Origin of the sequence: Stenotrophomonas sp. Sm2128 (assembly GCF_030985535.1) — a bacterium.
GTDB lineage: Bacteria > Pseudomonadota > Gammaproteobacteria > Xanthomonadales > Xanthomonadaceae > Stenotrophomonas > Stenotrophomonas maltophilia.
Window position 1 is genome coordinate 1 of the sequence record NZ_JAPTFQ010000014.1, and the last position, 54,529, is coordinate 54,529.

Here is a 54,529-nt window from a genome sequence, read left to right on the forward strand (position 1 = left end):
CCCACCGGTAGAACGGACCCCGATGAAGATTCCCTTTGCCGCCGTACTCGCGCTCGGTCTTCTTGTCCCCAGCGCCGCCTTCGCCAAGTCCACCGACCGCAACGAAGACATGCACATCGATTCCGGCGCCCAGTCCGGCATGCTCACCGGCGACGGCAAGACCGTGCTGTCGCAGGGCGTGATCATCACCCAGGGCACGCTGGACCTGCGTTCGTCCGAGGCCGAGATCTACCTCAAGGACGGCGAGGCCGTGCGCGTGGTGTTCACCGGCAAGCAGGCCAAGATGAAGCAGCAGCTTGATGACGGCACCTGGATGGATGCGCTGGCTGATCGCATCGACTACGACATCAAGACCGAGATCATCACCCTGACCGGCAACTACAAGGTCACCAGCGCGCGCGGCACCAATGCCGGCCAGCGCATGGTCTACAACACCCGCACCGGCGAGATGAACTCCGGTGGTGACGGCAGCCGCGTGCGTACCGTCATCCCGCCGAAGAACAAGACCCCGGCCGCGCCTGCGGCACAGCCCAAGGCCACCACGCCGGCACAGCCGGCCGGGAGCAGGAAGTAATGCTCGTCGCCAAGGGCCTGCGCAAAAAGTACAAGCAGCGCGAAGTGGTCAAGGACTTCGGGCTGACCCTCGATGCGGGTGAAGTGGTCGGCCTGCTCGGCCCCAACGGTGCCGGCAAGACCACCTGTTTCTACATGATCGTCGGTCTGGTGGCCGCCGATGCCGGCAGCATCGTGCTCGACGGCAAGGACATCACCGGCGACCCGATGTACACCCGCGCCAAGCAGGGGGTGGGCTACCTGCCGCAGGAACCGTCGGTGTTCCGCAAGCTTACCGTGGCCGACAACATCCGCCTGGTGCTGGAACTGCGCGAGGACCTGGACTCGGCCGGCCGCGAGCGCGAATTGAACGGCCTGCTCGACGAACTGCAGCTGGGCCATGTCGCCGACCAGCTCGGCGCCAGCCTGTCCGGTGGCGAACGCCGCCGCTGCGAGATCGCCCGCGCACTGGCCGCACAACCGCGCCTGATCCTGCTCGACGAACCGTTCGCCGGTGTCGACCCGATTTCGGTCGGCGAGATCCAGCGCATCGTCACCCACCTCAAGCAGCGTGGCATCGGCGTGCTGATCACCGACCACAACGTGCGCGAGACCTTGGGTATCTGCGACCGCGCGTATATCCTCGCCGAGGGCAGCGTGCTGGCCCAGGGTTCGCCGGAGGCGATCCTGGACAACGCCGATGTACGTCGCGTCTACCTCGGGGATTCCTTCAAGCTGTGAAGCAGTCGCCGGGTCCCTTTCCTTCCTTTCGGCACAGGCATGAAGACTCGGCTGCAGACATCGTTGGGACAGCAACTGGTGCTCACGCCCCAGTTGCAGCAGGCGATCAAGCTGCTGCAGATGTCGGCCACCGAGCTGGAGCTGGAGATCGCGCAGGCAGTGGAAAGCAACCCGCTGCTGGACTGGGCCGACAGCAACGACAGCAGCGCCGCCAATGAAGGCAGCGATGGCAACGACAACGAAGCGCCTGCAGAGCGCAGCGATGAGGGCGACGACTGGGCGCCGACCGAACTGGACTGGACGACGACCGGCAGCGGTGGCAGCTTCGATGATGACGACGACAACGGCAGCGCCGCCGAGCGCGTAGCCGAAACCGAAACACTGGCCGACCATCTGCTGTGGCAGCTGCATCTGTCGCATCTGTCCTCGCGTGATCGCAGCATCGGTGCCGCGCTGATCGATGCACTGGACGACGATGGTTACCTGCGCGAGCCGCTGGCCACCATCGCTGAAACCCTGTTGCCGGCGATCCACGCCGACGAGGACGAGATCCTCGCCGTGCTGCACCGCATCCAGCGCTTCGATCCGGTGGGTGTGGCTGCACGCACGCTGGGCGAATGCCTGCTGCTGCAGCTGGATGTGCTGGCCGGCGACACGCCCGGCCTGCTCCTGGCGCGACAGACTGCCGCAGGACCCCTGGAACGTTTGCCTCGCAGCGGCGTCACCGGGCTCGCCCATGAGTTGAAGCTGCCGCTGGACGAGGTCGAGACTGCCGTGGCGCTGCTGCGTTCGCTGGACCCGCGCCCGGGCACGCAGATCGCGCCGCTGTCGCAGGACACCTATGTGGTGCCGGATGTGGTGGTGTGGCGGCAGAACGGCGTATGGCGCGCAGCGCTGGCCGCGCATGCCGGGCCGAAGGTGGTGATCCACCGCGGCTACGAACAGCTGATCCGACGTTGTGGCGACGCCGATGCCGGCTACCTGCGTGCCCAGCTGCAGGAAGCGCGCTGGCTGCTGAAAGGGCTGCAGCAGCGTGGTGAAACCCTGCTGCGCGTCGTGCGCAGCCTGATCCTGCAGCAGGCCGGCTTCCTCGAATTCGGCGAGCAGGCGCTGCGTCCACTGACCCTGCGCGAGATCGCCGCCGAGCTCGGCCTGCACGAATCCACGGTCTCGCGCGCGATCGCCCGCAAGCACGTGCGTACCCCGCGAGGCACCCTGCCGCTGCGCGCCTTCTTCGCCTCGGGCATCGATACCGAGAGCGGTGGCGAGGCGTCCAGCACCGCCATCCAGGCGATGATCCGGCGCCTGATCGACGAGGAGAACCCGCGCAAGCCGCTTTCTGACGCCAAGCTGGCTGACCTGCTCAAATCGTCGGGAATTCCAGTAGCGCGACGCACCGTGGCGAAGTATCGTGAAGCCATGAACATTTCCGCCTCGCACGAAAGGGTCAGAATCGCTTGACGCGCCGCCGCGCCCGGCGGAGAGGTTCATTGGCACATCCGAACACAGGAGAAACCCGATGCGCATCGAAACGTTTGGCAAAGATGTCGAAGTCACCCCGGCCCTGCAGTCCTATGTTGAGGAGAAGCTGGCCCGGATCGGAAAGCACTTCGACCAGCACTGCGAAGCGCGGGTGACCCTCAAGCTGCAGAAGACCGAACACCACGTCGACGCCAGCCTCAACATTCCCGGCCAGACCCTGCACGCCGAGGCCAATGCCCAGACCATGTATGCCGCGATCGACCTGCTTGCGGACAAGCTTGACCGTCTGGTGATCAAGCACAAGGAGAAAAAACAGCAGCACGCACCGCTGCCGGTGGGCGACAATGGTGGCTGATCGCCACCGTTCCCCGCAGACATGCCCCTGACTGACCTCCTGGCGGCCGTGCAGACCCAGCTCTGCACGGCCACCGACCGTGACAGCGTCCTGCAGGCCGCCGCCGGGTTGCTGGCCTGCCGCCAGGCCAACGCCGAACAGATCTATCTGAACCTGTGCCAGCGCGAAGCGCTGGGCAGCACCGCCATCGGCCACGGCATCGCCATTCCCCACGGCCGCGCGCCAACCCTGGACCGCCCCCGCGGCGCCCTGCTGCGGTTGGCCACCCCGGTCGATTTCGGTGGCGAGGAGCCGGTGGACCTGGTGTTCGCGATGGCCGTCCCCGCCCACTACACCCACCAGCACCTGATGCTGCTGTCCGAGCTGGCCGAGCTGTTCTCGGCGCCGGACATCCGCCAGGCCCTACGCGAGGCGGGCGATGCCCGGGCGCTGCGCGAGGCGCTGGACATGACCCCACCTGCGAGTGCCGCATGAATACCAGCATCACCGCCCGTGAACTGTTCGAACAGCAGCGCGAGCGGCTGGGACTGCGCTGGGCTGCCGGCAAGTCCGGCGAGAAGCGCGAGCTGGAGGCCGGCAACACGGTCTCGCGGCGCCCCTCGCTGGCCGGCTACCTCAATGCCATCTATCCCAACAAGGTGCAGATCCTGGGCACCGAGGAACTGTCCTGGCTGGATGCGCTGGAACCGCGCCAGCGTTGGGAGACCATCGAAAAGATCATGCAGTCGCACCCGCTGGCGCTGGTGCTGACCCGCAACCAGGCCTGCCCGGAAGACCTGCGCGCTGCCGCGGACGAATCCGGCACGCCACTGTGGCTGTCGCCCAAGCGCGGCCACGAACTGCTCAACCACCTGTCCTACCACCTGGCGCGGACGCTGGCGCCGCGGGTGATCCTGCATGGCGTGTTCATGGAGATCTATTCCATCGGCGTGCTGATCACCGGCGAAGCGGGATCCGGCAAGAGCGAACTGGCGCTGGAACTGCTCAGCCGTGGCCATCGCCTGGTGGCCGACGATGCCCCCGAATTCACCCAGATCGCGCCCGATGTACTCGATGGCACCTGCCCGGAGCTGCTTCAGGACCTGCTGGAAGTGCGCGGCCTGGGCGTGTTGAACGTGCGCGAGATGTTCGGCGACACGGCTGTAAAGAAGAACAAGTACCTTCGGCTGATCGTCCACCTGACCAAGCCGATGACCGAACCCACCCCGCATGGCTACGAGCGCCTGACCGGCGATTCGGGCACCCGCCATGTGCTGGACCTGGACGTACCGCTGATCACCCTGCCGGTGATGCCCGGCCGCAACCTGGCCGTGCTGACCGAGGCGGCCACCCGCCTGCACATCCTGCGCACCAAGGGCATCGACCCGGCAGCCATGTTCATCGCCCGCCACAGCAACCTGCTGGAACGGCGAACACCCTGATTTCCCTGCCCTTCGAAGAGCCTGTCCATGAGCACCGTCACCCCCTCCGCCCCGACCCTGATCATCGTCAGCGGCCTGTCCGGCTCGGGTAAATCCGTCGCCCTGAAGACCTTCGAGGACCAGGACTACTACTGCTCGGACAACCTGCCGATCAATCTGCTGCCCGACTTCGTGCGCAGCCTGCTGACCAACCACGACGGCAGCGCACCACGGCGTCTGGCCGTAGGCATCGACGTTCGCGGCCAGGCCGACCTGAGCCAGCTGGGCGACTGGCGGCAGCTGGCGGCCGACGCCGGCGTGGACGTGAAGGTGCTGTTCTTCGAGGCCAGCGACGAGACGCTGCTCAAGCGCTACGCCGACACCCGCCGCCGCCATCCGCTGAGCCAGCTGGGCCTGTCGCTGCCCGAAGCCATCGCCCGCGAACGTGAGTTGACCGCACCGCTGCGCCGCGAGGCCGATGCGGTGATCGACACCAGCAGCCTCAACGTGCATCAGCTGCGGCGGCGGATCATCACCGAGTTCACGATGGACCATGCCACCGGCCTGTCGCTGCTGTTCGAATCGTTCGCCTACAAGCGCGGCGTGCCGGCCGAGGCGGACTTCGTGTTCGATGCGCGGGTGCTGCCCAATCCGCACTGGGACCCGGACCTGCGCGCGCTCAGCGGTCGCGAACCGGGTGTACGCGACTACCTGGAAGCGCAGCCGGACGTGCAGCGCTACCTGGCCCAGCTGATGGACTTCCTAGATACCTGGCTACCGAAGCTGGGTGATGGCACCCGCAGCTATGTGACCGTGGCGTTCGGCTGCACCGGCGGCAAGCACCGGTCAGTGTTCCTGGCCGAGCGCCTGGCCCGGCATGCCCGCGAGATGGGCTGGGAAGACGTGGCGACGTACCACCGCGAACAGGATTGAGGGGGTCGGCCGGGCTGCGCCCGGCACCCGCCGATAGTGCCGGCCGCTGGCCGGCAACAGCAACAGCAACAGCAACAGCAGAAGCGGCATTCCGTGGGATGGCGGGGCGGTGTGGGTCTGCAAGACACGCCGTGAACCCCGCTCCGCGGTCCGGCCCAGCCGCTGGCGGCTGGGCGTTCGGGCGCTTGCGAAGCAGTGCTTCGCAAGCAAAGCGCCCTCACCCCTGGGGGCTCGATGGCGCCATCCATGGCGCCAACGGTCCTGCATGCCCACACCGCCCCGCCTCTGACAGATTCCGTGTGCTGTTGGTGGGTGTCGACCTTGGTCGACACGATCCACGCCATGCGTGGATGAATCTCTGCCAGGCATCGAAAAACGGATGGGGTCGAATCTCTTCTCCAACGGAAAAGGGCTCCCACGCGAGCAACACTGAATACGGGACACAGTACCCCTCATCTGCTGCTATCGCCAATTCACCTTGACCTGTTAACGTGCAGTAATGACCTGTGGCATTCTCCTCGTAACACATCCTGGGGTCGGGACCGCCCTGCTTGACGTGGCGACCCGGCTCCTGCGGCAGTTGCCGCTGAAAACCGAAGCTTTCGAAGTACCGTTCGACGCAGACCTGGACGCCCTGCTCCCGCTCGCCTCGGCCGCCCTGCGGCGGGTTGACGGGGGTGATGGTGTGCTGATCCTGACCGACCTGTACGGCGCCAGCCCTGCCAACCTTGCCGGGCAGCTGGCCCGGCTGGGGACCCCGGTTCGCCGGGTGTCGGCGCTGAGCCTGCCGATGTTGCTGCGGGTGATGAATTATCCGGAACAGGGACTGGATCAACTGCCCGCCACAGCCGCGGCGGGTACCCGTAATGGAGCGATAGTCGACGATGCTTGAACGAGAACTCACCGTGAGCAACCGCCTGGGCCTGCATGCCCGGGCCACCGCCAAGCTGGTGCAGACCCTGGCGCCGTTCCGCTGCAACGTGACCATGGCCGCCAAAGGCCGTGAGATCAACGCCAAGAGCATCATGGGCGTGATGCTGCTGGCCGCCGGCCAGGGCACCCCCGTCACCGTGCGGATCAACGGCGAGGACGAAGCCGCCGCGATGGAGGCGGTGGTCGGCCTGTTCGAACGCCGTTTCGACGAGGACAGCTGAGCGTGCCACGCGCACGCGCCGGCCAACCCCCTTCCGGCCAGCGGCCGGTACTGCTGCTGGCCGGGCATGGTGCCGCCCGCGGCACGGCAATGGGCCGCGCCCGCGTGCGCCTGCCGCATGCACTGGAAGTGGCCGAGCAGCGCGTTGCCGCCCACCAGGTCGAGGCCGAGCTGGCGTGCCTGCATCGCGCGGTGGACGCCGCGCGCTCGGAGATGCACGAGCTGCGCCAGCGCCTGCATGGAGCGCTGAACCAGGAAGTGGGTGAGTTCCTCGACCTGCATGCGCTGCTGCTGGACGATCCCGAGCTGCTGTATGGGCTGGACGAACTGATCCGCAGCGGACCGTACAGCGCCGGCTATGCGTTGCGCCTGCAGCGCGACCGCCTGGCCAAGGTCTTCGACGGCATGGACGATGCTTACCTGAAGAGCCGCATGGACGACCTCGACCATGTGATCGGCCGCATCCATGCCTTCCTGCAGCCCGAACGCCCGCCAGCGGTGAAAGGCCTGGCCGGCGAGATCCTGGTCTGCGACAACATCGCGCCCTCCGAACTGGCACAGCTGCAGGCGCAAGGCGTGGTCGGCATCGTCACCGCCGCCGGCAGCGCGCTCTCGCACAGCGCGATCCTTGCGCGCAGCCTGCACCTGCCCTTGATCGTCAACGTGCCGCAGCTGCTCAGCCGCATCGCCGATGGCGACGTGCTGATCATCGACGGCGCCGACGGCAGCATCACCGCCAATCCACAGGCCGACAATCTGCGCGACTACCGCGCACGACTGAAGGAACACGCGCGCGAACAGCGCGAGCTCGGCCGCCTGCGCAGCAAGCCCAGCCGCACCCGCGACCAGGTCGACATTGCCCTGCTGGCCAATGCCGAGTCGCTGGAGGACGTGACCCAGGCGCATGCGCTGGGCGCCCACGGCCTGGGCCTGTACCGCACCGAATTCCTGTTCCTGCAGCGCAACGAGCTGCCGGATGAAGAAGAACAGTTCCAGACCTACCGCGATGCGGCACTGGGCATGAGCGGGCGACCGGTGACCATCCGCACGCTCGATCTGGGCGCGGACAAGGCCGACCGCACCGGCCTGACCCTGAGCAACGAAGAAAACCCGGCGCTCGGCCTTCGCGGCGTACGCCTGTCGCTGGCACGGCCGAAGGTAGCCGACACCCAGCTGCGCGCGATCCTGCGCGCCTCGGCCTACGGCAAGCTGCGGGTGCTGGTGCCGATGGTCAGCACCCGGGAGGAACTGCTGGCAGTGCGCCGCCGCATGCTCAAGCTGACCGAACAGCTGCGCGGCGAAGGCCACATGGTGTCCGACCACGTGCCACTGGGCGCGATGATCGAAGTCCCTGCTGCGGCGCTGGCGCTGGAAAGCTTCATCGACCTGGTCGATTTCCTGTCGATCGGCACCAACGACCTGGTGCAGTACCTGCTGGCGGCCGACCGCAACAATGAAGCACTGGGCGAGCTGTATTCGCCGTTGCACCCGGCGGTGCTGCGGCTGCTGCAGATGGTGATCGAGACCGGCGCGCGCCACCGCATCCCGGTGGCGGTCTGTGGCGAGATGGCCGGCGATGCGCGGATGACCCCACTGCTGCTGGCACTGGGCCTGACCGAGTTCAGCCTGCACCCGGGCACGCTGCTGGAAGTACGCCGCGCGGTCCGCGAGGCCGACCTGGCCATGCTGCGCGCGCGCGCACCGAAGCTGCTGGCCGCGCGCGACCGCCGCGCGATCGAGCGCTGGCTGGCGCTGGTGGCCGAAACGGCCTGATACCCCCCGCTCGCCGGGCATGCACGCCTGGGGTCAGATCCTTTTCCGCGGGAAAAGGGATCTGACCCCGTCTCGTTGAAGGCCAATACGTTGCCGGCCAGCGGCCGGCACTCCCGCCACCCGGCGGCTATGCGTTGAAACATCGCCTTGCGATAATGACGCGCTGAACACCCCTGTTGCCGCATCCTTGCCAGGATCGCGGCTTTTCTTATCCCCGCGGGAGCTGCGATGGCTGAAGCTGTACGCCACGACAAGACTGCGCGCCAACTGCGGATGCTGTCCGATGCACTGGACAGCGGCCGGCTGGGCCCGGTGCGTCGCCTGGTCAACACCCTGGCCCCGGCCGAGATCGGCAACCTGCTCGAATCGTTGCCGCCGGGCAAGCGCGAGGTGGTGTGGGGACTGGTTGATCCGGAAGACGACGGCGAGGTGCTGGTCCACGTCGGCGACGACGTGCGCGAAAGCCTGCTCGCGGACATGGACCCGGACGAGATCATCGCCGCGGTCGAAGACCTGGACATCGACGATCTGGCCGACCTGGTCGAAGACCTGCCGGACACGGTCATCGACGAAGTCCTCAAGTCGATGGACCGCGAGAACCGCGAGCGCCTGGAACAGGTCCTGTCCTATCCCGAGGACAGCGCCGGTCGCCTGATGAATCCGGACGTGGTGACCGTGCGCGCCGACGTCAATGTCGACGTCGTGCTGCGCTACCTGCGCCTGCGCGGTGAACTGCCCGACCACACCGACCACCTGTTCGTGGTCAGCCGCCGCCATCAGTACCTCGGCCGCGTGTCGCTGGCGGCACTGGTGACCCACGAGGACACCACCCCGATCAATCGCCTGATCGACGACGAGCAGCCAGCCATCGACGTCGGCGAGAGCGACCAGGAAGTCGCCCGCCAGTTCTCCGACCATGACTGGATCTCCGCGCCAGTGGTGGATGACAACAACATCCTGATTGGTCGCATCACCATCGATGACGTGGTCGACATCATCCGCGGCCAGGCCGAGCACCAGGCGCTGGGCGCCGCCGGTCTGGACGAGGACGAAGATCTGTTCAGCCCGGTCTGGCGCGCGATGCGCCGCCGCCTGATGTGGCTGTCGGTGAACCTGTGCACGGCCTTCCTGGCCTCCAGCGTGGTCGGCCACTTCGAAGGCACCATCGACAAACTGGTGGCGCTGGCGGTGCTGATGCCGATCGTCGCCGGCCTCGGCGGCAACGCCGGTACCCAGGTGCTGGCACTGATGGTGCGCGGCCTGGCGCTGGGCCAGGTGGGCGCCTCCAACGCCCGCACCCTGCTGTGGAAGGAAGTACGGGTCGCGCTGTTGAACGGCGTGATGCTGGGTTCGGTGCTGGGCCTGATCGTGCTCGCCTGGTTCCACTCGCCCGGGTTGTCGGCAGTGATCGCCATCGCGTTGACCTGCAACCTGTTGTTTGCTGCGTTGGCCGGCGTGCTGGTGCCGTTGACGCTGAAACGCTTCGGCTTCGACCCGGCGCTGGCCAGCGGCATCTTCCTGACCGCCGTGACCGATTCGATGGGCTTCTTCACCTTCCTCGGCCTGGCCACCCTGGTGCTGCTGCACTGACCGTCTCGAGGGTCGGATCCCCGCTGCGCGGCGCTCTGACCCGATCCCAACTGGATCCCCCCATGGCAACGACAATCGAAAACTACTTCCAGCCCGGCTGGCGCGACCAGCAGCACACCTGCCCGGCCTGTGAATGGAAGGGCAGCTCGCGTGCCATGGAAATGGAACTTGACGAGGACGCCACCGAGTACGCCTGCCCGGTCTGCGAGAACCCACTGCTGGTGGTCCTGCACCCGGACATTGCGCAGGTGCAGGCCGCCGCCGCCGAAGGCAATGCCGAGGCACAGGAGCAGTTGGAGATCATCGCCAGCTTCCCGCGCCCGCAGTGACGCGGCGCACGATGCCGTGCCGACGTCGGCGGACTACGATGCAGGCGATCTCGCCGCTTCGGAAAATCCCATGGTCCGTTTGCTGTCGCGCTGGCTGCCACTGCTGGCCCTTCTGATGATGAGCGGTTGCACTTCGCTGCCGGACAGCGCGCGTGGCCGCTTCGAAGCACGCGCGGTGAAGGTGGACGGGCAAACGGCTTACTACCAGGTGTTCATTCCGGCTAGCGTGCAGGCCGCCGCTCCCACCCACCTTCCGGTCGTCCTGTTCCTGCACGGCTCGGGCGAGCGTGGCGCCGATGGCGTCAAGCAGACCCACGCCGGGCTGGGGCCTTACCTGCGCGCGCATCCCGATTTCCCCGCCCTGGTGGTGTTCCCACAGGTGCCGGGCCACGAGGAATGGAGCGGCCGCAACAACCGTACGGCAGTGGCCGCGCTGGACGCGACGATCGCCGAATTCGGCGCCGACCCGGCGCGGCAATACCTGACCGGCATGTCGATGGGCGGCTATGGCAGCTGGAACATCGCATTGGATGACCCACGCCGCTTTGCCGCGATCGTCCCCGTGTGCGGCGCGGTGCTCGCCCCGCGTGCGGTACGCCCGACCCTGTTCGTCGAGCAGGTCGCGCACGAAGCGGACCCGTACGCGGTGATTGCCCAGCGCCTGCAGCACACGCCGATCTGGATCTTCCACGGCGCACTGGATGACGTGGTGCCGCCGGACGACGACCGCAGACTGCATGCCGCATTCCAGCGCGCCGCCGCACGCGACGTGCGCTACACCGAATACCCGGAAGGCAACCACAATGCCTGGGACGCCACCTACGCCGACCCGGCAATGTGGGAATGGCTGTTCGCGCAGAAGCGCTGAACCGCAGCTTCTGGTAGTTGACCACCAAGGTTGGAGCCTGCTTTCGGTGGGTGCCAACCTTGGTTGGCACTATCTATCCGCCCCCATGAACTCCACCTTGTCACAGGAACCTTCGAGTTCCCACTCACACCACGCATGCGGGTACTCGCCAAGCTGCGTTGCCAGCCCTGCCCTGATCGGATTCGCCATCACATACATTGCGTGCCGGAACAGCGATTCATCAGAGCGGATCGCGTGATCGTGGTAACAGGACTGCCAGAAGCGCCCCACCCTGCCCAGTACCCGGTTTGCGTGCACGGCCGTACGCGACTTGAAGCGCTTCATGACAACATCGAGCGATGCCGCGCGCAGTTGCATCAACCAGTGGACGTGATCCGGCATGACCACGTAGGCGATCGAATGGGTCAGACCTTCCAGATCCAGACGCTGGAACTCCTGCATGGCGGTAACCGCAACGGTGTCATTGGCGAACAGTGCCGCCCGGCCATGCACGTTCGTCGTGAGGATGTAGCTCTGGCCGATACTGGAATGACGGCCTAGCAGGAGGCGGGTGCTGTTCATGCAGAAGAGCATGGGGGGGCGCATGTTCCCTGAACATAGGGAAATCACCTTCGCCCGAGTAGGCCAGTGCCAACCAAGGTTGGTACCCACCAGAGCGATCAGCCCAGCAGGGTTTCCAGCACGGCCATGCGCACCGCGACGCCGTTGGCGACCTGGCGCAGCACCCACGACTGCGAGCCGTCGGCCACCTCGTCGGTCACTTCCACGCCGCGGTTGATCGGGCCCGGGTGCAGCACCGCGGCATCCTTGCCCGCGCGCGCCAGGCGTTCGTTGGTCAGGCCGTACTGCGCGTGGTACTGCTCCAGCGACGGCACCAGGCCTTCTTCCATGCGCTCGCGCTGCAGGCGCAGCATCATCAGCGCATCGACGCCTTCCAGCATCGCGTCGAAATCATCGCCGACCACGCAGCCCTTCAGGGTCTCGTCGTCCGGCAGCAGCGACTGCGGGCCACACACGCGGATCTCGCCCACGCCCAGCGTGCGCAGCGCATGCAGGTCGGTACGGGCCACGCGCGAGTGCTTCACGTCGCCGACGATCACGACTTTCAGCTTCGAGAAATCCGGGCCCTTGGCCTGGCGCAGGGTCAGCATGTCCAGCAGGCCCTGGGTCGGGTGCGAACTGCGGCCGTCACCGGCATTGATCAGCGCGGTGCCCTCGCCTGCCGCATCGGCCAGTGCGGCCACGGCGCCGTCATCGGGGTGGCGCACCACGAAGCCGCGCACGCCCATCGCTTCCAGGTTGCGCAGCGTGTCGCAGGCGGTCTCACCCTTGCGGGTAGAGGAGGTCGAGGCGTCGAAATTCAGCACGTCCGCCCCCAGCCGCTGCGCGGCCAGCTGGAACGAACTGCGGGTGCGCGTGGACGGTTCGAAGAACAGCGTGCACACCGCCGAACCGGCCAGCACGTGGCGCTTGTTGCCGACGCGGCCGACTGCGGCATCGCGGATCTGCCCTGCGCGGTCGAGCAGCTGCAGCAGCGTTTCGCGCGGCAGGCCCTCCAGGGTCAGCAGGTGGCGCAGGCGTCCGGAGGCATCGATTTGCTGGGCGGTCATGGCGGTGTCGGGCAGTCAGGGAATGGGGGTGGCGTCGTCGGGGGACGACAGCCAGCGGTCGATGATCACCGCTGCGGCGACGGCATCGAGGGCAGCCGCATCACGGCGGCGCTTGCGCCCTTCGGCGCGCTCGACGGCGAAGCGGCGTGCGGCCTCGACTGAGCTGGAACGCTCGTCGATCATCACCACCGGCAGCTTGAAGCGCTCCCGCAGCTGGCGGGCGAAGCCCTGCGCGCGCTTGCGGTTGGGCTGGTCCTGGCCGTCCAGGGTCAGCGGGTCGCCGACCACCAGGCCGTCGGGCTTCCATTCCTTGAGCAGGCGTTCGATCGCGGTCCAGTCCGGGCCGTTGCCGTGCACATCGACCACGGCCACCGCGCGCGCATGCGCGGCGAAGGCACTGCCGATGGCCACGCCGATCCGTCGCGAGCCGACATCGAAACCCAGAACGGTGCCATCACGGCGGATCGCCCGGGCAGCAGAATCCGGCGCGGGCGTGATGGGCTCAGACATGGCCGCTGTAGTCGGTCAGCCGGAACAGGTCCACGCCGATGCGCGAGGCCGCACCCTGCCAGCGCTGCTCCAGCGGCAGCTGGAACACCAGCTCGGCATCGGCCGGCACGGTCAGCCAGCTGTTCTCGGACAGCTCGCTTTCCAGCTGCCCTGCGCCCCAACCGGCACAGCCGAGGGTGACCACGGCATTGGCCGGGCCTTCGCCGCGCGCCATCGCTTCGAGGATGTCGCGCGAGGTGGTCAGGTACAGGCCGTCGCCCACGGTCAGGCTGGAATCCCACGCCCGCGCGTCGTCATGGATGACGAAGCCGCGCTCGGGATGCACCGGGCCGCCGTTGAGCACCATGCGCGCCTGCAGGTCGCCATCACCGGTGGTGATGTCCATCTGTGCAAGCACTTCACCCAGCGTGTACTCGGAAGGCTGGTTGACCAGCACGCCCATCGCCCCGTTCTCGTCGTGCTGGCAGATCAGCGCGACGCTGCGGGCGAAGGTCGCGTCGAGCAGCGACGGCAGCGCGACGAGCAGGTGATCGGCAAGGGAGGTCGGCGTTACAGGCATGGTCCTATTCTACCTGCTGGGGGCGGGATGGTCGCGCGATGGCGTCGAACAGCGATGGGCTAGGATGGTGCTTTGCCATGCAAGGTCATCGATGCAGTCTTCAACGCCCCTGACCCTGCCGGCACGCAGCGCCATCGTCCTGCTTGCCCTGCTGCAGGGCCTGATGCTGTATGCCGCGCAGGAACTGTCCGACGCGTGGCCGTTCCGCGATATCGGCTGGCGCTACTGCTGGTACGCCTGGGTGCTGGCCATTCCCAGCGCGGTGGCGCTGAGCCTGGTGGAGCTGGGCCAGCGCCGCCTGTGGCTGCAGGCCGTGCTCGGCTCGACGGTGGTGCTGGCGCTGGCCGCCTGGATCGGCTGGAACCTCAATGGCGAGACCGCACTGGAATCGGGCGCGTTGCAGCTTCCGTTGACCCTGGGCATTGCCGTTGCGGTGTTCGTGGTCCTGCCCTGGTGGCAGTTCCAGCTGCAGCACGGGCACTGGCGTGCCAGTTATCCCGAGCTGTTCGAGCGCACCTGGCAGAATGGTCTGACCCTGGCCCTGGCGGCACTGTTCACCGGGCTGACCTGGCTGCTGTTGTGGCTGTGGTCGGCGCTGTTCCAGCTGCTCGACGTGACCGTCTTCCGCGACCTGTTCCGGCAGGACGCGTTCATCGCACTGGCCACCGGCAGCCTGGCCGGGTTCGGCGTACTGATCGGGCGCACCCAGCACCGCGCCATCCAGATCACCCGTCAGGTGCTGTTCGCGATCTGCCGTGGGCTGTTGCCGCTGCTCTCGTTCATCGCCGTATTGTTCGTGCTGAGCCTGCCGCTTACCGGGCTGGAACCGTTGTGGAAGACCCGCTCGGCCGCCGGCCTGCTGCTGGTGCTGTCGCTGCTGCTGGTGACGTTCACCAACGCGGTCTACCAGCAGGGGGAAGACAGCGCCCCCTACCCGCTGCTGCTGCGCCGGCTGGTTGAAGCCAGCCTGCTGGCGCTGCCGGCCTACGCCGCACTGGCCCTGTACGCACTGGGGCTGCGCGTGGTGCAGTACGGCTGGACCGTGGACCGGTTCTGGGCGGTACTCGTCGCAGTGGCCGTGGCCGGCTATGCCGCGGGCTACGCGCTGGCGGTGCTGCGCCGGCAGGGGCGCTGGTTGCAGATGCTGGAGCCGGTCAACCGCTGGATGTGCTGGGCGGTGCTGGCACTGGCGTTGCTGGGCAACTCGCCGCTGCTGGACCCGGTACGGCTGACCCTGTCCAGCCAGCTGGCGCGCCTGCGTGCGGACCCGCCTGCAATCACCAGCAGTGACGTCAACGTGCTGCGCTTCGATCTTGGCCACCGCGGCGTGCAGGCGCTGCGCGAGCTGCAGCGTGACCCAGCCATCACCGCCGATGCCAACGCGCCACAGGTGATCGCTGCCGCGCTGGCACGTACCTCGCGCTGGGATGACGGCCACCGCCTCGACAAGGGGCCGCAGGACGTCGTCGCCCTGCAGCGCGCGTTGAAGCTGGCCAAGGGATCCAGCTCGCCACCGGACGATTGGTGGCAGGCACTGGCCACGCGCGCGATCGATGGCGAATCCTGCGCCCAGAGCGAGCGCGACTGCCTGATCGTGCATCGCGACCTGGACGGCGATGGCACTGGCGAAGTGCTGCTGTGCGAGCTGTACACCCACCGTGGGCCGGACTGCGTGCTGTACGCACGTGGCAGGGATGCCCACTGGCGCCGGGCCGGTTCGCTGTTCGGCACCGCCAGCGGCCAGGCCGAGGCGATCAACCAGGCGCTGCGTGATGGCAAACTCACGCTCGAACCGCCACGCTGGCCGATGCTGTCCATCGATGGGCGCCCCGCAGTGGCCATCGATCCCGAACCCGAATCCACCGAGTCTTCCCCATGAGCGGCTACTGCCTCATCGCCCCGGGCCATCCGGTGCATGACTACTACCACGCCAACGAGTACGGCTTCCCGCAGCGTGACGAGCGCGAACTGTTCGAGCGGCTGGTGCTGGAAATCAATCAGGCCGGCCTGAGCTGGGAAACGATCCTGAAGAAGCGCGAGGGCTTCCGCACGGCCTATGACGGCTTCGATGTGGACCGCGTGGCTGCATACGCCGAGCAGGACATCGAGCGCCTGCTGTCGGACGCGGGCATCATCCGCAACCGGCTGAAGGTGCTGGCGGCCATCCACAACGCGCAGGTGATCCAGCAGCTGCGGGCCAGCCATGGCAGCTTCGCGGCGTGGCTGGACGCGCACCACCCGCGCAGCAAGGCCGACTGGGTGAAGCTGTTCAAGAAGACCTTCCGCTTCACCGGCGGCGAGATCACCGGCGAGTTCCTGATGAGCCTGGGCTACCTCCCCGGTGCGCATGCCGAGGACTGCCCGGTGCATGCGCGGCTGCTGACGCTGTCGCCGCCGTGGCTGAAGGCCGCCGCCCGCTGATGGATATCCGCCGGGCATGGCCCGGCGTTACTACGCGTGGGTTCCGGTAGTGCCGGCCGCTGGCCGGGAACCCCGTTGAACGGTCACACGCCCATGTAGCGGCCGGGGCGGTGGTTGAACATCAGCACCAGGCTGAGCACCACCGCGCCGATGGCCGAGTACAGCACCTTCGACGGCGACAACACGAAGAACGCGGCCACCATCAGGCAGGCGTCGTAGGACATCTGCACCTTGCCCGCGCTCCAGCCACGGGTGCGCTGCAGGTACACCGCCAGGATGCCGATGCCGCCGAGACTGGCACGATGGCGGATGAAGAACAGGATGCCCAGGCCGGACAACGCACCGCCGACGATCGCCGAATACAGCGGGTTGATGTGCGAGAAGTCGATCCAGCGCGGCAGCAGGTCGGTCAACACGCCACAGGCGGTGACCGCAGCGAAGGTCTTCAGGGTGAATTCCCAACCCATGCGCCGCAGCGCCACCCAGTAGAACGGCAGGTTGACCAGCACGAACACCAGGCCGAAGTTCCAGCCCATCGCGTAGTGCAGCAGGAACGCCATGCCCGCCATGCCGCCGATCATCAGCCCGCCCTTGGCGAAGATGGCCAGGCCCAGCGAGGCCACCATCGTGGCCAGCACCATGCCCTGCACGTCCTCGGCGATCGAGTGGCGCAGCGCTTTTTCGTCGGCGGTGGTGCCGGCGCTGTCGGGCGGCGGGGTCAGCGGACCGGCGGTGACCAGGTGGCCGTCAGCGTCGTCGCACGGCGCGGGGCCATGGGAGGGAAGGGACATACGGGTGGGGAACAGCAGGTGGGGATCGGTATTAGACACGATCTGCATGACAGTTGCAGATGAAATCGTTCAGCTGAATGCGCCCCGCCCGATCTCCGGCCCGCCGCTGCTCAGCCCTTGCCGGCCAGATGGTGCGCCACCAGCGCATTGGCATGGCCATGGCCCAGCCCATGCTCACTTTTCAGGAAGCTGACCAGTTCCATGTGTTTCAGGCCCTTCTTCCCGGCCAGCAGCCCGAACCAGTGCGCCACCGGCTGCCCGTAGGTCTTCTCGATGGAGGGGAAATACGAGGCCGGGCCTTTCGGCTTGGTGTCAGTGCTCATGTGCAGCTCCCGTTGAAGTCATTCATTCGACGAACCACAGCCCCTGAAATCGACACACCCTCACGTCGTGGGGCCGGATCCCGTGCCGACCAACGGTCGGCACCCACCAACAGCAGCGGGAAATTGTCGAAGGCGGGGCGGCTCAGGTTGCGGGGTGTAAGCCGCATGGGCCCGAGGCATGCCTCGGGCGGGTTGGGCAGGACGACCAACCCCGGTCTTGCCGTGTGCGCAGGACAGCACACACGAGCAAGCGCGACCGAGCTTCATGGGTGAGGGCGCTTTGCTTGCGAAGCACTGCTTCGCAAGCGCCCGAACGCACAGCCGCCAGCGGCTGGGCCGGGCCCCGGAGGGGGACTTGCGCCGTCCCCCGCAACCTGAGCCACCCCGCCTCCCACGGGAAGCCAGCTTTTGACGTTGCCGTTGACGTTGATTCGGCAGGTGCCGGGCGCAGCCCGGCCGTATCATCCCGTCATGCCCCGCGAAAACCTCAACGACCTGCAGGCCTTCGTGCACGTTGCCCGCGAGGGCAGCTTCACCAAGGCCGCCGCCCAGCTGGGCGTGTCCCAGTCCGCGCTCAGCCATGCCATGCGCGGCCTGGAACAGCGCCTGGGCGTGCGCCTGCTGACCCGCACCACTCGGAGCGTGTCCACCACCGAAGCCGGTGCCCGCCTGCTCGACACCCTGGGCCCGCGCCTGGCCGAGATCGAGGACGGACTGGCCGCGCTGGCCGAATACCGTGAACGCCCGGCCGGCACCATCCGCATCAATGCCACCGGCCATGCCGCCGAGTACATCGCGTGGCCACGGCTGGCGCCGCTGCTGCAGCAGTATCCGGACCTCAAGGTGGAACTGACCGCCGACTACGGGCTGGCCGACATCGTGGCTGAGCGCTACGACATCGGCATCCGCCTCGGCGAACGCCTGGCGCGCGACATGGTCGCCGTGCCGATCAGCCCGCCGCTGCGCATGCGCGTGGTCGGTGCACCCAGCTACTTCCGCCAGCACGTGGTCCCACGCCATCCGGACGAGCTGGCAGGCCACAACTGCGTGACCCTGCGCCTGCCCACGCATGGCGGGCTGATGCCGTGGGATTTCGGCCAGGACGGCAACGAACTGAGCGTGCGCGTGAGCGGCCAGTGGACCTTCAACACCATGGGCATGACCCGCGCCGCTGCGCTGGCCGGCAGCGGACTGGCCTGGCTGCCGGAAGACCAGGTGCAGCCGATGCTGGACGATGGCCGCCTGCAGTCGGTACTGGACGACTGGTGCCCGCACTTCGATGGCTACTACGCGTACTACCCGTCGCGCCGCCACGTCACGGTGGCGATGCGCACGGTGCTGGATGCGCTGCGCGGGCCGATGGCTGGATGAGGTGTGCGGACCAACGGTCCGCACCCACCTCGGTCCGCACCCGGTGATCAGCCCTTGGCCTGGGCCGCACGCTGGGCGTTGTAGCGCTCACCGACGATCGATACTTCATCCAGCGCCTGCGCGATGCGCTGCAGTTCCTCCGGCGCCAGCTGCAGGTCAGCCGCGCCCAGGTTCTCTTCCAGGCGGTGGATCTTGGTGGTGCCCGGAATCGGCACGATCCACGACGCCTGCGCCAGCAGCCAGGCCAGCGCCACCTGCGCCGGGGTCGCGCCGCGTGCTGCAGCAATCGTACTGATGCGATCCACCAGCGCCTGGTTGGCGCGGCGGGCGTCCACTTCGAAGCGCGGCACGCTGTTGCGGAAATCGTTGGCGTCGAAGGTGGTGTCGGCGTTGATCGCGCCGGTCAGGAAGCCACGGCCGAGCGGACTGAACGGCACGAAGCCGATGCCCAGTTCCTGCAGGGCCGGCAGCAGTTCGCGCTCCGGTTCACGCCACCACAGCGAATACTCGCTCTGCACGGCAGCCACCGGCTGCACCGCGTGCGCACGGCGCACGGTGGCGGCGCTGGCCTCGGACAGGCCGAAGTGGCCGACCTTGCCCTCGGCGATCAGGTCGCGCACGGTGCCAGCCACGTCCTCGATCGGCACGTTCGGGTCGACACGGTGCTGGTAGAACAGGTCGATATGGTCGGTGCGCAGGCGCTTGAGACTGGCTTCGGCCACGGCGCGGATGTTCTCGGGGCGGCTGTCCAGGCCGGTATCGGTGCGCGCATCCCTGAAGCCGAACTTGGTGGCGATCACCAGCTTGTCGCGGTAAGGCGCCAGGGCCTCGCCGAGCAGGTCTTCATTGGTGTACGGGCCGTACACTTCGGCGGTGTCGAAGAAGGTCACGCCGCGTTCAACGGCAGCGTGCAGCAGGGCGATGCCCTGGCTGCGCTCGACCGGCTGGCCATAGGCATGGGTCAGGCCCATGCAACCCAGGCCCAAGGCGGAAACCTTCAGGCCGCTGCGGCCGAGTTCACGTGTCTGCATCGTCGTGCTCCAGAGGGGGGAACGCTGACGATACGCCTGCAGGGGCTGCCGATTGAATGGGCAGCGTTGCAGTTGGTCATGACTGGAATTCATCAATCGCCAACGCGCCCGGTAGAGTCGACTGTTAGTCGACTGCTCTTTCACCGGCCGGGAAAATCCCGCGCTGCGCGCGAGAGTCGACTGACAGTCGACTCTACAGATCTGCAGGTCAGCGGATCTCGGAGATCTCCACGCCATCCAGGCCCTGTGACAGCGTGCGTGCGTCGCCGCCCTGGCTGAGCTTGATGCGCAGGCGCACTTCGTTCTGCGAATCGGCGTAACGCAGCGCGTCCTCGTAGCTGATCTCGCCGGCCTGGTACAGCTCGAACAGGCTCTGGTCGAAGGTCTTCATGCCCAGCTGGACCGAGTCCTTCATCACTTCCTTCAGCTTGTGGATCTCGCCGTCGCGGATGTAGTCCTGCACCAGCGGCGTGCCCAGCAGGATCTCCATCGCCACCTTGCGCGAGCGGCCATCGGGCGACGGCACCAGCTGCTGCGCGACCACGCCCTTGAGATTCAGCGACAGGTCCATCAGCAGCTGGTTGCGGCGGTCTTCCGGGAAGAAATTGACGATGCGGTCCATCGCCTGGTTGGCGTTGTTGGCATGCAGGGTGCACAGCACCAGGTGGCCGGTTTCGGCGAACGCGATGGCGTGGTCCATGCCTTCGCGGGTACGCACCTCACCGATCATGATCACGTCCGGCGCCTGGCGCAGGGTGTTCTTCAGCGCGGCTTCCCAGCTGTCGGTATCGATGCCGACTTCGCGCTGGGTGATGATGCAGCCCTCGTGCTTGTGCACGAACTCGATCGGATCTTCGATGGTGATGATGTGGCCGGTCGAGTTCTGGTTGCGGTAACCGATCATCGCTGCCAGCGAGGTCGATTTACCGGTACCGGTGGCACCGACGAACAGGATGATGCCGCGCTTGGTCATCGCCAGGGTCTTGATAATCGGCGGCAAGCTCAGTTCTTCCACCGTCGGGATGCGCGTCTCGATGCGACGCAGCACCATGCCGACCTGGTTGCGCTGGTAGAAGCAGCTGACGCGGAAGCGGCCGACACCGGACAGGCCGATGGCGAAGTTGCATTCGTGGGTCTTCTCGAATTCCTCGCGCTGCGCCGGGGTCATCACGTTGAGGACCAGGTCGCGGCTCTGCTGCGGCGTGAGCGGGGTCTGCGTGATCGGCGAGATCTTGCCGTTGACCTTCATTGCCGGCGGCATACCCGCAGTGATGAACAGGTCCGAGGCGCGCTGGTGCGCCATCAGCTTGAGGAACGAAGTGAAATCGATGGTGGTCGCGGTGGTGTTCACGGCAGGCTCCCGGAAAGCGGTTTACCAGGTAACGGTCGGTGGAGGAAACAACACGGGAACAGCAGCGCACTGGCGCACGCTGCCCCGTTACTGCCCCGCCTTACTCGAACAGGCGCTTGTCCTTGGCGTACTCACGGGCCTGGTTTCGGGTGATCAGGCTGCGCTTGACCAGGTCCTGCAGGTGCTGGTCCAGGGTCATCATGCCGTACTGCTGGCCAGTCTGGATGGCCGAGTACATCTGCGCCACCTTGTCCTCGCGGATCAGGTTGCGGATGGCCGGGGTGCCGACCATGATTTCCCACGCTGCGGTACGACCGCCGCCAACCTTCTTCAGCAGCGCCTGCGAAATGACCGCACGCAACGACTCGGACAACATCGAGCGCACCATCGGCTTTTCGCCGGCCGGGAACACGTCGATGATGCGGTCGATGGTCTTGGCCGCCGAACTGGTATGCAGGGTGCCGAACACCAGGTGGCCGGTTTCCGCTGCGGTCAGTGCCAGGCGGATGGTTTCCAGGTCACGAAGTTCGCCCACCAGAATGATGTCCGGGTCCTCACGCAGCGCCGAGCGCAGTGCTTCATTGAAGCCATGCGTGTCGCGGTGCACTTCGCGCTGGTTGATCAGGCACTTCTGCGAGGTATGCACGAATTCGATCGGATCCTCGACGGTGAGGATGTGGCCGTACTCGTTCTTGTTGATGTAGTCGATCATCGCCGCCAGCGTGGTCGACTTGCCCGAACCGGTCGGGCCGGTTACCAGGATCAGGCCCTGCGGCTGCTGGATCACTTCGCGGAACAGCGGCGGGCAGGCCAGGTCCTCGAGGGTGAGCACCTCGGACGGAATGGTACGGAACACCGCACCGGCACCGCGGTTCTGGTTGAACGCGTTCACTCGGAAGCGCGCCAGCGATGGAATCTCGAAGGAGAAGTCCACTTCGAGGAATTCCTCGTAATCGCGGCGCTGCTTGTCGGACATGATGTCGTACACCAGCGCATGGACCTGCTTGTGGTCCAGGGCTGGGATGTTGATCCGGCGAACGTCGCCGTCGACGCGGATCATCGGCGGCAGGCCTGCGGACAGGTGCAGGTCGGACGCTTTGTTCTTTACGGAAAACGCCAGCAGTTCGGCGATATCCATGAGCGGCTACTCCCCAATAACGGCTTCGACTGGAAGGATCTTTCCCCGGGCGGCAGTATAGCCTCCTGATTCAACGGAACGCGTTACGTGGCCACTCCCCTGCCCCAGATCCTGAGCAACCTGCATGCCGCCGCCGAGGCCGCTGGCAGGCCCGACCCACGCCTGCTGGCGGTGTCCAAGACCCAGCCGGCCGAGGCCGTGGCCGCGCTGGCCGCGCAGGGCCAGCACGCCTTCGGCGAGAACTACGTGCAGGAGGCACTGGCCAAGATGCAGGCGCTGCAGCACCTGGCGCTGGAATGGCACCTGATCGGCCACCTGCAGTCGAACAAGGCCGAGGCCGTGGCCAGCCATTTCGACTGGGTGCAGAGCGTGGACCGCCCCAAGCTGGTGACCGCGCTGGCACGCCATCGCCCGGCCGCGCGAGGCCCGCTGAACGTGCTGATCCAGGTCAACATCGACGACGAATCCAGCAAGCATGGCTGTGCACCGGAAGAAGTGGATGCACTGGCCGCAGCGATTGCCGCCGAACCCACCCTGCGCCTGCGCGGACTGATGGCGATTCCCGCGCCATGGCCCGAAGCCGAGCGCCGTCGGGATGCATTCGTGCGCATGCGCACACTTTTCCAGTTGCTGGCTGCCCAGCACGCGCAGATCGACACGCTGTCGATGGGCATGAGCAGCGACTACGCCGAAGCCATCGCCGAGGGCGCCACCCTGGTGCGCATCGGCACCGCCCTGTTCGGCGCGCGCCCGCGCCCGGCCTGATTTTTCAAGGAGACTTCCATGGCAGCTGATTCCATCACCTTCATCGGCGGCGGCAACATGGCGCGCAGCCTGATCGCCGGCCTGATCCGCCAGGGCGTGCCGGCCGCGCACATCCACGTCGCCGAACCGGTGGCCGAACTGCGCCAGGCGCTGGCCGCCGACTTCGGCGTGCAGGTGCATGACAACGCGAGCGATGCCGCCGCGCAGGGTGGCACCTGGCTCCTGGCGGTGAAGCCGCAGGTGCTGCGCGAGGTCTGCCAGTCTCTGCAGGCGCTGGCACAGGCGAGCCGACCGCTGGTGGTGTCGATTGCCGCCGGCATCACCAGTGCGCAGCTGCAGCGTTGGCTGGGGGGCGACCTGGCAGTGGTGCGCGCGATGCCGAACACCCCTGCCCTGCTCGGCGCAGGTGTGACCGGCCTGTTCGCCACACCGTCGGTGGACACGCAGCAGCACGCGCGGGCCGAGCAGGTGCTGGCCAGTGCCGGGCGCACGGTGTGGATCGACAGCGAGGGGCTGATGGATTCAGTGACTGCCGTTTCCGGCAGCGGCCCGGCCTATGTGTTCCTGCTGGCCGAAGCCATGGAAGCGGCGGGTATTGCCCAGGGCCTGCCGGCCGACGCCGCGCGCACGCTGGTGGTGCAGACCCTGCTGGGCGCCTCGCGCATGCTGGATGAGGCTGGCGAAAGCCCGGCGGAACTGCGCCGCCGCGTGACCTCGCCCAACGGCACCACCCAGGCCGCGATCGAGAGCTTCCAGGCCGGTGGCTTCGAGGCCCTGGTGGATACGGCACTGCGCGCCGCGCAGGTGCGTGGGCAGGAACTGTCTGCGGCGAATGATTGATCCCGATGTGTGCCGACCAACGGTCGGCACCTACCATCATCCACGCATGGCGTGGATGCTCATTGCCCCAACGTGGTCATGACGAAATCGACGAAGCACTGCAACCGCGGGCGCGGCCTGCGGTCGGGCAGGTAGATCAGGTGCATCGGCCGCGGTTCGGGCAGGTAGTCGCGCAGCAGCGGCTTCAACCGCCCTGCTGCAATCTCCCCGGCCAGCAGTGCGGTCGGCTGCAGCACCAGCCCGGCCCCGGCCACCGCGGCTTCGCGCAGTGCAACACCATCATTGCAGGTCAGGCGCGCTTCCCAGTCCACCTGTTCACCGTTGGCCAGCTGCCAGCCGTGGCCACCGCGCCAGGCCAGATGGCTCAGGCAGTCATGCCCTTCCAGATCGGCGGGCGTACGCGGCGTGCCGCGCCGGCGCAGGTAGGACGGCGCCGCGCACAGGCTCATCGCATACGGCGGCAGCGGCCGCGCTACCACCTCCTGCGACGGCAGCGGCCCGACCCGGATCGCCACGTCGAAGCCGTCCTCGATCAGATCCACACGGCGGTTGCTCAGATCCAGTTCGACGTTCAGCTGCGGCTGCGCGCGCAGCAGGCCGGCGAGCTGTGGCGCCAGCACGCAGCTGCCCCAGGTGGTGGGTGCGCTGACCCGCAGCAGCCCGCGCGGTTGCACCTGCAGTCCAGCCACGTCGGCCTCGGCCTGCTGCACCTGCTCCAGCACCTGCCGGCACCCGGCCAGGTAGGCGCTGCCGGCTTCGGTCAGGCGCTGGCGGCGGGTGTTCCGTTGCAGCAACGCGGTGCCGAGGTGCGCCTCCAGCTGCTGGATGTACTTGCCGACCATCACCGCCGAGACCTGCAACTGTTCAGCGGCCCCTGCAAAGCTGCCGCACTCGGCTACCGCGACGAAAGCCTGCATGCAGCGAAGGGTATCCATTGCTAATCCAGAGTTAGGAATCTGCAAAGCATACGCCGCTTACCTAACCCCGCTGTGACGGCGCAGACTGCGTTCACTCCCTCACGCAAGGAACGGCCATGAAGATCCTCCTCGTTGGTGCCAGCGGCACCCTCGGCCAGGCAGTCGCCCGCCAGCTCGGACAACAGCATCAGATTCTCGCCGCCGGCCGCAACAGTGGCGAACTGCGCGTGGACCTGACCGACGACGCCAGCGTCGCCGAACTGTTCTCGCGTACCGGCCCGGTTGATGCGGTGATTTCCACCGCCGGCAAGCTGCACTTCGGTCCGCTGCAGGACATGACGCCGGCGCAGTTCAACCTTGGCCTGCAGGACAAGCTGCTGGGCCAGGTGCGGCTGGCATTGGCGGCGCAGCACCATCTCAACGCCGGCGGCTCGATCACCCTGACCAGCGGCATCGTCAGTGCACAGCCGATCCGCGATGGCGTCAACGCCACCTCGGTGAATGCCGCGTTGGAAGGCTTCGTGCGTGCCGCCGCGTTGGAACTGCTGCCGCGTGGCCTGCGCATCAACGTGGTCAGCCCGAACGTGCTGATCGAATCGATGGCGGCCTACGGACCCTACTTCCCGGGCTTTGAAGCGGTGAGCGCGCAGCGCGCGGCGCTGGCCTTCCAGCGTGCAGTGGAAGGCATCCAGAGCGGCGAGACGATCACGGTCTGGTAAGAAAAAAGGCACGGAGGGGATCAAGTCGACAATGCACAAACGACATAATCCCCTCCGTCCCCTTTTCGCGGGTCATTCCCAGCGCATCGGGCCGTCGCCGCGTTCGCCAAGCACATCCCCCGGGTTGGCCAGGCGGCAGCGCTGCAGCGACAGGCAGCCGCAGCCGATACAGCCGGTGAGCTCATCGCGCAGCAGTTGCAGCATGTGGATGCGTTCTTCCAGCTCGGTGCGCCAGCGCGCGGACAGCCTGGCCCAGTCGGCCTTGGTCGGTGCGCGCCCCTCGGGCAGGCTTTCGAAGGCACGGCCGACCGCTTCCAACGGCATGCCCACGCGCTGCGCGACGCGGATCACCGCCAGCCGGCGCAGCACGTCGCGGCTATAGCGGCGCTGGTTACCCGAAGTGCGCAGGCTGCTGATCAACCCCTTGCGCTCGTAGAAGTGCAGCGCCGAAACCGCCACGCCACTGCGCTGGGCGACTTCGCCCACGCTCAGTTCCTGGGACACCATTGCTTGACCTCAACTGCTGTTGAGGTGTCATGCTGCTATCTTCGCCGCCAGTTGACAAGCGCGGCCCGCATCTGACCCGTATGCCCCCGACCCTCTCGCCCGCCGCCGCCCACCTGCCGGCTGACACCTCGATCCTGTCCGCACGCTATCGCGCGACCACCCTCGGCATGGTCGCGCTGGTCGCGCTGCACGCCTTCGAGGCATTGGCCGTTGCGGCCGCGATGCCCACCGTGGCCGAGGCGCTGGATGGCCTGCGCCTGTACGCACTGGCCTTCGGCGGTACCCTGGCCACCAGCGTGATCGGCATGACCCTGGCCGGGCGCTGGGCCGATCACCATGGTCCGGCACGGCCGCTCTGGTACGGATTGGCCTGCTTCGTGCTGGGCCTGTTGCTGGCCGGCTTCGCGATGCGCATGGGCATGCTGGTGGCGGGACGCCTGCTGCAGGGCCTGGGTGCGGGTGCGATCTCGGTCTCGCTGTACGTGATGGTCGGCCGCAGCTACCCGGAGCACCTGCGGCCGAAGGTGTTCGCCGCCTTCTCGGCCGGCTGGGTGGTGCCTTCGATGGTCGGCCCGGCGTTGAGCGGCCTGATCGTGCAGCACCTGGGCTGGCGCTGGGTGTTCCTGGCGGTGCCATTGCTGGCGGTTCCGGCAGGCCTGCTGCTGCGCCCCGCGCTGGCACGCATGCAGCCCAGTCCCCCCGGCACCGCCGACGATGGACGCGGCAAGGTGGTGCGCTGGGCCAGCGGTGCCTCGCTGGCCGCGTTGCTGCTGTACTTCGGCGGTCAGCAACCGGGCCTGCCTGCCCTGCTCTGCATCGGTGTGGCGGTGCTGGCGCTGCTGTTCTGCGTACATCGACTGCTTCCGCCCGGAACACTGATCCTGCGCCGTGGCCTGCCCAGCGTAATCGCGCTGCGTGGCATCGCGGCAGCTGCCTTCTTCGCCTGCGAGGCCTACCTGCCACTGCTGCTGCAGCGCGAACGTGGCCTTTCGCCCAGCTGGGCCGGTGCCGTACTCAGTCTCGGTGCGCTGGGCTGGTTCGCCGGCTCGTGGCTGCAGGGCCACCAGCAGCGTGGCTGGTCACGCCAGCAGCTGCTGCGCGCCGGCACGATGATGATGACCGTCGGCATCGCCGCCACGCTGGCCGTGCTGTTCAACGCGGTGCCACTGCCGGTGTCGCTGCTCGGCTGGGCCGTGACCGGCTTCGGCATGGGCATGATCTACGCCAGCCTGTCGGTGTTGACGCTGTCGTTGTCGGCGCCGCGGGAGCAAGGTGCCAACACCTCGGCACTGCAGCTGAGCGAGGCCCTGTCGGTGACCACCGCGCTGGCGGTCTCCGGCGCATTGTTCGCGTTGTTCGTGGAAAGCACCCCGCACACCGGCTACCTGCTGTGCCTGGCCATCACCTTCGGCCTTGCGCTGTTGGCCACGGTGATCGCGCGACGGGTGTAGCGCCGCCGCGCATCGCGGTAGTGCCGGCCGCTGGCCGGCAACCTCACGAACGCTGGAATGTCCAGATGATGACGGCCAGGGACCGGCATTACCGCGTACCGGCCCCCACATCATCGATGTCCCGATGCAGGATGCGCCGCACTTCCAGCACCGCCTGCGGGGTCTCCTGCACGCTGTGGCCGGAAATGATCACCTTCTCCGACAACGCACCCGGCAGGTGCGCACTCCAGTACGGCACCAGCCCGTCATCGGATTTGTCCACCGGCAGTTCCGGTTTGCGCTGGGCGATGATCGAGTGGTACTTCAGGCCCGCTTCGATCGGCAGCTGTGCGGCGGCCTTCACGAACGGATCGCTGGCCTTGAGGTTGTCGATGCTGTTCGGAATCTTCGGCTTGGCCGTGCCATCGACCTGCTGCTCGGCCTGCGCCAGTGCCAGGAACACATCCTCGAACTTGCCGAGGATGGTCAGCGGCAGGCGTACCAGGCGACCAATCAGGCGCCCGACCTTGTTGCCCGCAATGTCGGTGCCCTGGTGCGGCGCGGCGATGAAGATCGCGCGTTCCACGTTCGGCTGCGCCTTGAAATGCAGCAGCGGCCCCAGCTTGTTCTGCACACGCTTCAGGCGCTCGCCCTTCAGGTCGTAGTTGGCCAGCAGGTCATTCCACAGTACGTCGCCCGAGTCACTGACCAGCAGGCGCGCCAGCACGCCGCCCATGCTGTGGCCGATGTAGACCATGTCCTTCGATGCATGCGTGCTGCCGTTGGGATCGAAGTGCTTCAGCGTGTCGTTGAATGCATTGGCGATCTCGTAGCGGTTCAACGCGATCGGCGCATTGGTCGGGTAGTAGACCTGCCACACCTGGAACTGCTGGCGCAGCTCGGGGTCGCCCATGATCTCGTTGGCCAGGTTCACCCAGGCTTCCGGGCTGCTGGCCAGGCCGTGCAGCATGAAGATGATGCGACGATTCGGGTCCCACGGCTGCATCAGGTAGATGTGCGGTTCGCCGATGCCCTCGCTCATGCCGAACAGGGTGCGCAGCGATTGCCGGGCGAAACCGCTCTGCGCCAGCCACAGGCCATAGGCGGCGGTGAAGTTGCCGGCCAGCGGCACCTGCTCGCCATGCAGGGTGATGCGCTCGGTGGCTTCGGGCGAATAAGCGTCCAGCTCGACCCGGCGCGTGCGCATCACATCGTCCAGGTTGCTGCCCTCGAAACGCAGCAGTGCGGTGACGTTGATCGAGGACATCTCGCTGAACTCGGGCACCGAGTCGTCATGGCGATGACGGCGGCCACGGCGTGCGTCGTCCTCATCCTCCTGCGGCGCCTCGGCCTTGGGGCCCTCGGGTGCGATCACCGGTGCAACCAGCTTCGGCGGGTCCATCACCATCACCAGCTCAGCACCGAAGCCATCACGGCGATAGGTACTGCGCAGGCCGACGAAGCTGACCGTGCCGGCCGGCACCAGCTGCGCGGGAATGCTCTTCAGGTTCAGCTGCTGGTAATTGGAGGCCAGCGACCAGCTGCCGACCGTGAGCGGCTTCGTGTAATCCTCGCCGGCCAGCGCAGCGGCGCGTGCGCGCACGAACAGCACCACTGCCGCCTTCTCGGCGGCGTAGTTGTAGTAGTCGCGCACCTGCGTCTGCCGATCCTCGAAGGCACGGTCGGACGGCGAGCGGCCGCTGTAGAACAGGTACGCATAGGCGTAACGCGCGGCTTCCAACCAGGCATCCAATGCCGCATCGCTCATCGGCGGATCGCCGGCAGCCGTCTTCTTCGGCGTCATCGCCAGCGCGGCCTTCACCCACAGTTCGGACAGCGCCGACAACCGCTGCTCGACATTGAGGTCGTCGGTCATCAGCAGCGTGCTGCGGCAGACCAGGAAGTCCTTTTCGCACTGCGACTCGTCCAGGCCTGCCGCGCTGAGCGTCTCGCGCGCGGCCGGACTGAGCTTGCCCGTGTTGAGCACGTCGGCACGCTTGTTGACCAGCGAATCGCTGGACTTGACCTGCTTGACGGTAACCATCGCGCAACCGCTGCTACCCAGCAGCAGGAAGGCAGCGAACAACACCGGCAGCAGGCGCTGCCAGCGGCGTGGGAGGAATCGGGTCATTACTGCGGGTCCTGCTCGGTGCCGGGCACGCCCTGGCGGATTACGGTGGAGAAATGTTCGCCGCTGCCCAGGTCCAGCGCACGCTGGGTGATGCGGCCCTTGTCATGCAGCTCGGCGTACGGCACACCTGGAGCGAGCGCGCCGACCTCCTGCGCGTACTCGGCCAGGTAACCGGACAGCAGCAGGCGATAGTCCAGCGGCAGGCGCGGTGCGATGTGCCGGGCCAGGTCGAAGACGATCGTGGTGCAGTTGCTGGTCAGCGTGTTGTAGAAGCCGGGCTTGGCATCCAGTTCGCGGGCCTGCGCGATGTACGCAGCGAACAGTTCCTTCAGCTGTGCGCGGCTCATGCCATGCAGCCGGTACAGGTAGACATCCTCGCCGCGCGCGTTGGTGCGGGTGCGGATGATGTCGGTCTCCTCCGAAGCTACCAGGGTCATCTCGAACTTGCGGAAGAAGCCACCCAGCGCCGAGAACGATTCACCGCGCTCCTTGCGGATCTCCAGCGAGAACACCACGTGGCGACCGTCCTCGAAACCAAACGAGATCAGGGTGTGGGCGATGGCCGGGCCCATCCAGTACGACAGCACCAGATCGGCCGAGCGCAACTGGTCCAGGTCGTACTCGCGGCGCACCCAGCGGGCGTCGTAGTCGGTTTCGCTGCGCCAGGTGAAATCACGCACGTTGTCCAGCACGACGTGGCGGCCATCGAAAGACACCACGTGCAGGCGCTGGGCCACGTCATCGGCCCACACGCGGTCCTGGCGCGGGGTCAGCAGCAGCCACCACAGGCCGGCCAGCGCCAGCGATGCCCCGAACGCCAGGCCCAGGCGGCGCGAGGCACGGCCCCGCGCGACCCGCCACGACGCCCACAGCGCTACCAGCAGCCACAGCCCGGCGACGCCGGTAGCCAGCCAGCCCGGCCCGGGCACCTGGTAGGCCAGCAGCCCGGTCACCCACAGCGCCAGCAGCGCCATGGCACTTCCTGTCATCCATCGTCCTGCGGCTTTCACTGGCATCCTGTCGCGGTCCTGAAGCCGCATAGTTAGCCACAAGCGGGTTCACCGTGGCATCTACGGCCCGTTCAGGCACATCGGCGCACCGTCTGCGGCGGCCCCCGCGGCCAGACGGATCACACAGGAGCAATCATGGGCATCACTTCCGTGGCCGGCGTTCCGGTCCAACCCCAGCACCGCGCAACCTGCCACTGCGGCACCGTCGAGTTGCTGCTGGACCTGCCGGACGGCATCGTCGATCCCCGCCGCTGCGACTGCTCGATGTGCCGGCGCCGGGGTGCCATCGCCGCCAGCGTCCCCCGCCAGGGCCTGCAGGTGCTGCGCGGGCAGAACCATCTGCGGATGTACCAGTTCAACACCCATGTGGCCGAGCACTACTTCTGTGGCGTGTGCGGCATCTACACCCATCACCGGCGCCGCTCCAACCCCGACCAGTACGGCTACAACGTGGCCTGCCTGGAAGGCATCGACCCGTTCGCGTTGGGGGTGATCCCGGTCAGCGATGGGGTCAACCATCCATCAGACCGCACCGGCTAGTGGCTCGTGCGCCGCGGCGGGGTGACCACCTTCTGCCAGGGCGCCATGCCGCTGCGCCCGGCCCGCGCCGGGCGTTTCAGCCAGGGCCGGCGCGGCGGTGCCGGTGGCGCATCCGCGGCCGGGGCAGGAAGCGGTCGACGGCCAGGCCAGAGATGATCGAGCAGCCACATGGCAGGTCTCCGTGGGGGACGGGGACGACCAAGCCTAGGCCCGGGTGGGCATAGGCAGCGTGAGTGGGACACGACAACGGGATGACGGCGAAGGCGGGCGATGAGCCTGCTACGCAGTACGCCCGACCAACGCGTCTTTACGTTTCCGCAGCAACAGGTGCAACAACGCAGCACATGCGGCGGTCAGCAGCGCCAGTACACGCAGCAGCGTTGCCAGCGCCTCACTACTGGCATGCTGAAGCTGCATGCGACTCATCGCCGGTAGCAGTGCCTGCGCCTGTTCCCGCGCCCCCGTGGCCAGATAGGCACCGGCACGCGCCAGCGATGCCGGCGACGCGCCCTGCAGCTGATGGCCGATCAGCAGCGCAAGCAAGGCAGTGACTGCGGCCAATGCGATGCCCTCACCGGCTACACGCACGGTCCCGAAGATGCCGGCGGCCATGCCCGCACGCTGTACCGGCACCACGCTCACCGACAGCCCATCCATCAGCCCCCATGGCAAGGCCGTTCCTGCACCGACCAGCATCAGCCACGGCACCCACTGCGAAGGCGACGGCTGCGATGCATGGCGCGACAGCAGGTACAGGCCAGAGGCACAGACCAGCAGTCCCAGCGTGCACAGCCGCGCACTTCCCACGCGCTCCGCCCAGCGCGCGGCCAGCATCGGCAGCACCAGCATCGGCGCGGACAGGGTCAGCATCTGCAGCCCCACCAGGGTCGCGCTCTGTCCGTGCACTCCCAGCAGCTGCAGAGGCAATACCACCAGCAGCACCACGTAGCCGAAGCAGGTTGCGACCGGCAGCAGCTGGACACCGAGGAACGCCGGTTGCGAGAACAACGAGAGGTCCAGCAGGGGTGAGCGGTGCAGTCGTTCGATGCAGATGAACGCTGCGCCCAGCAGCAGCGTCGCCAACAGCGCCAGTTGCACGCGCACGGTATGCAGGCCGAACTCGCCCAGCCACAGCAGGGCCAGGGTCAACGCTGCCAGCATCAGGCTGAAGCCCAGCATGCCGCCGACATCCAGCCGCCCGCGTTCACCGTGGCTTTCGGGCAACACACGCGCGCCCAGTACGAAGGCGGCGAATGTCAGCACGCCGCCGACGGCGAACACACTGCGCCATCCCAATGCCTGCAGCAGCAGACCCGCAAGCAGCGGCCCCAGCGCCAACCCCGCACCGAATGTGCCGCCCAGCAGGGCGAACACACGGCCACGCATCGGCCCCTGCCAAGCATGCGCGAGCGCAGCCGTGCCGGACGCCAACGCCGCTGCGGCGGCAACGCCCTGCAGCCCGCGCGCCAGATCCAGCCACAGCAGCGTGGGCGCGAGGCAGACGACGATCGTGGCGACGGTGAAGCCTGCCGTGCCCAGCAGGAACAACCGCCGCCGGCCATAGCGGTCGGCCAGGCCACCGGCAGCGAGCAGCAGGCTGCCGAAGGTGAGCATGAGGGCATTGGTCACCCAGGCCAGCACGCTCGGCGACGACGCCACGGAACGGGCCAGCGCGGGCACCGCGACGGCACCGGCCGAGAAGGACAACGGCAACGCCAGTGCGGCCAGGCAGACGGCAAGCAGGGTCCAGCGCTGCTGCGTCTGGACAGGTACAGGGAGCATCGAAACCGGGGCCATGCGGGCCTCCATCCATCAGGGGCATTGATGATGGACGGGCCGCTATCCCTGAAAAACAGGCTCGATGGACGTTGATTGCGTCCTAATGTTCCGTAATCATGCCCCGCATGGACTCCATTTCTGCCCTGCTCGCCTTCGTCCGCACCGCGGAGGCCGGCAGCATCGTTGGTGCTGCGCGTGCACTTGGCCTGTCCGCGTCGGCGGTCGGCAAGCGCATCGCCCGCCTTGAACAGGAGCTCGGCACCCGGCTGTTCCAACGCACCACTCGCCGCGTGCATCTCACCGACGAAGGCGAACTGCTGCTGCAGCGCTGTCGGCGTGCACTGGACGAGCTTTCCGAAGCACAGGCGGACCTGGCGCAGCGACAGCACGCCCCCAGCGGGCTGCTGCGCATCGGCCTGCCCACCATCGGGTACCGCTTCCTGCTGCCGGTGCTGCCCGGCTTCCAGCAACGCTATCCGCAGGTGCAGCTGGAACTGGACTTCAACGACCGCATCGTCGATGTGGTCAGCGAAGGCCTGGACGCGGTGATACGCAGTGGTGAACTGGCCGATTCCAGCCTGACCGCACGGCGACTGGGCGGCTTTCGTTTCATCCTCTGTGCGGCGCCGGGCTATCTGCAGATGCGTGGAACGCCCGGCGATGTGGGCGACCTGCGCCTGCATACCGCGCTGCGCTTTCGTTACCCCACCACCGGAAAGCTGCATCCCTGGCAGCTGCCGGGCATCGAAGGCGATGCCGGAGGGCGCCTTCCCACGGCGATGACCTGCAACAACATGGAGGCCGTGCTGGCCGCTGCGATCGGTTGCATGGGCCTGGCCTGGATGCCTGACTTCCTCGCTGCTGACGCGCTGGCCGATGGCCGCCTGCAACGGGTACTGCCTGCGCTGCCCACGCACCAGGGGCAGTTCTCGCTGCTATGGCCCGGTGGGCGCCATCCCAGTGCACGCCTGCGGGTATTCATCGACTATGCCGTTGCGCATCTGTTCCAGGGCGCCCCGGAAAAGGGGACGGAGGGGATTAAGTCGTTTCAGGCACAGTAGGACCGATTACGACTTAATCCCCTCCGTCCCCTTTTTCGTTCAGCGGCTGAAGCGGCGCGCGCCGGCCACGCAGATCACCGCGACCACGGTCACCAGCACCATGCTGAGGCTGACCGATTCGTGCAGCAGCAGCGCGGCCAGGGCCAGGCCGAAGAACGGTTGCAGCAACTGCAACTGGCCGACGGCGGCGATGCCGCCCTGCGCCAGCCCGCGGTACCAGAACAGGAAGCCGATCAGCATGCTGAACACTGCCACATAGCCCAGCGCCCACCACGCCGAGGCACCGACCGCAGTGAACGATGCCGGGCGCATCAGCACCGTCAGCGGCAGCATCACCGGCAAGGCCAGCAGCAACGCCCAACTGATCACCTGCCAACCGCCGAGATGACGGGCCAGCCGACCACCTTCGGCATAGCCCAGCCCGCACACCACGATCGCCGCCAGCATCAGCAGATCGGCCTGCAACGATGCCTCGATGCCGTTGCGCACCGCATAGCCGACCACGCAGGCACTGCCAAGCAGCGAGAACAACCAGAAGGCTGGGCGCGGTCGATCGCCACCGCGCAGCACGCCGAATACCGCAGTGCTCAGCGGCAACAGACCGAGGAACACGATGGTGTGCGCCGACGATGCGTGACGCAGCGCGAGTGCGGTCAACAGCGGAAAGCCGACCACCACCCCGAGGCTGACCACTATCAGCCCGGGCAGGTCACTGCGCCGCGGCCACGGCTGGCGCAGCAGAAGGAGCAGGCCGAGGCCGAGCACGGCGGCAATGGTGGCGCGTGCAGCGGTGACGAATCCGGCGTCCAGCTGCAGCACCGCCAAGCGGGTGGCCGGCAGGGAGCCGGCGAAGATCACCACACCGATGAAGCCATTGATCCAACCACTCGCCGACCGTTCCACGCCTATACTCCTGAAGGTGCCGGACGATGCCCGGCTGGACCTGCATGGAAGCATCCGGCGCGGGAAGACCCCAGCTACAATCCAGTACAGTCGCAAGTAACTGTACTGCCCACACTTCCACTACGGTTCCACCATGCCGCGCCCGCTTACCCGCATCGAATCGGTCATCCAGACCGTCCGCACCCGCATCAGTGCACGGGTGGATGGCCCCGGCTCACGCCTGCCTTCGGTTCGTGCGCAGGCTGCGACGATGGGGGTTTCGGTCTCCACCGTGGTCGAGGCCTACGAGCGCCTGGCGGCCGAAGGCCTGATCAGTGCGCGCGCAGGCTCGGGCTTCTACGTCAGTGGCCCGGCCGCACCGCTGGCGCTGGCCGAACTGGAGCCACGGCTGGATCGCGCGGTGGATCCGCTGTGGGTATCACGGCAATCGCTGGAAACGCCCGCGGGCGACCTCAAGCCAGGGTGCGGCTGGATGCCCAGTGACTGGCTGTATCACGATGGCGTGCGCCGCGGCCTGCGCCGGCTGGCGCGTGCCGATGCCATGCAACTGGTGGACTACGCCGCCCCGCTCGGGCTGCCCGCGTTGCGCCAGCTGCTGCAAAGGCGCAGCGCCACGCTTGGCATCGATGCACCGGTGGAGCAGATCCTGTTGACCGAATCCGGTACGCACGCGGTCGATCTGCTCTGCCGTTTCCTGCTCAAGCCCGGCGACTGCGTGCTGGTCGATGACCCGAGCTACTTCAACTACCACGCGCTGCTCAAGGCGCACCAGGTGCAGGCCATCGGCGTGCCGTACACGCACAGCGGCCCGGACCTGGAGGCGTTCGCGCAGGCCCTGCAGGCACATTCGCCGCGGCTGTACATCACCAATTCCGGATTGCACAACCCGACCGGCGCGGTGCTTTCCGCGAGCACCGCACACCGCCTGCTGGGCCTGGCCGAACGCAGCGAACTGATCATCATCGAGGATGACATCTTCGCCGACTTCGAACTGCAGCCGGCACTGCGGCTGGCAGCGCTCGATGGACTGTCACGGGTGATCCACGTCGGCAGTTTCTCCAAGACGCTGTCGGCAGCCTCGCGCTGCGGCTACATCGCTGCGCGCCACGACTGGATAGAGGCATTGACCGACCTGAAGCTGGCGACCAGCTTCGGCGGTGGCCATCTGGCCGCGCAGTTGATGCACATCGCGCTGACCGACAGCGGTTACCGCCGCCACATGCAGTCGATACGTTCGCGGCTGGCCGATGCACGCCGGCACACACTGCGGAAGCTGCAGATGCTGGGCATCACGCCGTGGCTGCAGCCGGAAGCCGGCCTGTTCCTGTGGTGCCAGCTGCCCGATGGCCGCGACGCCGCCGCACTGGCGCGGCAATGCCTGCGCGAAGGCATCGTGCTGGCGCCGGGCAATGCCTTCAGCCAATCGCAGCGCGCAGCCGACTATGTGCGTTTCAACGTTTCGCAGTGCCAAGACCCGAGGATCTGGCAGGTACTGGCGCGCGCGCTGCGTTGAGCTGGTAATGCGCGACCAGCGCATCCACCACCACGCGCACGCCCGGCAACTGGCCGCGGCGATGCGGCAGCAACACGCTGGTGGTGACTTCGCCGGCATGCCATGCCGGCAGCACCTGCTGCAGGCGGCCGGCGGCGATGGCCGCAGCACACAGGCTGTGTGGCAGCACGGTGATGCCAAGACCCGCTTCGGCCGCCGCGACCAGCAGCTGCGATTCATTGCCGACCAGCGCCACCTGCGGCTCCACCTGCACAGTGCGGGCGTCGGCGCTGTGCAGCGTCCAGCGCGTTGCATGGCGCGCGGTCAGCAGGCCGGCATGCGCGCGTAGCTGTTCGGGCGTGTCCAGTGCCGGCGCGGCTGCCAGATAACCAGGGGACGCCACCAGCACGATGCGTTCGCTACCGAGCATGCGCTGCACCAACCCGGAATCCGGCAGCGGACCGAAGTGGCTGCGCAGGGCGATGTCGATGCCTTCCTGCGCCAGGTCGATAAAACGATCACTCACTTCAACTTCGATACGCAGCCGTGGATAGCGGCGGGCCAACGGGGGCAGGCACACGGCGAGCTCGCCCTGCACCACCGGAATCGAAGCGCTGATGCGCACGGTGCCACTCGGTTCGGCCTGGCGGTCACGGACAATGGCCTCGGCGGACTCCACCTCGGACAACGCCGCGCGTGCGCGATCAAAGAACGCCTGGCCGACTTCGGTCAGCGCGAAGCGCCGCGAACTGCGTTGCAGCAGCCGTACCTCGAGGTGTTCTTCCAGCAGCGCCACGCGCTTGCTCAACGTCGAGCGCGGCAGGCCCAGATGGCGTCCGCCTGCTGCAAAACCGCCCTGCTCCACTGCGGCCACGAACAGGGCCAGATCGTTGAGGTTGAGCATGCGCAACGTCCACAGGTGTGGACTTCAGGATGCCATTCGAACCGCTTCCGGGGCAATGTCCACGCAGGCACGCTTTCCTCACCCGCCGCATCGCGGCTTGAACCGGAAACCTGCCATGACCCCGATTCTCTTCTACGGCGTGCCCTCGGGCTGCTCGTTCGGCTCCATCGTCGCGCTGGAATGGCTGCGCCAGCCGTATCACCTGTGCCGTATCGACATGCCCGGCCAGGTGCAGGGCGAAGACTATCGCCGCCTCAATCCACTGGGCGAAACCCCCACTCTGTGCACCGCGCAGGGCGAACTGCTCAGCGAGAGCCTGGCCATCCTCAACCACCTGGCCGCGCTGGGTATCGCGCAGGGGCTGGGCTTCGCACAGGGCACCTCCGGCTTCGATCGCCTCAACCATCGGCTGGCCTATCTCAACACCAGTTTCTTCGGTGCCTACGCGCCGCTCTGGCACGCACTGGAGCATGCGGAAGGCGATGAAGGCGAGGCGCTGCGTGCCTATGGCACCACCAAGGTGCGCCACGCCCACCAGGCGCTGGAGCAGATGATCGGCACGGGCCCGTGGCTGCTGGGCGAACAGCGCAGCTTTGCCGATGCCTACTTCGCCGGCATCGCGCGCTGGAACGACTATCACCAGGTGGTCGATCGTCGCGAGTACCCCAGGGTGCAGCAGCTGTTCGAGCGCCTGCAGGACGACGCCGGCGTGCAGTTCGCCCACGCCATCGAAGCGCAGCAGCCGGCAACCAGCAGCGGTGGCTTCCTCGGCGAGGTGCGGCTGGAAGACGTGCTTGAGGCAGCAGCGGCCTGAGCCCTGTCCTGCCCGTGTGGCAGCGGCGCGCAATGCCTCTTGCGCGCCGCGCTACAGTGGTATGTCCCCCCGCCGCAGGAATCCGCGCATGTCCACGTTCTCCGATCCGCAGGCGGTGGCCCGCTATGCCGAAGCGCCGCTGCGCCAGGTGCCCGGTTTCCTCGCGTTGCAGCAGATGAGCCGCCTGCTGCTGGCCGAACGCGTTCCCGCGCAGGGCCGTGTGCTGGTGCTGGGCGCCGGTGGCGGGCTGGAGCTGAAGGCTTTTGCCGAGGCGCAGCCGGGCTGGCAGCTGCTGGGCGTGGATCCGGCCGCGCCGATGCTGGCCCTGGCCGAGCAGACACTGGGTCCACTGATGCCGCGCGTGCAGCTGCTGGAAGGCTACATCGACGATGCCCCGGACCTGCGCTTCGATGGGGCCAGCTGCCTGCTGACCCTGCACTTCCTCGACGCCGCGCAGCGCCTGCACACGCTGCGCGAGCTGCACAGGCGCCTGCAGCCCGGCGCACCGCTGGTGGTGGCCCACCACAGCGTGCCGCAGGATCCGGCCGGCAAGCTGCGCTGGTTGCAGCGCTACGCCGCGTTCGCCGAAGCCTCCGGCGTTGCCCACGCCGATGCACGGCGCGCGATCGACGCCATTGCCGAGCGGCTGCCGCTGCTGGCCCCCGAACAGGAAGTGGCGCTGCTGCAGGAGGCCGGCTTCGACGATGTGGAGCTGTTCTATGCAGGCTTCAGCTTCAAGGGCTGGGTGGCGTGCGCCGGGTGATGCCTACGGCACCACGGTGATGCCGATCCGCTGCATCAACAGCGCCACCTGCTGCACGTCCAGTGTGGCGCCGCGCAGGTTGGTGCTGCGCAGGTCCAGCTCGCCCAGCTCGGAGTTGGTCAGGTTGCAGCCGGTGAAGTTGGCGCTGTTCCAGTCGATGCCCTCGAACTGGCCGCCGGACAGGTCCGAGCCGGCGAAGCTGGCGCCGCTGACGTTCGCACCGTCCCAGCGGTTCTCCCACAGTTCGCATTTCTCCAGCGTGGCCCGCGAGAAATTGGCATAGCGCAGGTTCGACTTCTTGATGAACGCGCTGCAGAACCAGCTGCGCGTGGTGATCTGGTTCATGAAGCTGGCGTTGCTGAAATCCGCGCCCTGCGCACGGCACTCGCTGATCTCCAGGCCCAGTGCCTTGATGAAATTGAAGTGGCACATGCTGATGTCGCAGCTGCGGAAGCTGGCTTCCTTCAACGTAGCGCCGTTGAAACGGCAGCCGCTGCGACTGTCGGCGTCGTAGAAGCTGCAGTTGATGAACTCGGTGGCGGTCAGGTCCACGCCTGAAAAATCGCACTCGTGGAACTGCTGGTCGACCACTTTCTGGCCGGTGTACTGGTCCGCGCCGATGCGCAGCTTGCGGTGAACGGTGGGAGACATCAGGGATTCCATGCCAAGTGCCCCGCCATGATGCCGGGCCGCGAGGCCGATCCATAGACCCCGGGGCGGGCGGGTTCACCGGCAGTCCAGCCGCCCTGTGCCCTCCCGACCAATGCGTGTTGTTGCACGATTATGCACGAACGTGCAGACTTGCGGCATGAGCGCCGACCCCAGCCCCCTACCCGCCCAGCGCACCCGGCAGATCCTCGAGGAGCTGCGCCAGCAGGGCCGCGTGGTCGCCGCCGAACTGGCGCGCCGTTATGCCGTCTCCGAAGATTCGATCCGCCGCGACCTGCGCGAGCTCGCCGCCCAGGGCCTGTGCCAGCGCGTCTACGGCGGCGCCGTACTGCCGCCGCCCAAGGAACGGCCGCTGCGCGAGCGCCTGACCCGCGACCGCGGCGACAAGGCCGAGCTGGCCGCCCGCGTCTGCGCGCTGCTGCAACCCGGCCAGGTGGTACTGCTCGATGCCGGTTCGACCAATCTGGCGATCGCCCAGCAGCTGCCGGCCGCTCTCGGGCTGACGGTGATCACCAATGCCCCGCAGATCGCCACCGCCGCCAGCATGCTCGAAGGCACTTCAGTGCAGCTGATCGGCGGGCGCCTGGCCAGCGGTGGCGGTGCGGTCGGTGCCGAGGCGTTGGCCCAGGTGCAGCGCCTGCGTGCCGACGTGTACCTGCCCGGCCCCTGCGCGGTGGACGGCGACACCGGTGTGTGGGCAATGGATTCGGAAGAAGCCACGCTGAAGCGCGCGATGGTGGCCTGCAGCAGCCGCGTCATCGTCGCCGCCACCACTGAAAAGCTCGGTGCCCGCGGCAACTGGCAGATCGCCAGCCTGGACGAGATCGACGACCTGGTGCTGACCACCACCGCACCGCCCGCCTTGGCGGCTCGCTTCCACGCCGCCGGTATCGCGGTGCACCCCACGCCTCCCTGACCGTACTGCTCATGTCCCTTGCCAACCGCGCGCGTGCCGAACAGCACGCGACCCGCGCTGCGTTCTTCATTCCCGGCTTCGCCACCGCGCTGTGGGCCACCCTGGTGCCATTCGCCAAAGCGCGCACCGGGATCAATGACGCCACGCTGGGGCTGGTGCTGCTCTGCCTCGGTGCCGGCTCGCTGCTGGCGATGCCCTTGTCCGGCGTGCTGGCCGCACGCCTCGGTTGCCGCCGGGTGATGGTGGCCAGCAGCCTGCTGATCTGCCTGACCGTGCCCGGCCTGGCCCTGGCGGGTTCGGCCTGGACGCTGGGCGTGGTGCTGTTCGTGTTCGGTGCGGCCGTGGGTGCGATGGACTGCACGATGAACGTGCAGGCCGTCATCGTCGAGCGCGAAGCACGGCGGGTGATGATGTCTGGCTTCCATGCTTTCTTCAGCATTGGCGGCTTCCTCGGCGCGGCCACCATGACCGTGCTGCTGTCCGCACAGTTGCCGCCCTTGGCATCGGTGCTGATCGGTGTCGGCACCATGCTGCTGGTGATGCTGTTGTCGGCGACGTACTGGCACAGCGAACGCATGCCACACGACACACCGATGCTGGCCCTACCGCATGGCATCGTGCTGTTCATCGGCGTGCTGGCGTTCGTCGCCTTCCTCGGCGAAGGTGCGATGCTCGACTGGAGCGCGGTGTTCCTCAGCGATATACGTCGCGTCGATGCCAGCCTGGCAGGCATCGGCTATGTGACCTTCACCCTGACCATGACGGTCGCGCGCCTGTTCGGCGATGCACTGGTGGCACGCGTGGGCCGCCAGCGCGCGATCGTGTTCGGCGCGCTGCTCGCCGCTGCCGGCGTGCTGGTGCTGACCCTGGTCACGCCGTGGCAGGCATCATTGGCGGGCTATGTGCTGGTCGGCCTCGGTTGCGCCAACATCGCGCCGGCGCTGTTTTCGCTGGCCGGCCATCAGAACCGCATGCCCGGTGCACTGGCGATCACGGCCGTCTCTACGCTGGGCTTTGCCGGCATCCTTGCCGGACCGGCGTTGATCGGCTTTGCCGCCAATCATTTCGGTCTGATTGCTGCGTTCATCGGTGTGGCCACGGCCTTGTTGCTGGTGGCCGTGTCCACACGTTGGCTGCGGGTTTAGTCCAAGGCATCAGCGCCGCCTGCGCCGCAGTTTCATCCGCAACCGGCGGTAGCCGATCACCGTGGCCGTTGCACACAACGCAGCGCCAGCCAGGCTCAGCAGCAGCAACACCGCCAGCCGGGCGATGTCCTGACGCAGCATCGCCGGCAGGCCCCAGCTGTGCAGGAAGTAGAACAGCCAGCGACCCACGCGCTCGCGACGCCCCATCGTCAGCAACGGGTCGCCAGTGGCCAGATCGAGGTAGACCCGCGTCGCCTCGGCATCGCCGAAATCAGCCACCGCCACCGGGAAGCGGCGTACCGCTGCGCCGTTCATGGCTTCCGGTGCACGCGGGTAGAAGTACGCATCCGCTGCGAGCTGGACCCAGTACCCCTGCACGGGCGCATCGGACAACGCCCGCACCTTCTGCTGCAGCCATGCGGCCGGCAGCAACCGCGCAACCTGCAGATGACCATCACTGCCGGACACAATGCGGGTCTCGCCCTGCCCGTCCAGCAACACCGCGAACAGCTCACCATCGATGCGTCGCCACTGGATCTCCACCGGCTTGAAGCGCGCGTCGTCGACGGCCGCCAGCAGCGCCGCCGGTTCACCCAACGCGCCATCCACCGCCACCGTACCGCCACGATAGCGTCCGCTGTCGATCGCTTCACGCGTGCTGCTGAAAACTCCCAACGGATTCATCGACATCAGCCCGCTGAAGATCCAGGTGAATATGAAGGCCGCAGCCACCAGCCCGATCAGATGGTGCCAGCGCATCCAGGGCTCGACGTACGGCGTCTTCGCGCCAGTGCGGTAGTGCCCGCGGAAGCGCCAGCGCCACACACCCACCACGATGCCGCTGATCGCTGCCACCGTGCACAGCGCGGACAGCACGATCACCACCCACGTCCACACCGGGTCCACCGACTGCATGCGCAGGAAGTACAACCAGTGCAGCCAGGCGCCCGCATAGTTCCAGCGCTGCTGCACATGCGGTGCGTCCTGCACCACTTCGCCGGTGTGTGAGGACACATACACATCCCCTGGCTGCGCACCGCCCACTTCAACCCGGTACAGCGGCCGATGCGCATCCAGCGCACGCGAATGCGTCCAGCGGTCTTCATCCACGCGTGTCGCGCCGACGAAGGCTTGGCCGCCCGCGAACTGTGCGGCGGATGCTTCGGCTCGCTGTGCCGACACCGGCAGCAGCGCCTGGCCGGTCACGGCAGACCAGGCGCCCACGTTGCTGCCATTGCGCACCACGTACGCTGGCTCGCCACGCAGCGTCGTCAGCGCCACAACCTCCGGCTCGGCCTGCACCACGGCAGGCAGTACCGACAGCCCCTGCAGATCGCGAGCATCCCCCAGCACCGGCAACGCCGCCAGCCGCTCACCGGGTGTCAGCTTCGGGTAACCAATGAACAGCATCACCATGCCGCTGACAAACCACAGCAACATCAGCAGGCATCCGCCGATGCCCAGCCAGCGGTGCACCAGATAGGTCCAGCGCTTGGCGGTGGATCGCAACGTCATCGCCAGCCTCCTCAGAAGCGATGATCGACGGTGAATTCGACGCGCCGGTCCGCACCCAGCAGCCACTGCGTGCTGGTGTAGTACGCGGTGGCGTAGTACGCCTTGTCGAACACGTTGAACAGCCGCGCCGACAGCCGCGTGCGCGGTGCCGCCTGCCAGGTCAGTGCCAGGTCGGTGGTGCTGTAGCCGGGCAGCTCCAAGGTGTTGGCGTTGTCGGCGTAGCGCTTGCCGACGTAACGCACGCCGCCCGCCGCACTCCAGTCCGGTGCGAACTGCCAGCTCAGCCACACATTGGCCAGGCGCTCGGCCACGTTCGGTGGCACATTGCCATCACGCGACACCAGCACCGCCGGCGAACCGGTGGTTTCCAGAAAGTCCTCGAACTCGGCCTTCAGCACCGTGGCGTTGGCATCGAGCGACCAGTGCGGCGCGAAGTTCCAGTTCAAGGAGGCTTCAACGCCACGCGAGGTCTGTGCGCCCACCTGCACGCGGCGATCCGGCACCAGCGGATCGCGGCTGAGCAGCCCGGTCTTGCGGATGCGGTACGCCGCCAGCGTCCACTCGCCGCCATCGAAGGCCTGCTTCAGGCCCACCTCGATCTGCCGGCCCTTGGCCAGGTCGAAGGCCCCGTTGGCCGGGCTGATCATCAACAGGCCACTCACTGGGTCCGCCGCCTGCGAGTACTGCGCATACAGGCTCAGCGTCGGCCGCAACGCGAACACCGTGCCTGCACGCCAGCCGGTGCTGCGGTAGGTCTTCGAGAACGCGTTCTGGCCGCTGATCAGATCGGTACGATCAATGCGCGCGCGGTCGTGGCGCAGCCCACCCAGCACCGACCAGCGCTCGCTCAGCGCCAAGCGGTCTTCCACGAACAGCGCGTACTGCTCGGCACGATTACGGTAGCGCGGCAGGTTCGGTGCGTCGCTGGTGAACTGGCCCGGCACCGGATCGAACGGATCGACCGGGCCCGAGCTGCCGGCATAGGTGTTGTTGGTGTGCTTGAAGTGCGCGCGGTTGGCATCGAGGCCCACGGCGAAGCTGTTGGCCATGCCCGCAATGTTCCCCTGTACCCTCAGCGTCGAGGTCAACCCGGTCTGGTCCTGGTCGTGGGTGATCTCGGTATTGCCTGAGCGATCGATCAAGCCGGTAGCGCGGTTGTAGACGTAGGCTTCGGCATTGCGCCAATCGCGCTGGCTGTCGATCTGGTAGAGGCGCGTGCGCCATTCGACGCTTGCGTTCGGCGTCCACAGCGCATCGAGCTGGGTCCAGCGGTCGCGGTAGCGGATGTCGCTGTCTTCCACGTTGTAGTTGCGGTGGCGCAGCGCCTCCAGCCGGCGGCCATCCACCAGTGGCGTGCCGAAGTAGCGCATCGGTTGCTGATAGCCTTCCGCATGGGTGAGCGACAGCTGCAGATCCGCACGCGGTTGCCACAGCAGTGCGCCGGAGAAGGTGGCATCACTACTGCGCCCGCGATCAACCCAGCCACCGCTGTAGTTGCCACTCACATCCAGCCGGTAGGCCAGCTCGGGCGTCAGCGCACCGCCGCTGCCGAAGCCCAGGCGCGCGGTGTCCTCGCTGCCCACGGTTACGCTGACCTCGTTCTCGATCGCCCCACGCGTCGGCTTCTTCGGCACGATGTTGATCACGCCGCCGATCGCACCGTCGCCATGGATCACCGAAGCCGGCCCGCGCAGCACTTCGATGCGCTCGATCGACCAGGTATCGAACGGGAAGGTGATGCCCACGCCCCCGTACTGGCGCAGCCCGTCGTACAGGCGCATCACCGAGGCACCATCGGTGAAGCCACGGCTGGACAGCGCACTCAGACCATTGCCTGGGTGTGGCATGGCGCTGATCGCGCCTGCCCGGCTGATCGCATCGTTGAGGTTGGTATCGCCACGCTGCTCCAGCTGTTCGCGCGAGATCACGGTCAGGCTTGCTGGCGTCTGCAGCACGCTCAGGCCCAGCGCAGACCCGGCGCTGGCGGTGGAAGACAGTTCACCGCTGCGGGTGTCGACCACACGCACGGTATCCAGCGTGGTCGTGGGTGCCGCATCGGCGGCAAGGGCGGGCACGGCGGGCAGCAGGGACATGCACAGCGCAGGCAGCGCCGCCCTGCGCAGGTGCGCGGAGTTGGGGTTGGTTTTCATCTGTTCACGGCATGCAGAGCCATCCCGCAGTGGCAGGGCAGCTCAGGGAGTTCGGGGAACGCGCACGCAGTCGTGCCAGGCCATGCCTGGCAGCTTGGGAAAATCAATCCAAAGGCGTGCGCGCAGGGCTCAAACGGCCATCAAGGCCGGCGGCCCACGCGCTCCCAATGTGCCGCTGATCCGTTGCGGCAACGCCCGCACCGCACCGCACAGCGCGCGGCATACCGGCGCCATCGGCGCCAGCAGCAGCAATGCGGCCACCAGCAGGGTGATCAGCCGCGCGGCGATCAGGCAGTAATCGCAATCCACGCCCATCTCATGGTCGGCATGTGGATCGGCAGCTGGCTTCGGCGTCGATTCGCCGTGCTGCATCGCCATCGCGTGATGATCGTGGTGCCCTTCCATCGCGTGCTGCGCATGCTCTGCGTGCATCGCCTGGTCCATCGCCGCCACCGGCGCAGCGGTAGCCACGTGACCGTGCGCCAGCCAACGGCTCACCAACGGGGCGAGCAGCACCAGCAGCATGGCAAGCCATGCCAGGGACTGGAACCGGCGGTGGAGGACAGAACGACGCACGCCGCCATTCTACGGGGCTGCCGCCAACCCTGGACCACGTTCAGGGTTTCCAGAAGGGTGGTGCGACGTTATGACGCAGCCACGGACGCAAGTGCTCTCCATGACACCAAGGGGGACGGAAGGCACCCATACGGCCCCTTCCGTCCCCGCATCACATCGCTAGAACCGCGCCGGTTGCTGCACCGCGCGCTCCAGGAACATGAAACCCGCCTGCAGGCTGTTGCGGGCGTTCTCCAACCAGCGCTCCGGATCGGCTACCGCAAATCGCTCCTGTGCATCCACATCACCCGAGTCGGCCAGATCAGCCAGCTGCAGATGGATGTGGTTCTCCACCAGGCTCACCAGCACGGCGAGCTCGGCCGATAAACCGGCGATGCGTTCGGTGAAGCCAGCGTCGTTGCTGTTCAGAGACATGTCCCCTGTTCCTATGCGTTGCGGTGTTGATGGATGGCTTCGAAACGCTCGGCACAGGCAGGCCCGCAGAACAGTCTTGCCGGATCGTTGTCGAAGTCCTCGCTGCAGTCCGGGTTGTGGCATTCCCCCATGGGAGTGAGAGGGGCAACGTTGCTGGCCCGCGTCGCGTGCTGGGCCAGGGCGCGTTGCAGGTGGCGCGCTTCCATTTCCTGCGCTTCGTCGATGGTGTCCGTCATGCGGGTTGTATTTTATCGAGGGGTGGTCGCACCGGTTGAGAACGCCGCAACGACGGTCAACGACGCGGATTCCGCGGCGGATCGGCGTTCGTGGTTGCAGTGGATTTCAGGCATGCAGGCTCCTTGTGCACGGGCGCCCGAAGGCGCGATGGAGAGAAACGATGGGCCGTCGTTGACGGCGATCGCATCATCCGAAAACCGGTTCTCGCCAACTGCGACGCACCGGCGCGACCACAGCAATCTGCGGATCGTCATCACAGATCCAACGAGTAACGGGCGGCCTGTTCGCGACCGGGGATGCAAGGTACTGGAAGGTGTTGCAAATGAACCCCCATTCCGACACCATGACCGTGTCACCACCTCCCATCACATCCTGACCACATTGCGTCGGTCGGCCGCTGCGTGGCCTGCGCACGCCAGGTACTGCACAGCACGTTGGCCGCCATCGGCCGCCGTGGACCGATCCACGTTCCCAGGGGCTCCGTCGAATGCACACACCGCATCCCACGCAGGACATCGTTCCCGCGTTCCTGCAGGCCATGCACGCGCACGGCATCGTGCCGGACGCGCGCGGCCGCGACGCGCTCAACGCCGATGGCACGCTGGTGCGCTTCCATGTGGAAGGCGACCGTCGTGGCACGCGCAATGGTTGGGCGGTGTTGTTTGGAGACCACGTGCCGGCCGGCGAGTTCGGCAGCTGGCGGACCGGCACCCGCCATGCCTGGTGCGCGAAATCGCCGACCGCGTTGAGCGCCGCCGAGCAGCGTGCCATCAGGCAACGCCAGGAGGCGGCCCGCAGCGAGCGCGAACGGCATCAGCGCGAACGCGATGACGCCGCCGCCAAGGCGGCCAACGTGCTGTGGAACCGAGCCATTCCTGCCGATGCCCACCACCCCTATCTCGTACGCAAGGGCATCCATGCACATGGCCTGCGTGTGGCGCCGTGGCCGGTGCGCAACAGCGATGGCCTTGTCTTCCGCCACATCGACAACGCCCTGCTGGTACCGGTAATGAACAGCGCGGGCCGTATCGTCTCGTTGCAGGCGATCTTTCCCCGCGTGGATCCAGCACTTGGCCGCGACAAGGACTTCCTTTCCGGTGGCCGCAAGCAGGGCTGCTTCCATGTCATCGGCAAGCCGGTTACCGGCCAGCCGATCGCCATTGCAGAGGGCTATGCCACCGCCGGATCCATCCACCAGGCCACGGGCTGGTGCGTGGTAGTGGCCTGGGATGCAGGCAACCTTGGCGCGGTCGCCCGAGCCTGGTGCGGCGCCATGCCGGACGCGTCATTCGTGCTGTGTGCCGACAACGATCAGTGGACGCGGCAGCCGCTGGACAACCCTGGCGTCACCCTGGCCACGCAGGCTGCCGCGGACATCGATGCCCGCGTGGTCTGGCCCGAGTTCGCCGCGCTGCATGGCGACGATGACCGCCCTACCGACTTCAACGACCTGCATCTGCGCGAGGGGCTGGACACCGTGCGTGCCCAGTTGTTGCCCCCCATGCCGCCGGCAGGGGGCGACGACGTGGCGCTGGACGATGCGCCGTCATCGGCCAGCGCGCGCTACCAGGTGCCGGGCAACCTGTCCGCATTCGATGCCTTCACCCCGTTTCCCGATACCAACGCGCGCGGGCGGCCGTTGCCAACCGCCCGCAACCTGGCCGAGCTGTGCCGTCGTACCGGTGTGACCGTGCGCTACAACGTCATCCGCAAGGATCTGGAGATTCTGGTCCCTGGGCTGCAGACGACCGTGGACAACGCCAAGGAGGTCGCGGCGGGCGAAGTGATGGATTGCATGCACCGCGCTGGCATGGCCACCGCCAGCTTCGAGACCAACCTGTGCCAGGTGGCCGAAGCCAATCCCTACAACCCGGTCGCCAGCTGGATCACCTCACGGCCGTGGGATGGCCAGTCCCGCCTGCAGGCGTTCTTCGATACCGTGCAGGAAGCCAAGCCCACGCACATGGCCGACGGCCGCGTGCTGAAGGAAGTCCTGATGCGGCGCTGGCTGATCTCCGGCGTGGCTGCGGCGTTTGAGCCCGATGGCGTGGTCGCGCGCGGCGTGCTGACGTTCGTTTCGAAACAGAACCTGGGCAAGACACGCTGGGCGCGGCAGCTGGCGCCGGTAGAGCTGCATCTGATCGCCGACGGGGTGGTTCTGGATCCGGCCAACAAGGACAGCGTCAAGCAGGTCATCTCCAGATGGATCGTCGAGCTGGGCGAAGTCGATGCCACCTTCCGCCGTACCGATATCGCGGCGCTGAAATCATTCATCTCGCGCAGCCATGACGAGATCCGTCGCCCCTACGCGCGCACCGAATCCCGCTATGCGCGGCGCACCATCCTGTTTGCCAGTGTCAACGACGAACGCTTCCTCCGCGATGCCACCGGCAACACCCGCTGGTGGACCGTGCACGCCGTGGCGCTGGGCGAACCGGCGCGGATCGACATGCAGCAGGTCTGGGCTGAGGCCCATGCGTTGTACTGCAGTGGCGAGACCTGGCACTTGAGTGCCGAGGAACTGGATGCGCTCAATGCCACCAACAGCGAACACGAGCCCATCTCGCCGATCGCCGAACTGATCGATCGTCATTTCGACTGGTCGCTCCCTGCCGAGCACTGGAGCGCGCACTACCGCGCCACCGAGATCGTCATCGCGGTGGGCATCGACAGGCCCAACCGTCGCGAGGTGAACGAGGCCGCCGCCTACGTGGTGAAGCGGCATGGTGTGCGCACCCGCGTGGTGGGCAAGGAGCGCGCCAAGGTCTGGCTGATGCCACAGCGCAAACGCAGTCTGGCCGAGCACGCGGCAGGGCCGTTCTAGATGCCGCGCCTCCATGATGGTCGCGACGTTGACAGCAGCAACGGCGACTGGCGCCTGCACTGCGAAGCACGTCGCCTGCTGCAACTGGACCGCTACCGGCGCGTGGGCACCGACGGGCGCTGGACGGTGGTCAGTCCGCGCCGGCACCGCCAACAGTATCTCGAGGGTGTCCTGGCCGCACGCGGCCCGGTTGAGCGTGAGCGCCTGGCAGCAGCGGCATTGCGGCTGTGGATCGCCAGCCCGCCCGCCCAACCGCACCATGATGGCAGTAGATGAAAGGTGTTGACTAGGGGCATCTACAGGGGCAAGATGCCGGTATCGGCCCGCCACCTTCCAGGAGCGCTTCCGCCATGTCCCGTCCCCGACTGCATGCCTTCGAAGGTGAGCAGCTGACCGTGCAGCAGATCCACCAGCGGGTACCGGTGCTGTCCGAGCGGACCATCCGCGACCACCTTGCTGCCGGCCGGCGTACCCGCACCGCCATGTTGTGCTTTGACCCGATCGCCGCAGCGGCCCGGGGAGGGCGCATCACCCAGCGCATCCTCCGCGCCCGCAGCGTCGTCGGTCGCGATTCCTGATCCTCCGGCACCTGCCGCATTTCTCCAGGAGTAGATTCCGCATGATTCCCGCCTCCCTCGACAGCGGTCATCGCCTGATTGCCGACACACTGGCTGCGTTCCGTGCCGGCCCTGCACTGGGCAGCATCGCCCTGCGGCCGGCGCCACGCTCTCGTGTGCCGCTCTACATCGGCATCGCCGGCAGCAAGCGCTCGGGCAAGGACACACTCGCCAATGGACTGGCGTCGGCGTTGTCACTGCCATGCGACAGCTTCGCGGCCCCACTGCGGCAATTGGTCGCCTCCCTCCTCGGGCTCTCCCTGCACGAACTGGACAGCCGCAAGGAGGACGCCATCGACTGGCTGGCCGAACTCACCCCGCGCCACCTGATGCAGACCGCCGGTACCGAGTGGGGGCGTGACCGCGTCCATCCCGAGCTGTGGGTACGCTCGCTGTTCGCACGCCTGCCCGAGGGCGGGCTGGTACCCGACGTCCGCTTCGCCAATGAGGCCCGCGCGATCCGGCGCCGTGGTGGTGTCGTGATCCGCGTCAATCGCCCAGGCCATCGCAGCAGCGACCCTCATGCCAGCGAGCAGCCGCTGCCGCATGAGCTGGTCGACATCGAAGTCGACAACGACAGCACCCCGGCCGATCTGGTCCGCAGATCGCTGGACCAGCTGCGTTCGCGCGGTGTGATCTGATCCGGAATGCCGGCCCGCCATCCGGTCCATCCCCCGAACCCAGCGCAGGCCCCGACCCATCATCGGCGAAAATGATGTAAGGTCATCCCCCATCACCGACGACACCTGTCGTCACCCTGCATCCCCAACCCATTTCGCAAAGAGGAAACGCCATGGAGGTCGAACAGTTCACGTCGACGCGCCTGAAGGCCATCGAGTTGTTCAAGTCCCAGCCCAAGGGCAGCAAGGACATCGTGAGCCTGGATGCGATCTTCATCTCGCTGTGCACGCTGGCCACTGCCCGGGCAGGCGCAGGCAGCGCCCAGCAGACGCGTACCGTGGCCCGCCCGGGCAGCCAGCAGCCGCCCGCGCCTTGGTTCGTCGAAACCCTTGCGGCCCTGAAGGGCAAGGGCGAGTCGATCACCGTGGCGCGCTTCCTGATGTTCGCCAACCGCTTCCCGGTCAAGCGCATGGACCAGGTCAACGCGGCACGCTGGCTGCGCGACGCCGGGTACATCCCCCGCAAGACCGGCGGCAACCTGGTGTTCGATCTTTGATCCAGCGCCCCCTGCAGTCCTGAAGCCCCGGCATCGTCCGGGGCTTTTTCGTTTCCGGCCAGTACACGGCGCATGAGGCTGTGTGGCAGGTGGCCGTCCTCACCCTGTACCTGCCCCATCCCCTTGATCTGCCTCTGTTCCTGCCAGGTGAGGACAACGAGTACGGATGTACAGGAAAACACCAGCGGCCAGAGCAAGCGGATTCGGCTCACTGCAAGCAGGCGTGTCGTGCTCCTCCCCCCTCCTCACGCACGACTGAACGTCTTCAGCGCACCGATATAAAAGTAGATGAAAGGTGTTGACTGGTCATGCGGGATGGCAACAGTGGAGATCAATGCCACTGAAGACATCCTCCATGAACGCCCTGCCCGACAGCATCCAGACCCTGGCCGAGGTCATCGGCGAATCCGCAGCCCTCACGCTGGTGCGTGCCTGGCCGCCGACCACCTCCAGCACCACCGGCCGTCACCGCGTCATCGTCTACGTACCCTCCACCCTGCCCGACCAGCACCGGCTGATCGACATCCTTGGCCACGACGTCGCCCAGCGGCTGGTCGCGCACTTCGGCGGCGAACTGTTGTTCCTGGCATCCTGCTTCGCTGCCGGCGCGCACGAACGCCGTGAACAGATTGCCCGCGCGGTCGCCAGCGGCATGCCACGCGACCATGTTGCGCGTGAGTTCGGCGTCTCACAGACCACCATCAAGCGCGCCCTGCGCGGTGCGCGCACCGCGTTGCCACCGGCTGTCCACCCGGCCCTGCTCAAGGGATACGCACGCGCATGAACGAGAGCGACCTGCTGGCCGGCGTGCCGGATTGGGCCAAGTACCTGGGCGGGACCTCGGGCGTGCTGATCGCGGTGTCGCTGTGGCTGCGCCAGTGGTTGTCGTCGGCCAAGGTCGACCGCACCGCCGATGAAGCCACCAGCAACACCCTGCGCACCCTGCAGGAACAGCTCGCGGCCGAACGTACACGCGCCGATGGGCTGATGCACGAGCGCGAGGCAATGGCCCAGGAGATCGGGCAGCTGCGCGGTGAAGTCAGCGCCCTGCGTGCACAGATCGCCCAGCAGAGCGTACAGATAGACGCTCTGTTGAACCTGGTTCGCAAGCAGCCGGGGGCCGCCGCATGACAGCCGCTGCAGCCAGCGCCCTCGGTGGCACCAACGTTGCTGCGTTCCTGGACATGCTGGCGGTGTCCGAAGGCACCGACATACCCAGCCAGCGCTCGCGTGACCGCGGCTACGACGTCATCGTCGGTGGCCAGCTGTTCACCGACTACCGCGACCATCCCCGCGTGCTGGTGTCGTTGCCACGCTATGGCATCAAATCCAGCGCCGCCGGCCGCTACCAGTTCCTGCGCAGCACCTGGGATGACCTGCGCGCGCGACTGGGCCTGCCTGACTTCGGCCCGGTTTCGCAGGACCGCGCGGCCGTGGCGCTGCTCAAGCAATGCGGTGCCTACGAGTTGATCCGGCTGGGCCGCTTCGATGCCGCCGTCACTGCGGCCCGGCGCATCTGGGCATCGCTGCCGGGCGCCGGCTACGGCCAGAAGGAGCACGCACTGGAAACACTGCGCGCGGCGTACCGTGCCGCCGGCGGAGCCCTGCAGTGACGCCTGCGGCACTGAGGTTGGGCATCGGGCTGCTGGTCCTTGCCGGCAGCCACGCGAGCTGCGCCTGGCTGGGATGGACCCTGCGCGACCGCACTGCGGACCTTGCCGTTGCCACCACCCGGGCAGCGCAGCAGGAGGCCCGCACCGATGCAGTCCAGCGCACGCACCAGCAGGCCCTCGCCAACAGCGCCGCAGGCGCGCAGGCCGAATCACAGCGCCTGGCCCACCAGGCCCGGCACACCGAACAGTTCAACACCCTGCAACGGGACATCAAGACCCATGCCAAGACTCCTGGTCGTGATCGCGGCGACGCTGACGCTGAGTTCGTGCGCATCTGGCGCGAGGCCAACGCCGGCCACGCCCTGCCGCGCTGACCTCAGCATCGCACCTGCCCAGCTGCTTCCCCCACCCCGCCTGCCGGATCTGCACGCAGCCAGCGATGACGCGCTGCTGCGCAATCACGTTGCGGTCGCACAGCAGTACCACGCGCTTGCCGACCAGCTGAGTGCGCTGCTGTGCAGCCTCGGCAGCCAGCGCGGCATCACCATCAATGGCGCCGCGCCGGCAGCACCCGCCGACTGCGGCAGCAGTGCCACTCCCACGCACTGAGCCTGCCGGATACGGTCACGCCTGCAATGCCACCCCACCGCGGTGATGGCAACACTGGCTGCAGACCGCGCGCGCCGCACGGGCCACGCCCTTCTTCCCTTCCCTGCATGAGCTGACATGGCGAACGATTCCTTCCCTCCCACGCTCGATCCGCTGATTGCTGCGATCGAAGCCGCAATCCGCGCACGCTTTCCGGGGTTTGCAAGCGTCGAATTCCATCGCGACGCCAACGCTGAGGGGATGCCCCTGCCGGCCTGCCTGCTGGCGATGACCCGCTGTGACCGCAGCAGGGACAACAATGATGGCAGTGGCCTGCTGCAGGCCACGCTTCGCTTCGAAGCGCGCATTGCGCTGCCGGCGACCGATGCAACCACAGCGCTGCAGCTGCGCAACGCGGCCCTCGCCCTGGCGACCTGGCTGCACCAGCTCGGCCGCTTCCCCGGCGTTGCCAGCGGTGCGATCGATGTGATTGCAGCATTGCCGGAAGACCCCGCGGCGGCACAGCCGGGCCTGCGCACCTGGATCGTCGAGTGGTCACTGCCGGTCGCGCTGGGCGACAACCCCTGGGACGACGCTGGCGGCGTGGTGCCGCAGGCGTGCTACAGCTTCGCGCCGGAGATCGGCCGCGTCCATGAGTCCCGCTACCAGCCATTGCCGGAGCGCGCACCATGAGCGCCGAACACGCGCGGTTGATCGGCAACCTGCTGATGATCGGTGTGGTACGCGAACTGGACGAGGCGAACGGGCGCGTTCGCGTCGATGCCGACGGGATGCTTACCGACTGGATTCCCTGGCTGGAGCGCCGCGCCGGACCGGGCATGCGCAGCTGGTGCGCTCCCGAACCGGGCGAGCAGGTCGTGCTGGCGTGCCCCTATGGCGACCCCGGCCAGGCGCTGGTACTCGGCAGCCTGTACCAGGACCGCTTTCCGCCGCCGGCCGACTCGCGCCTGCGGCAGCGCACCGAGTTCGCCGACGGCAGCAGCGTCGAGTACGACCAGGAAACCACCACGCTCAACGTCCATGTCGGCAGCGGCAAGGTCATCGTCACCTGCGCGAATGCACAGGTGATCGCCAGCGAATCGATCGTGCTCGATACACCCTCGATCAAGGCGACCGGCGATCTGGATGTCAGCGGCGCGATCAGCGCCGGCAAGGACATCAGCACACCGGGCGAAGTCAAGGCCGGCGCCATCGGCCTGAAGGCACACACG

Annotated in this window: 59 protein-coding genes and 1 pseudogene (1 of these 60 cut by a window edge); 38 read left to right on the top strand and 22 right to left on the bottom strand. The window is 67.2% G+C overall.

Annotation, left to right across the window (positions count from 1 at the left end):
• Positions 1–22: 22 nt before the first annotated feature.
• The 13 genes from lptA (at position 23) to O0K41_RS06130 (ending at position 11,176) form a co-directional block, all read left to right on the top strand.
• Positions 23–574: a lipopolysaccharide transport periplasmic protein LptA gene (gene lptA / locus O0K41_RS06070; RefSeq protein WP_005408392.1), complete on the top strand. Its 552-nt coding sequence runs from the start codon at positions 23–25 to the stop codon at positions 572–574.
• Positions 574–1,293, top strand: a complete 720-nt coding sequence (gene lptB / locus O0K41_RS06075; RefSeq protein WP_005408391.1) for an LPS export ABC transporter ATP-binding protein — start codon at positions 574–576, stop codon at positions 1,291–1,293. The genes lptA and lptB overlap by 1 nt, the downstream gene beginning before the upstream one ends.
• Before the next feature lie 39 nt (positions 1,294–1,332).
• The gene (locus O0K41_RS06080) at positions 1,333–2,754 is read left to right on the top strand and encodes an RNA polymerase factor sigma-54 (protein ID WP_164223344.1); all 1,422 of its coding nucleotides are present in this window, start codon (positions 1,333–1,335) and stop codon (positions 2,752–2,754) included.
• A 58-nt stretch (positions 2,755–2,812) separates the two neighbouring features.
• On the top strand, positions 2,813–3,130 hold the full coding sequence (gene raiA, locus O0K41_RS06085; RefSeq protein WP_004147311.1) for a ribosome-associated translation inhibitor RaiA: 318 nt from the start codon (positions 2,813–2,815) through the stop codon (positions 3,128–3,130).
• Positions 3,131–3,151: 21 nt separating this feature from the next.
• On the top strand, positions 3,152–3,604 hold the full coding sequence (locus O0K41_RS06090) for a PTS sugar transporter subunit IIA (RefSeq protein WP_005408389.1): 453 nt from the start codon (positions 3,152–3,154) through the stop codon (positions 3,602–3,604).
• A complete protein-coding gene (hprK, locus tag O0K41_RS06095) occupies positions 3,601–4,551 on the top strand; it encodes an HPr(Ser) kinase/phosphatase (RefSeq protein ID WP_005408388.1) in 951 nt (316 codons plus the stop codon). The genes O0K41_RS06090 and hprK overlap by 4 nt, the downstream gene beginning before the upstream one ends.
• A gap of 27 nt (positions 4,552–4,578) precedes the next feature.
• Complete coding sequence (rapZ, locus tag O0K41_RS06100; protein WP_033835540.1) at positions 4,579–5,463, top strand: RNase adapter RapZ; 885 nt, start codon at positions 4,579–4,581, stop codon at positions 5,461–5,463.
• A gap of 499 nt (positions 5,464–5,962) precedes the next feature.
• The gene (locus O0K41_RS06105; RefSeq protein ID WP_005408386.1) at positions 5,963–6,355 is read left to right on the top strand and encodes a hypothetical protein; all 393 of its coding nucleotides are present in this window, start codon (positions 5,963–5,965) and stop codon (positions 6,353–6,355) included.
• Positions 6,348–6,617 carry an HPr family phosphocarrier protein gene (locus tag O0K41_RS06110; RefSeq protein WP_005408385.1) on the top strand — a complete coding sequence of 90 codons (270 nt, stop codon included), beginning with the start codon at positions 6,348–6,350 and terminating at the stop codon, positions 6,615–6,617. Before O0K41_RS06105 ends, O0K41_RS06110 begins: the two co-directional genes overlap by 8 nt.
• Before the next feature lie 2 nt (positions 6,618–6,619).
• Complete coding sequence (ptsP, locus tag O0K41_RS06115; RefSeq protein WP_005408384.1) at positions 6,620–8,389, top strand: phosphoenolpyruvate--protein phosphotransferase; 1,770 nt, start codon at positions 6,620–6,622, stop codon at positions 8,387–8,389.
• Between the two features lie 228 nt (positions 8,390–8,617).
• On the top strand, positions 8,618–9,979 hold the full coding sequence (gene mgtE / locus O0K41_RS06120) for a magnesium transporter (RefSeq protein ID WP_005408383.1): 1,362 nt from the start codon (positions 8,618–8,620) through the stop codon (positions 9,977–9,979).
• A gap of 62 nt (positions 9,980–10,041) precedes the next feature.
• The gene (locus tag O0K41_RS06125) at positions 10,042–10,308 is read left to right on the top strand and encodes a hypothetical protein (protein WP_049451054.1); all 267 of its coding nucleotides are present in this window, start codon (positions 10,042–10,044) and stop codon (positions 10,306–10,308) included.
• Positions 10,309–10,378: 70 nt separating this feature from the next.
• A complete protein-coding gene (locus O0K41_RS06130) occupies positions 10,379–11,176 on the top strand; it encodes a prolyl oligopeptidase family serine peptidase (RefSeq protein WP_049451056.1) in 798 nt (265 codons plus the stop codon).
• A 69-nt stretch (positions 11,177–11,245) separates the two neighbouring features.
• Here O0K41_RS06130 and O0K41_RS06135 read toward each other — a convergent pair whose 3' ends face one another.
• The 4 genes from O0K41_RS06135 to O0K41_RS06150 form a co-directional block, all read right to left on the bottom strand.
• Positions 11,246–11,737: a transposase gene (locus O0K41_RS06135; protein ID WP_164223286.1), complete on the bottom strand. Its 492-nt coding sequence runs from the start codon at positions 11,735–11,737 to the stop codon at positions 11,246–11,248.
• A gap of 98 nt (positions 11,738–11,835) precedes the next feature.
• Positions 11,836–12,786, bottom strand: a complete 951-nt coding sequence (locus O0K41_RS06140) for an aspartate carbamoyltransferase catalytic subunit (RefSeq protein WP_049451058.1) — start codon at positions 12,784–12,786, stop codon at positions 11,836–11,838.
• A gap of 15 nt (positions 12,787–12,801) precedes the next feature.
• A complete protein-coding gene (ruvX, locus tag O0K41_RS06145; RefSeq protein ID WP_049451060.1) occupies positions 12,802–13,296 on the bottom strand; it encodes a Holliday junction resolvase RuvX in 495 nt (164 codons plus the stop codon).
• Positions 13,289–13,855: a YqgE/AlgH family protein gene (locus O0K41_RS06150; RefSeq protein ID WP_005408377.1), complete on the bottom strand. Its 567-nt coding sequence runs from the start codon at positions 13,853–13,855 to the stop codon at positions 13,289–13,291. Before O0K41_RS06150 ends, ruvX begins: the two co-directional genes overlap by 8 nt.
• Before the next feature lie 91 nt (positions 13,856–13,946).
• On the opposite strand from O0K41_RS06150, the gene O0K41_RS06155 reads away from it, so the two are divergent.
• Both O0K41_RS06155 and O0K41_RS06160 read left to right on the top strand, forming a co-directional pair.
• Entirely contained in the window at positions 13,947–15,734 is a 1,788-nt protein-coding gene (locus O0K41_RS06155; protein WP_108270525.1) for a DUF4153 domain-containing protein, read from the top strand.
• The gene (locus O0K41_RS06160) at positions 15,731–16,276 is read left to right on the top strand and encodes a DNA-3-methyladenine glycosylase I (protein WP_049451061.1); all 546 of its coding nucleotides are present in this window, start codon (positions 15,731–15,733) and stop codon (positions 16,274–16,276) included. The genes O0K41_RS06155 and O0K41_RS06160 overlap by 4 nt, the downstream gene beginning before the upstream one ends.
• 83 nt (positions 16,277–16,359) lie before the next feature.
• On the opposite strand, the gene O0K41_RS06165 is transcribed toward O0K41_RS06160, so the two are convergent.
• Both O0K41_RS06165 and O0K41_RS06170 read right to left on the bottom strand, forming a co-directional pair.
• Positions 16,360–17,067: a YitT family protein gene (locus O0K41_RS06165; RefSeq protein WP_014036228.1), complete on the bottom strand. Its 708-nt coding sequence runs from the start codon at positions 17,065–17,067 to the stop codon at positions 16,360–16,362.
• A 110-nt stretch (positions 17,068–17,177) separates the two neighbouring features.
• Positions 17,178–17,390, bottom strand: coding sequence for a DUF4287 domain-containing protein (locus O0K41_RS06170; protein WP_014646220.1), 213 nt, complete (start codon positions 17,388–17,390; stop codon positions 17,178–17,180).
• Between the two features lie 471 nt (positions 17,391–17,861).
• Between O0K41_RS06170 and O0K41_RS06175 the strand changes: the two genes are divergently transcribed.
• Positions 17,862–18,761 (top strand): LysR family transcriptional regulator, encoded by a 900-nt coding sequence (locus O0K41_RS06175; protein ID WP_049451062.1) that lies wholly within the window; start codon positions 17,862–17,864, stop codon positions 18,759–18,761.
• 47 nt (positions 18,762–18,808) lie between these two features.
• Here O0K41_RS06175 and O0K41_RS06180 read toward each other — a convergent pair whose 3' ends face one another.
• From O0K41_RS06180 to O0K41_RS06190, 3 genes are all read right to left on the bottom strand, one after another.
• Positions 18,809–19,792 carry an aldo/keto reductase gene (locus O0K41_RS06180; RefSeq protein WP_005408370.1) on the bottom strand — a complete coding sequence of 328 codons (984 nt, stop codon included), beginning with the start codon at positions 19,790–19,792 and terminating at the stop codon, positions 18,809–18,811.
• A gap of 208 nt (positions 19,793–20,000) precedes the next feature.
• Entirely contained in the window at positions 20,001–21,143 is a 1,143-nt protein-coding gene (locus tag O0K41_RS06185) for a PilT/PilU family type 4a pilus ATPase (protein ID WP_005408369.1), read from the bottom strand.
• A 100-nt stretch (positions 21,144–21,243) separates the two neighbouring features.
• Entirely contained in the window at positions 21,244–22,281 is a 1,038-nt protein-coding gene (locus tag O0K41_RS06190) for a type IV pilus twitching motility protein PilT (RefSeq protein WP_004147099.1), read from the bottom strand.
• A gap of 87 nt (positions 22,282–22,368) precedes the next feature.
• Here O0K41_RS06190 and O0K41_RS06195 point away from each other — a divergent pair, with 87 nt between their 5' ends.
• A complete protein-coding gene (locus tag O0K41_RS06195) occupies positions 22,369–23,046 on the top strand; it encodes a YggS family pyridoxal phosphate-dependent enzyme (protein ID WP_005408368.1) in 678 nt (225 codons plus the stop codon).
• Between the two features lie 18 nt (positions 23,047–23,064).
• A complete protein-coding gene (gene proC / locus O0K41_RS06200) occupies positions 23,065–23,886 on the top strand; it encodes a pyrroline-5-carboxylate reductase (protein WP_005408367.1) in 822 nt (273 codons plus the stop codon).
• 59 nt (positions 23,887–23,945) lie between these two features.
• Here the strand turns inward: proC and O0K41_RS06205 are convergent, their stop codons facing one another.
• The gene (locus O0K41_RS06205) at positions 23,946–24,821 is read right to left on the bottom strand and encodes a LysR family transcriptional regulator (RefSeq protein WP_012479333.1); all 876 of its coding nucleotides are present in this window, start codon (positions 24,819–24,821) and stop codon (positions 23,946–23,948) included.
• 74 nt (positions 24,822–24,895) lie between these two features.
• Here O0K41_RS06205 and O0K41_RS06210 point away from each other — a divergent pair.
• Positions 24,896–25,522: pseudogene (locus O0K41_RS06210) on the top strand (short chain dehydrogenase); the annotation flags it as partial.
• A 72-nt stretch (positions 25,523–25,594) separates the two neighbouring features.
• On the opposite strand, the gene soxR reads toward O0K41_RS06210, so the two are convergent.
• Positions 25,595–26,029, bottom strand: coding sequence for a redox-sensitive transcriptional activator SoxR (gene soxR, locus O0K41_RS06215; RefSeq protein WP_005412484.1), 435 nt, complete (start codon positions 26,027–26,029; stop codon positions 25,595–25,597).
• Positions 26,030–26,058: 29 nt separating this feature from the next.
• Here soxR and O0K41_RS06220 point away from each other — a divergent pair, with 29 nt between their 5' ends.
• The gene (locus O0K41_RS06220; protein ID WP_164221309.1) at positions 26,059–27,480 is read left to right on the top strand and encodes an MFS transporter; all 1,422 of its coding nucleotides are present in this window, start codon (positions 26,059–26,061) and stop codon (positions 27,478–27,480) included.
• 88 nt (positions 27,481–27,568) lie between these two features.
• Here the strand turns inward: O0K41_RS06220 and O0K41_RS06225 are convergent, their stop codons facing one another.
• Both O0K41_RS06225 and O0K41_RS06230 read right to left on the bottom strand, forming a co-directional pair.
• On the bottom strand, positions 27,569–29,590 hold the full coding sequence (locus tag O0K41_RS06225; RefSeq protein WP_043033643.1) for an alpha/beta hydrolase: 2,022 nt from the start codon (positions 29,588–29,590) through the stop codon (positions 27,569–27,571).
• Positions 29,590–30,564, bottom strand: a complete 975-nt coding sequence (locus O0K41_RS06230) for a DUF4105 domain-containing protein (RefSeq protein WP_164221393.1) — start codon at positions 30,562–30,564, stop codon at positions 29,590–29,592. Before O0K41_RS06230 ends, O0K41_RS06225 begins: the two co-directional genes overlap by 1 nt.
• Positions 30,565–30,735: 171 nt before the next feature.
• Here O0K41_RS06230 and O0K41_RS06235 point away from each other — a divergent pair, with 171 nt between their 5' ends.
• Entirely contained in the window at positions 30,736–31,140 is a 405-nt protein-coding gene (locus O0K41_RS06235; protein WP_005408360.1) for a GFA family protein, read from the top strand.
• A 279-nt stretch (positions 31,141–31,419) separates the two neighbouring features.
• Here the strand turns inward: O0K41_RS06235 and O0K41_RS06240 are convergent, their stop codons facing one another.
• Positions 31,420–32,937, bottom strand: coding sequence for an MFS transporter (locus tag O0K41_RS06240; protein ID WP_164221311.1), 1,518 nt, complete (start codon positions 32,935–32,937; stop codon positions 31,420–31,422).
• Positions 32,938–33,044: 107 nt separating this feature from the next.
• Here O0K41_RS06240 and O0K41_RS06245 point away from each other — a divergent pair, with 107 nt between their 5' ends.
• The gene (locus O0K41_RS06245; protein WP_123958271.1) at positions 33,045–33,980 is read left to right on the top strand and encodes a LysR substrate-binding domain-containing protein; all 936 of its coding nucleotides are present in this window, start codon (positions 33,045–33,047) and stop codon (positions 33,978–33,980) included.
• A gap of 39 nt (positions 33,981–34,019) precedes the next feature.
• Here the strand turns inward: O0K41_RS06245 and O0K41_RS06250 are convergent, their stop codons facing one another.
• Positions 34,020–34,883 carry a DMT family transporter gene (locus tag O0K41_RS06250; protein ID WP_123958270.1) on the bottom strand — a complete coding sequence of 288 codons (864 nt, stop codon included), beginning with the start codon at positions 34,881–34,883 and terminating at the stop codon, positions 34,020–34,022.
• A 133-nt stretch (positions 34,884–35,016) separates the two neighbouring features.
• Between O0K41_RS06250 and O0K41_RS06255 the strand changes: the two genes are divergently transcribed.
• Positions 35,017–36,396, top strand: coding sequence for a PLP-dependent aminotransferase family protein (locus O0K41_RS06255; RefSeq protein ID WP_049451071.1), 1,380 nt, complete (start codon positions 35,017–35,019; stop codon positions 36,394–36,396).
• Here the strand turns inward: O0K41_RS06255 and O0K41_RS06260 are convergent.
• Positions 36,335–37,279: a LysR substrate-binding domain-containing protein gene (locus tag O0K41_RS06260; RefSeq protein WP_123958268.1), complete on the bottom strand. Its 945-nt coding sequence runs from the start codon at positions 37,277–37,279 to the stop codon at positions 36,335–36,337. The genes O0K41_RS06255 and O0K41_RS06260 overlap by 62 nt on opposite strands.
• Positions 37,280–37,394: 115 nt before the next feature.
• Here O0K41_RS06260 and O0K41_RS06265 point away from each other — a divergent pair, with 115 nt between their 5' ends.
• Positions 37,395–38,093, top strand: coding sequence for a glutathione S-transferase family protein (locus O0K41_RS06265; RefSeq protein WP_123958267.1), 699 nt, complete (start codon positions 37,395–37,397; stop codon positions 38,091–38,093).
• An 88-nt stretch (positions 38,094–38,181) separates the two neighbouring features.
• Positions 38,182–38,856 carry a class I SAM-dependent methyltransferase gene (locus tag O0K41_RS06270; RefSeq protein WP_123958266.1) on the top strand — a complete coding sequence of 225 codons (675 nt, stop codon included), beginning with the start codon at positions 38,182–38,184 and terminating at the stop codon, positions 38,854–38,856.
• 3 nt (positions 38,857–38,859) lie between these two features.
• Here O0K41_RS06270 and smqnr read toward each other — a convergent pair whose 3' ends face one another.
• Positions 38,860–39,507, bottom strand: coding sequence for a SmQnr family pentapeptide repeat protein (gene smqnr / locus O0K41_RS06275; RefSeq protein WP_164221313.1), 648 nt, complete (start codon positions 39,505–39,507; stop codon positions 38,860–38,862).
• A 157-nt stretch (positions 39,508–39,664) separates the two neighbouring features.
• Here smqnr and O0K41_RS06280 point away from each other — a divergent pair, with 157 nt between their 5' ends.
• Together O0K41_RS06280 and O0K41_RS06285 are read left to right on the top strand one after the other, a co-directional pair.
• Entirely contained in the window at positions 39,665–40,441 is a 777-nt protein-coding gene (locus O0K41_RS06280; RefSeq protein WP_012479318.1) for a DeoR/GlpR family DNA-binding transcription regulator, read from the top strand.
• 11 nt (positions 40,442–40,452) lie between these two features.
• On the top strand, positions 40,453–41,586 hold the full coding sequence (locus O0K41_RS06285) for an MFS transporter (RefSeq protein ID WP_049451077.1): 1,134 nt from the start codon (positions 40,453–40,455) through the stop codon (positions 41,584–41,586).
• Between the two features lie 9 nt (positions 41,587–41,595).
• Here the strand turns inward: O0K41_RS06285 and O0K41_RS06290 are convergent, their stop codons facing one another.
• The 5 genes from O0K41_RS06290 to O0K41_RS06310 all read right to left on the bottom strand — a co-directional run bounded on the left by O0K41_RS06290 (position 41,596) and on the right by O0K41_RS06310 (position 46,477).
• Positions 41,596–43,101: a PepSY-associated TM helix domain-containing protein gene (locus O0K41_RS06290; protein ID WP_308304457.1), complete on the bottom strand. Its 1,506-nt coding sequence runs from the start codon at positions 43,099–43,101 to the stop codon at positions 41,596–41,598.
• Positions 43,102–43,112: 11 nt separating this feature from the next.
• Positions 43,113–45,251 (bottom strand): TonB-dependent receptor, encoded by a 2,139-nt coding sequence (locus O0K41_RS06295; RefSeq protein ID WP_164221319.1) that lies wholly within the window; start codon positions 45,249–45,251, stop codon positions 43,113–43,115.
• Positions 45,252–45,380: 129 nt separating this feature from the next.
• Positions 45,381–45,776, bottom strand: a complete 396-nt coding sequence (locus O0K41_RS06300; RefSeq protein ID WP_049451080.1) for a DUF2946 family protein — start codon at positions 45,774–45,776, stop codon at positions 45,381–45,383.
• 210 nt (positions 45,777–45,986) lie between these two features.
• Positions 45,987–46,241, bottom strand: coding sequence for a hypothetical protein (locus tag O0K41_RS06305; protein ID WP_012479313.1), 255 nt, complete (start codon positions 46,239–46,241; stop codon positions 45,987–45,989).
• Positions 46,242–46,252: 11 nt separating this feature from the next.
• On the bottom strand, positions 46,253–46,477 hold the full coding sequence (locus O0K41_RS06310; protein WP_005408344.1) for a hypothetical protein: 225 nt from the start codon (positions 46,475–46,477) through the stop codon (positions 46,253–46,255).
• 488 nt (positions 46,478–46,965) lie between these two features.
• Here O0K41_RS06310 and O0K41_RS06315 point away from each other — a divergent pair, with 488 nt between their 5' ends.
• The 11 genes from O0K41_RS06315 to O0K41_RS06365 all read left to right on the top strand — a co-directional run.
• Positions 46,966–49,302, top strand: a complete 2,337-nt coding sequence (locus O0K41_RS06315) for a VapE domain-containing protein (protein WP_164221321.1) — start codon at positions 46,966–46,968, stop codon at positions 49,300–49,302.
• Positions 49,303–49,578, top strand: coding sequence for a hypothetical protein (locus O0K41_RS06320; protein WP_049451082.1), 276 nt, complete (start codon positions 49,303–49,305; stop codon positions 49,576–49,578).
• A 74-nt stretch (positions 49,579–49,652) separates the two neighbouring features.
• Entirely contained in the window at positions 49,653–49,880 is a 228-nt protein-coding gene (locus O0K41_RS06325; RefSeq protein WP_024956102.1) for a hypothetical protein, read from the top strand.
• Between the two features lie 41 nt (positions 49,881–49,921).
• Complete coding sequence (locus O0K41_RS06330; RefSeq protein WP_049451083.1) at positions 49,922–50,560, top strand: hypothetical protein; 639 nt, start codon at positions 49,922–49,924, stop codon at positions 50,558–50,560.
• 152 nt (positions 50,561–50,712) lie between these two features.
• Complete coding sequence (locus O0K41_RS06335; protein WP_033835195.1) at positions 50,713–51,096, top strand: hypothetical protein; 384 nt, start codon at positions 50,713–50,715, stop codon at positions 51,094–51,096.
• Between the two features lie 355 nt (positions 51,097–51,451).
• On the top strand, positions 51,452–51,880 hold the full coding sequence (locus tag O0K41_RS06340) for a helix-turn-helix domain-containing protein (RefSeq protein WP_223846372.1): 429 nt from the start codon (positions 51,452–51,454) through the stop codon (positions 51,878–51,880).
• Entirely contained in the window at positions 51,877–52,227 is a 351-nt protein-coding gene (locus O0K41_RS06345) for a hypothetical protein (RefSeq protein WP_005408337.1), read from the top strand. The genes O0K41_RS06340 and O0K41_RS06345 overlap by 4 nt, the downstream gene beginning before the upstream one ends.
• Positions 52,224–52,709: a glycoside hydrolase family 104 protein gene (locus O0K41_RS06350; protein WP_049459412.1), complete on the top strand. Its 486-nt coding sequence runs from the start codon at positions 52,224–52,226 to the stop codon at positions 52,707–52,709. Before O0K41_RS06345 ends, O0K41_RS06350 begins: the two co-directional genes overlap by 4 nt.
• Positions 52,706–53,083 carry a hypothetical protein gene (locus tag O0K41_RS06355; RefSeq protein ID WP_049451086.1) on the top strand — a complete coding sequence of 126 codons (378 nt, stop codon included), beginning with the start codon at positions 52,706–52,708 and terminating at the stop codon, positions 53,081–53,083. The genes O0K41_RS06350 and O0K41_RS06355 overlap by 4 nt, the downstream gene beginning before the upstream one ends.
• Positions 53,084–53,435: 352 nt before the next feature.
• Positions 53,436–53,990, top strand: coding sequence for a hypothetical protein (locus tag O0K41_RS06360; RefSeq protein WP_024956107.1), 555 nt, complete (start codon positions 53,436–53,438; stop codon positions 53,988–53,990).
• A protein-coding gene (locus O0K41_RS06365; RefSeq protein WP_012479303.1) for a phage baseplate assembly protein V crosses the window boundary here: on the top strand, positions 53,987–54,529 show its 5' portion. It continues 48 nt past the right edge of the window; the window shows 543 of its 591 coding nt (coding positions 1–543); its start codon is at positions 53,987–53,989; its stop codon lies off the right edge, out of view. Before O0K41_RS06360 ends, O0K41_RS06365 begins: the two co-directional genes overlap by 4 nt.

Excerpts from the sequence above, each read along its gene's own strand:
- lptA (WP_005408392.1), top strand. The coding sequence starts at position 23 with ATGAAGATTCCCTTTGCCGCCGTACTCGCGCTCGGTCTTCTTGTCCCC.
- lptB (WP_005408391.1), top strand. The coding sequence starts at position 574 with ATGCTCGTCGCCAAGGGCCTGCGCAAAAAGTACAAGCAGCGCGAAGTG.
- O0K41_RS06080 (WP_164223344.1), top strand. The coding sequence starts at position 1,333 with ATGAAGACTCGGCTGCAGACATCGTTGGGACAGCAACTGGTGCTCACG.
- raiA (WP_004147311.1), top strand. The coding sequence starts at position 2,813 with ATGCGCATCGAAACGTTTGGCAAAGATGTCGAAGTCACCCCGGCCCTG.
- O0K41_RS06090 (WP_005408389.1), top strand. The coding sequence starts at position 3,152 with ATGCCCCTGACTGACCTCCTGGCGGCCGTGCAGACCCAGCTCTGCACG.
- hprK (WP_005408388.1), top strand. The coding sequence starts at position 3,601 with ATGAATACCAGCATCACCGCCCGTGAACTGTTCGAACAGCAGCGCGAG.
- rapZ (WP_033835540.1), top strand. The coding sequence starts at position 4,579 with ATGAGCACCGTCACCCCCTCCGCCCCGACCCTGATCATCGTCAGCGGC.
- O0K41_RS06105 (WP_005408386.1), top strand. The coding sequence starts at position 5,963 with ATGACCTGTGGCATTCTCCTCGTAACACATCCTGGGGTCGGGACCGCC.
- O0K41_RS06110 (WP_005408385.1), top strand. The coding sequence starts at position 6,348 with ATGCTTGAACGAGAACTCACCGTGAGCAACCGCCTGGGCCTGCATGCC.
- mgtE (WP_005408383.1), top strand. The coding sequence starts at position 8,618 with ATGGCTGAAGCTGTACGCCACGACAAGACTGCGCGCCAACTGCGGATG.
- O0K41_RS06125 (WP_049451054.1), top strand. The coding sequence starts at position 10,042 with ATGGCAACGACAATCGAAAACTACTTCCAGCCCGGCTGGCGCGACCAG.
- O0K41_RS06130 (WP_049451056.1), top strand. The coding sequence starts at position 10,379 with ATGGTCCGTTTGCTGTCGCGCTGGCTGCCACTGCTGGCCCTTCTGATG.
- O0K41_RS06135 (WP_164223286.1), bottom strand. The coding sequence starts at position 11,737 with ATGAACAGCACCCGCCTCCTGCTAGGCCGTCATTCCAGTATCGGCCAG.
- O0K41_RS06140 (WP_049451058.1), bottom strand. The coding sequence starts at position 12,786 with ATGACCGCCCAGCAAATCGATGCCTCCGGACGCCTGCGCCACCTGCTG.
- ruvX (WP_049451060.1), bottom strand. The coding sequence starts at position 13,296 with ATGTCTGAGCCCATCACGCCCGCGCCGGATTCTGCTGCCCGGGCGATC.
- O0K41_RS06150 (WP_005408377.1), bottom strand. The coding sequence starts at position 13,855 with ATGCCTGTAACGCCGACCTCCCTTGCCGATCACCTGCTCGTCGCGCTG.
- O0K41_RS06155 (WP_108270525.1), top strand. The coding sequence starts at position 13,947 with ATGCAGTCTTCAACGCCCCTGACCCTGCCGGCACGCAGCGCCATCGTC.
- O0K41_RS06160 (WP_049451061.1), top strand. The coding sequence starts at position 15,731 with ATGAGCGGCTACTGCCTCATCGCCCCGGGCCATCCGGTGCATGACTAC.
- O0K41_RS06165 (WP_014036228.1), bottom strand. The coding sequence starts at position 17,067 with ATGTCCCTTCCCTCCCATGGCCCCGCGCCGTGCGACGACGCTGACGGC.
- O0K41_RS06170 (WP_014646220.1), bottom strand. The coding sequence starts at position 17,390 with ATGAGCACTGACACCAAGCCGAAAGGCCCGGCCTCGTATTTCCCCTCC.
- O0K41_RS06175 (WP_049451062.1), top strand. The coding sequence starts at position 17,862 with ATGCCCCGCGAAAACCTCAACGACCTGCAGGCCTTCGTGCACGTTGCC.
- O0K41_RS06180 (WP_005408370.1), bottom strand. The coding sequence starts at position 19,792 with ATGCAGACACGTGAACTCGGCCGCAGCGGCCTGAAGGTTTCCGCCTTG.
- O0K41_RS06190 (WP_004147099.1), bottom strand. The coding sequence starts at position 22,281 with ATGGATATCGCCGAACTGCTGGCGTTTTCCGTAAAGAACAAAGCGTCC.
- proC (WP_005408367.1), top strand. The coding sequence starts at position 23,065 with ATGGCAGCTGATTCCATCACCTTCATCGGCGGCGGCAACATGGCGCGC.
- O0K41_RS06205 (WP_012479333.1), bottom strand. The coding sequence starts at position 24,821 with ATGGATACCCTTCGCTGCATGCAGGCTTTCGTCGCGGTAGCCGAGTGC.
- soxR (WP_005412484.1), bottom strand. The coding sequence starts at position 26,029 with ATGGTGTCCCAGGAACTGAGCGTGGGCGAAGTCGCCCAGCGCAGTGGC.
- O0K41_RS06220 (WP_164221309.1), top strand. The coding sequence starts at position 26,059 with ATGCTGCTATCTTCGCCGCCAGTTGACAAGCGCGGCCCGCATCTGACC.
- O0K41_RS06225 (WP_043033643.1), bottom strand. The coding sequence starts at position 29,590 with ATGACCCGATTCCTCCCACGCCGCTGGCAGCGCCTGCTGCCGGTGTTG.
- O0K41_RS06230 (WP_164221393.1), bottom strand. The coding sequence starts at position 30,564 with ATGGCGCTGCTGGCGCTGTGGGTGACCGGGCTGCTGGCCTACCAGGTG.
- O0K41_RS06235 (WP_005408360.1), top strand. The coding sequence starts at position 30,736 with ATGGGCATCACTTCCGTGGCCGGCGTTCCGGTCCAACCCCAGCACCGC.
- O0K41_RS06240 (WP_164221311.1), bottom strand. The coding sequence starts at position 32,937 with ATGGCCCCGGTTTCGATGCTCCCTGTACCTGTCCAGACGCAGCAGCGC.
- O0K41_RS06245 (WP_123958271.1), top strand. The coding sequence starts at position 33,045 with ATGGACTCCATTTCTGCCCTGCTCGCCTTCGTCCGCACCGCGGAGGCC.
- O0K41_RS06255 (WP_049451071.1), top strand. The coding sequence starts at position 35,017 with ATGCCGCGCCCGCTTACCCGCATCGAATCGGTCATCCAGACCGTCCGC.
- O0K41_RS06260 (WP_123958268.1), bottom strand. The coding sequence starts at position 37,279 with ATGCTCAACCTCAACGATCTGGCCCTGTTCGTGGCCGCAGTGGAGCAG.
- O0K41_RS06265 (WP_123958267.1), top strand. The coding sequence starts at position 37,395 with ATGACCCCGATTCTCTTCTACGGCGTGCCCTCGGGCTGCTCGTTCGGC.
- O0K41_RS06270 (WP_123958266.1), top strand. The coding sequence starts at position 38,182 with ATGTCCACGTTCTCCGATCCGCAGGCGGTGGCCCGCTATGCCGAAGCG.
- smqnr (WP_164221313.1), bottom strand. The coding sequence starts at position 39,507 with ATGTCTCCCACCGTTCACCGCAAGCTGCGCATCGGCGCGGACCAGTAC.
- O0K41_RS06280 (WP_012479318.1), top strand. The coding sequence starts at position 39,665 with ATGAGCGCCGACCCCAGCCCCCTACCCGCCCAGCGCACCCGGCAGATC.
- O0K41_RS06285 (WP_049451077.1), top strand. The coding sequence starts at position 40,453 with ATGTCCCTTGCCAACCGCGCGCGTGCCGAACAGCACGCGACCCGCGCT.
- O0K41_RS06290 (WP_308304457.1), bottom strand. The coding sequence starts at position 43,101 with ATGACGTTGCGATCCACCGCCAAGCGCTGGACCTATCTGGTGCACCGC.
- O0K41_RS06295 (WP_164221319.1), bottom strand. The coding sequence starts at position 45,251 with ATGAAAACCAACCCCAACTCCGCGCACCTGCGCAGGGCGGCGCTGCCT.
- O0K41_RS06300 (WP_049451080.1), bottom strand. The coding sequence starts at position 45,776 with ATGCTGCTGGTGCTGCTCGCCCCGTTGGTGAGCCGTTGGCTGGCGCAC.
- O0K41_RS06305 (WP_012479313.1), bottom strand. The coding sequence starts at position 46,241 with ATGTCTCTGAACAGCAACGACGCTGGCTTCACCGAACGCATCGCCGGT.
- O0K41_RS06310 (WP_005408344.1), bottom strand. The coding sequence starts at position 46,477 with ATGACGGACACCATCGACGAAGCGCAGGAAATGGAAGCGCGCCACCTG.
- O0K41_RS06315 (WP_164221321.1), top strand. The coding sequence starts at position 46,966 with ATGCACACACCGCATCCCACGCAGGACATCGTTCCCGCGTTCCTGCAG.
- O0K41_RS06320 (WP_049451082.1), top strand. The coding sequence starts at position 49,303 with ATGCCGCGCCTCCATGATGGTCGCGACGTTGACAGCAGCAACGGCGAC.
- O0K41_RS06325 (WP_024956102.1), top strand. The coding sequence starts at position 49,653 with ATGTCCCGTCCCCGACTGCATGCCTTCGAAGGTGAGCAGCTGACCGTG.
- O0K41_RS06330 (WP_049451083.1), top strand. The coding sequence starts at position 49,922 with ATGATTCCCGCCTCCCTCGACAGCGGTCATCGCCTGATTGCCGACACA.
- O0K41_RS06335 (WP_033835195.1), top strand. The coding sequence starts at position 50,713 with ATGGAGGTCGAACAGTTCACGTCGACGCGCCTGAAGGCCATCGAGTTG.
- O0K41_RS06340 (WP_223846372.1), top strand. The coding sequence starts at position 51,452 with ATGAACGCCCTGCCCGACAGCATCCAGACCCTGGCCGAGGTCATCGGC.
- O0K41_RS06345 (WP_005408337.1), top strand. The coding sequence starts at position 51,877 with ATGAACGAGAGCGACCTGCTGGCCGGCGTGCCGGATTGGGCCAAGTAC.
- O0K41_RS06350 (WP_049459412.1), top strand. The coding sequence starts at position 52,224 with ATGACAGCCGCTGCAGCCAGCGCCCTCGGTGGCACCAACGTTGCTGCG.
- O0K41_RS06360 (WP_024956107.1), top strand. The coding sequence starts at position 53,436 with ATGGCGAACGATTCCTTCCCTCCCACGCTCGATCCGCTGATTGCTGCG.